The sequence below is a fragment of the Staphylococcus nepalensis genome (assembly GCF_014635045.1).
GTDB lineage: Bacteria > Bacillota > Bacilli > Staphylococcales > Staphylococcaceae > Staphylococcus > Staphylococcus nepalensis.
Genome location: NZ_BMCF01000006.1, coordinates 115343 through 173013 on the forward strand (window position 1 = coordinate 115343; position 57671 = coordinate 173013).

Below are 57671 nucleotides of genomic sequence, written 5' to 3' on the forward strand. Positions count from 1 at the left end.
ATTGGGTGATTCGCTTTAGAAAACCCACTTTGGATGATTTGATGGAAAATTTGACCGAAACCATACGGTAGTAATACATAAGGCCAACATAAACCAAAACCGATGATAATTGCTATCTGTCTTCTATCTATATTAAGTTCGTTGAACAAACTTATTAATGGAGGGATTACAATTGGAATAAATGCAATATGTACAGGTATTAAGTTTTGGCTCATGATACTCATGATGAGTAATGCGCCCATAATAATAATTTTAACTTTAATACGTGACATTTTATTATTTTCTGCATGAATCGCGTTGATAATCTTATTCACTAAATAGTCTGTAATACCGCTATAAGAAATCAAAGCAGCGAATCCACCTAATAGCGCATAACTCAATGCCACTTCGGCGCCATCGACAATATTTTCACCGAATACAGATACAATATCAGTGATACTCATACCTGCAATCAAACCGCCTACTAAAGCACTGATAAATAAACTTATAACTACATTTAATCTGCATAAACATAGTACAATCATCAGTATAACTGCTATAACAACTGCATTTATCACAAAAGCACATCTCCTTTATTACGTTATCGAACTAAAGTATCACGAGATTTATATTAACAATTAGTACCTGAATTGTCAATCATATTTTTCTCATATTTAACCAAACAATATATCATTCGTATGGTTGCGTTTCATTACAACAATATAAACAAAGAGGTTAAAACATAATAAATAATGTTTCAACCTCGAATACCCTTTAAAACGTTTTGGCTCATATTACGCTTTATGAAAATGCATAGTACTTACACAAGACTCTAGATTTTGTACACTTTTGTCTAAACATGCTTGCTAAAGCGGAGCCACGAAATTCAATTTAGACCATATGATTCCTATCTCGCGACTATTAATTCATGTTCCTATTTTTAATACGTTTTTTTATCTCATAATGTCCTCAACCATTGAACGATAGATAATATCAAGTAACCTGTTGGGCCTGCTGGACCTTTATATGATGGCTGATTCGTTGTAGCCGGGCCTGCAATATCAAAATGTAAATGCGGGGTGTCACCAGCGAAATGATTTATAAATGTTGCGGCAAATAAAGCTTTACCTTGCCCATTTGTATGATTAACTAAATCAGCAACAGCACTCTTTCTAATCAATGCTTGTTCTGTTGCAGTCATAGGGAGTTCAAATACCATTTCATCCATTGTCTTAGCTTGCTCCAGAATAGCATTTAATGACGTTGTCGCATTTTTATTAAACACTGCGGCTTTATCTTCGCCTAGCGCTGCAACTGCTGCCCCAGTCAATGTCGCAAAATCTAAAATAACTTGCGGTTCAAATTGATTTGCATAAAAAACAGCATCGCCTAAGACTAAACGTCCTTCAGCATCTGTATTTAATACTTCTACAGATTCTCCGCTTAAAGCTGTATAAACATCATCCGGTTTCATAGCTTCCTCATTTATCATATTTTCTGCAGCTGCAATCACACCAACAATGTTTATTGGCAATGCCAATTGACGAGCCGCTTCAATCATTCCTATTACATTAGATGAACCACACATATCAAATTTCATTGTTTGCATGCCTGTTTTTGATTTAATAGAATAACCACCTGAATCATAGGTAATACCTTTTCCTACAAGCGCAATTGGATTGTCCCCTGGACGCCCCCCGTTATAAGTAAGTGTGATAATACGTGGTCCTTGTTTAGAAGCTTTTCCGACTGCATGAACCAGTCCAAACCCTTCACTTTGTAATGTCACACTGTCTTTAACATCTACAATAACTTCAGTTTCGCTAAAATGCTGTTGTATCAAATCTGCATAATATGCAGGCGTTAAAATATTAGGAGGTATATTACTATAATCACGCGCTAAGTTAATTGCAGTTGCGATTGCATGCCCTTGTTCAACTGATTCGCTTATGCTTTGATCTTTTGTATGTATAGCTAATTTAAGTTGATAAGGTGCTGATTTATTTGTTTTATAACCGTCAAATGTGTAGATAGATTGTTCACTTTGTTGACCTAGAATTTCAGCAATGGTCTGATTTGTATGTTGATGAGATTTAAATGAATCAAATACTAATGTAGCCTGATCAACCCGGCTTTGTTTTAAAGCTTGAAATACATTCCCAAATATTTTCAAATAATCACTATACTCGAGCGTTTTGATATTTCCTAATCCAACTGAGATAAGTTTATGTGTTTTCTCGCCTATTTTAAAAAATGTACTAGAAATCTTTCCTATATTCGTACTTAAAATATGATGTTGTTTTAGTGGTGATAATAAATCACTTAATTCATCATCTCCAACTTTAATTGACTCTAATTGATTCAAATGTTCAGGCACGCCAACAATAAGCGTATCATTCTCAAAATTTGTAGTTGTATTAATTACTGCATCCATTCATAATCCTCCATTTCCATTCATTCATAGCATCTCACAATTTTACGCTTTAATCTACAAATTAAGTAGAACAAAGACACGGACGAGGTGCAATAAAATTCTGATTTTCGGCCCAGAAATTATCACTTGGTGTGAACCAGATGGTTGAATCGAACAACAAATGTAAAACTACTGTCGAAACAACGTTTCGCCGCCAATATTATATTTAAGGCTGAGACATTTATTTATGCCCCAGCCTTATCATGTATATCATCATAAATGTATAGCTAACACTTATGATTTAATTATTAAAATTTACCTTTTTTAAATGCTAAGCCAATGCCACCAAGTTTGAATACTGCACGAGTATCAATGACTTTTTTCATAAATGCAGCTTTTTTACCTTGGATGTCTTTGCCATAAACGACACCAACACCATCATTAGCACCTAGAGAACATACTGTACCACGGTCAACGTATTCAAATTCTTGTGTTGGTTGACCTTCTAAAATATTTTTAATGTTTTTAGCAGTATGTTCGCCTTCTTGCATTGCAATTTGTGCAGTTGTTGGTAATGGACGCTCTTCTCCAGAAGGAATAAATGCTGAACAGTCACCAATTACAAAAATATCATTGTAACCTTCGATAGTTAAATCTTGGTTAGTAACAATACGGCCACGTTTAACACCTTCAAATGATTCTTCCATTAATTTACTACCACGAACACCAGCAGCCCATACAACTGTATTCGCTTCTAATTGTTGTTCTTCGTCATTAACTTTTACTACAAAACCTTTTTTATTAGCAGCAACGATTGGCGTTGCAATTTTGAATTCAACACCTTTGCTTTCTAAATAACTTACAGCATGGTTTACTAATTCGTCAGAGAATTGTGGTAACATTTTTGGCGCTGCTTCTACACAAGTAATTTTAACTTTTGTTTGGTCAACACCATATTTATTACATAGTTCAGGGATACGATCAGTCAATTCACCTAAGAATTCAACACCTGTAAATCCTGCGCCACCAACGATAATAGCTAAATCTTTGTCATCTTTTTCTTTCGAAGCCGCATAGTTAGCAAATTTATCTTCGATGTGACGTGCTAATTTACGAGCAGTTAATACATTTTCAATTTGGAAAGCATAGTCTTTCATGCCTTTAATACCAAATGTTTCGCTTTCGAAACCTAAAGCAACAACTAGGATATCAAAATCAAAGATACCTGCATCAGTTTCTACTTTCTTAGCATTACGGTCGATTTTTGTAACTTCTGCTTTAACAAAGTTTACTTTGTTTTTATTAATTACACTTTCAACTGGATATAATGCATCTTCATAACTAAGTGTTCCTGCTGAAGCTTCATGTAACCAAGTAGCTTCATAGTGATAATCATTTTTATTAATTAATGTAATCTCAGCTTCATCAGCTGAAAGTTGCTTCTGTAATTTTGTAATAGTTTGTAAACCAGCGTAACCAGCGCCTAAAACTAATACTTTTTTACGATCTTGAGCCATTTCATTCACCTAAACTTTCATCATTTTTTTGTTGCGACAGTCTTTTTTTATACGTTAAACAATTTTTAGAATTTCACAAAAAAGACATTTTTCATCCAACACTAATTTTATAGTTTTTACAGTTTATTTTCAAGCCGTAATACCCATATTGTTTATTATTTCACATAAACATATAAAAGGCTATAGTTCTCTCTATATTTGGTCGAACTATAGCCTTTGAATGCTTGGTTTTATATTATTAACAATCTTCTGGCGCTCCGGCAACTTTAGCAGTTCTAAATGAGCTACCACAACCACAAGATGCAATAGCATTTGGATTATCAATTTGGAAGCCACCGCCCATAAGCGATTGTTTAAAATCAACTTTGGTACCTTCTAATACAGGTTTATCATATTTATCAATCAGTACTTTTAAACCATGAAATTCAAATACTTCGTCATTTTCACTTGGTTCAGCTTCTGCTGACATACCGTATGTTAATCCTGTGCAGCCACCACCGTTTACTTTAAGCTTTAAATATCCATCTGGCATATCATTTTGTTGCATCATATCTTTAACTTCATATGCTGCAGCTTCTGTTAATTCAATTACTGCCATTTAAATTACCTCCTTAGAAAATCCATGTTTCTTCTATATGTGCATAAATGTTTTGTAATAAGTCGTCTGGTGATTCTCCTTCAACGATATCACCGTTTACTAATGCATACAAGCCACTTGAGCAAATACCACAGTTTTGTAAACAACCATATTCTAAAACATCAACTCCTGGATCATTTTCAAGTTGATTATATACATAATCTCCGCCTTTCGCTAAATTCGAAATGCAGAACTCAACTATTGGATTCATATTACACCCTCTCATTAATTGTCAGTTTAATAATTATAACAAAAACAATCCCTAACTGACTACATACTAGCTTATATAATTCAATTTTTTAAAATCGTATTTTTTTAAATTACGTTGCTTATTTTATCATTGCATTGATGTTAACTTTTCCATACTAAACCGCATTTACTAACACGTAAAATTTTAAATTTATGATTGTATTTTTTATGTGCTTAAAATTTTTTGTCAAAATTAAATTAAAGCGATATATATTTTCGTATAAAACGCCATTCACAGCATTTATATATATTGTTATCATCGTTTTGTATTCAAAATTATTATATTTTACAAATTATGACGCATCGTCTTTATTTGTAGAAGTATACAAAAAAGCATATAATAATTTTAAGTAAGCTTATTTTAAAATTTAGTGTTTCGTTCAATGAAAAAACGAATATGATTTAACCACATTATATTTATTAACTTACATTGACAAAATAAGATAATAACATTGATGGTTCATTACGAAACCATCATGCTATTATTAAATTGATCAATACTATTTTTACTAGAGGGGTATCATAAATGAAAAACTTAGTACTATTAGGTGGCGGATATGGTAATATGCGTATTATGTCTCATATTTTACCATCTGCACTTCCTGAAAATTATTCTATTACATTGATTGATCGTATGCCTTATCATGGTCTGAAACCAGAATTCTATGAATTAGCTGCTGGCACAAAGTCAGACAAAGATATTCGTATGAATTTCCCAGATTCAGAGCGTATTAACACCGTATATGGAGAAATTAATGATATTAATTTAGAGGACCAAATAGTTTCTGTTGGAAATACGAAAGTGGATTATGATGAATTAGTTATAGGACTAGGATGTGAGGACAAATATCACAACGTTCCAGGCGCTTCGGAATATACACATAGTATTCAAACATTATCTAGTTCACGCGAAACATTTCACCATATTAGCGAATTACCTAACGGGGCTAAGGTAGGCATTGTAGGCGCTGGTTTAAGCGGCATTGAACTAGCAAGTGAATTACGCGAAAGTCGTGAAGACTTACAAATCTTCCTATATGATCGTGGAGAGCGTATCTTACGTCGTTTTCCTGAAAAGTTAAGTCGTTATATAGAAAATTGGTTTAAAAAAAATGACGTAACTGTAGTACCAAATTCTGATATTAATCGTGTAGAACCTGGTAAGATTTTTAATAATGATGTGCCAGAAGAATTAGATTTAATTGTATGGACAGCAGGTATCCAACCCGTTGAAATTGTTAGAAATCTACCAATCGATATTAGTAAAGATGGGCGCGTTATATTAAATCAATATCACCAAGTGCCTACTTATAAAAACGTATATGTTGTTGGTGACTGTGCAGATTTACCTCATGCACCTAGTGCACAACTTGCAGAAGTTCAAGGTGATCAAATTGCTGATGTGATGAAGTTACAATGGCAAGGTAAACCACTTCCCGAAAAAATGCCTGAACTTAAAGTTCAAGGGTTCTTAGGTTCTTTAGGCGACAAAAAAGGATTTGCATATATTATGGACCGAACTGTTACTGGTCGGTTAGCCTCAATCTTAAAATCAGGCGTATTATGGTTATATAAATACCATAATGGCTAAACTTGTATAATATTAAAATAAAGACACGACCTGACTTTTCTTTAATACATTAACTCGAAAAGTACACGGCCGTGTCTTTATTAAATAATTAATGACGCTCCATAAATTGAGTGATATCTCTTAGTTGAACATATCCATCTGAAACATACTCATCATTCATAGTGACAAGCGGATAGAATAATTCATCTTCTTGAATACGTTCAATATATTGCTGATCATGGTCAGTTAAATTTTCTGTATCTTTTTCAATATCAATATACGTAAATTCAAATTGTGTATCTGGATATTTTCTTTTTAATAACGGTTGCAACCAATCATACGTATTTCGAGCTGTCGGTGCATTGACACAACTCGCACACACAATATCTGCGCCATAAACGACTACACTTACTTTATTCATATTAACTTATCCCCTTTTGTCTTGATTGATAGATTTTTTCTTATATATCTATTATAATAAAAAGATAGATAGAAAATGAAATAATATACTTGAAAGGAGGCATTTCCATGCCAACTGAAAACGTAACAATGTTTGATCAAGTAGCAGAAGTTATTGAAAAATTACGTCCCTTCTTACTACGTGATGGTGGCGACTGTTCACTTGTAGATGTAGAAGACGGAATCGTTAAACTTCAATTACACGGTGCATGCGGTACATGCCCAAGTTCAACAATCACATTAAAAGCAGGCATCGAGCGTGCTTTGCATGAAGAAGTACCTGGAGTAGTCGAAGTAGAACAAGTATTCTAGTTTATTAACTCATTTATAAATAAAAACAACACAAGATTTAAATGCTTTAGAATCCTTCACTTAGAGAGACAACAAGCCCATTTTCTAAAAACATCATAATCCTACTTAGGCATTGGCGAATTGGACCCGAAAATAAGCTTATAGCAAGCATTTTCGGGTCCGATTCATGTTACATTTATATCATGATTTTTAAAATATGTTTCAAATTATAAATAAAGGTATACTATTACCTGTTAGTCAGCGATGCATATGTTGCGCAATATGCTCACTAATATAAGCCCAACCCTTCCATCCTATATGTACCGCATCACTAATCACGTACGGTTCATAATCTTTATCTGTCATATCATAAATTCGCCCACCACGACTAATAACAGTGTGATTAATTTTATCATACACTTTTTGACGTTTTTCTTTATGAATGCCAATATGATCATACCATTTGCCATTTGAAGGGATACTAATATATTCAACATCAGCGCCAGCTTCACGCATTGTGTCTACTAGTAACTCTAAATCTTTGAATTCTGGCGAATGCGCATTAAATTCGTAATCTCTATTAATTTTGCGTTTATGCGCTTTTATTAAGTCCCAATACTCATCTCTAATCTTAAATGCATTTGATTGTGAGTGTTTTGCACCATGAATTTCAGCTTGCTTACGAATAGCTTGCCAGGATGCCTCTTGAGCTGTAATAGGCTCGGTATCTGTTAATTCTGTTTTTGAAAGTGGCACGCGTGATTTGATCGCTTCAATTTTCTCGAATTGAGTGGTATTAAATGATGATAAATAGTGGTCTGTCTCACTTACATTGTCTTTAGACATTTTTTCTAAATAATTTCTATTATATACATTTTTAAAACTCAATAATCTCTTCGCGTAACGTTGTTTAAGTTCCGGGCTTAAATTTTTTTGGTTAAATAAATGATTTAATTGCGTTTTTGAAATGCGCGCATCAAAATTCTTATTCGTCAACCCGTGATTCGTAAACCATTGGGGCGAAATAATAAAAGCCATTTTCTTTCCTTTTAAATTGTCATACTGTGCTGCTAATTCTATTGCATTAATCAAGTCAGTAGATCCGCCCGTTCCAATTAAAAATGGTTGTTGTGAATATACCGTTTGATCACGTAATAAGATGGCTGGGTTAAATGGATCATCTTTTTCTAGTTCGCTCGATCCATATATAGGATAAAATGCATTTGAACGAAACATTTTGTCTTGGATTAAAGTACCTTTTAATACTTGGTCAGATAATGCAATGCGTTGTTTTTCCAATGTTTTTGTAGTAATTAATCCGCTAAACCAACTTGATGGTAATATTAAGAAAATTCCAAATAAACAAAGGCTAATAATAATTGGGGTAAAAGGTTTTATTTTCATCGTAATTCTTCTAGTACCGCTACTATCTTATTAGGCGTTGCCCATTCGTCCCTATCAAAGTCCATGATAGAAACTTCAATCTCTAATTGGTTTTGAATTTCTAATAAAAGCCCAACTGTTTGAAATGAATCAATAATGCCTTCTTCAAATAATGCGATATCTGGATTTTCTTTCACGATGTTATTTTCAGTTACTTCAGCTAATAACGCTAATACTTGTTCTCTAAATTCCATTATAATTCCTCCTAATTTTAAAACAGTTTCCCAGAAAAGATAAGAAAACCAAATGTTATAAAATGAAATGTCACAATAATACTTAAAGCAGTGGTATATTTATTTTGCCAACGTGGCGGGTGTTTTTTTCGCCACTTTTCGTAATAACCATAACCTATAAATAGTGCCGCATGATATAAACCATATAATATATAATATATTTCAATACCATGCCAAATACCCATAATTAAAAAGTTTAAGAAAAAAGCAACATTCGACATTGCAAATTGATTTTTTAATAACTTTTTCTTTGACATAAAAAATAGTGAACGCATGTAAATACAATCTCTAAACCAAAAAGACAATGACATGTGCCATCTGTTCCAGAAGTCTTTAATATTTTTAGCTTTAAATGGTTGTTTGAAGTTTGGTGGTGTTTGAATGCCATATATGTAACTAAATGCGATAGCAAATAATGAATAACCAGCAAAATCAAAGAATAAATATAAACTATAAGCATACATGTACAACCACTTTGTTATCATACCTGTAAAATCTAGCATCATTGGATTAATAGCAAATGTTTGTATTAAATATGCAATAATATATTTATATAAAAAACCTAACATGATGAAATGGATTGCTTTAGCAAATAAACTACTATAGTCATTGCCATTTAAAACTTTATTTTCATCTTTAACAAATCGCTTGTAACGATCAATCGGCCCTGAAGAAATCGTTGGAAAGAAAGATATAAATTGTATGACTTTCCAAAAACGTACTTCTTTGATTGAACCATCTCTAATTTCCATTAATAACTGAACACTTTTAAACGTCACATATGAAATTCCTAAAAACCCTATAAACTCAACTACTTTGTTTTCATGAAGTTTTAATTGTACTGCTCCAAACCATGAACTCTGCATGACTTTCACTATTACAAGGGGTAAGATAGAAAGCGTAATGACTGTAATAAATATTGTTATTTTATTGTTTTTGGCGCGAGCGTACCAATAATACATAATAATGACTACTTGCCATATAATATAAAGTAAAAAATTGATTAGTTGCACGCTTAAATACGTTTGTCCAAAAAGATTATGTTTATCAGAAGAGAATATTAACATAATCATGATGGCTGTACTTAAACCATTATAAATTCTGCTACGTTTCCCCAAAAACCCTAATATGATAACTGGTGTTAATAATAAAAATGCTATAAAAAAGAATGTAAAGTCACCGTATGGAATCATTTCAATAAATCCTCAGCAATCTTCTTACGATCTAACTTTCCGTTCATTGTAAGTGGTAATTTATCTGTATAAGTTATCTTTTTAGGAATCATGTACTCAGGAATTAAACGTTTTAATTCCTTTTTTATTTGGTGCGTTATAGTTTGGTTATCCATATGGTCTTCAACATGATTAAGAACAACTACAGCATTTAAATTGATCACTTTCCCGTCTCGGTACATTGGCACAACAATGGCTTCTCTAACATAATCTACTTCACGTAACTGACACTCTATTTCTTCAAGTTCCATTCGATAACCATTTAATTTAATTTGATAATCGATCCGACCATTTATAAACCATTGGTTGTCTTTTAATTGTGCTTTATCGCCTGTATAGTAAGCTTTCTGTCCATCTTGCATTTTAAACACTTTCTCTGAACGCGTCTTATCTTTAACATACCCTTCACTCACACATTTTCCTAAAATTACAAGTTCGCCCTCCTCCGTTAAAGTTAAACTTGTTCCTGATTGTGGTATGCCTACTGGTAAAGGGTTATATTTTTTAATAATGTCTTCAGTAATCAACACACTTGTTACTGCTACAGTAGCTTCTGTCGGTCCGTAAGTGTTATAAATAAACGCAGAAGGAAAACGTTGTTGTAATAATTGAGCAGTTCTATGAGCGAGCATCTCACCACAAAAGAAAAACTCTTTCAAACTACTATAATGCGCTTCTGTTAAATGGGGTAACATCAAACACATTTCCATAAAAGAAGGAGTGGATACCCATACATTGATCTGCGTTTCTTCTAACATTTGATTTAATAACTTAGGTTTATTGATCATTGTTTTATCTACTAAGTTCAATGTCCCTGCTGTTGCTAAACAAGGATAAATAGACATAACAGATAGATCAAATGAAAATGGCGCTTGGTTTAACCACTGTTGGTTTAATCCTAATTGATTTAGTTGTATCATCCAATTTGTAAAGAGGTTCAAACTTTCATAACTAATTTGTACGCCTTTAGGTTCACCAGTAGAACCTGATGTAAAAATAGTATAGGCTATAGCTGAATCATTTATACTATTTTCTATGGGACTATCTCCATCTACGTTTAATAATGCTGTTGTTGTAATAATAGATGGTCCCTCTATGTGTAACTGCGCATCAGTCGTATTTAATAAATATTGGGGCGCTATTTTATTTATAATAGATACAACGCGCTCTTGAGGAATAGAGGTATCAATCGGTACATAACCACAACCTGCCTTAATACTTCCTATCATTCCTACTATCATATACGGGGACATGTGCCCATATAAAATCAATGGGCTTTTAGTATCTTTTAATATAACAGCAAGGTGGTCCGCATACTGGTTTAATGCTTCATATGTCAAACTTTCATCGTTGTGCTTAACTGCAACTTGGTCTGGAAAATTTTTTCCATTCTCTATAATTGTCTGAATGATGTCTTTCATGCTAGTCTCCTTCATTAAAATTCATTATATATAAAGTTATTATGTGTATCGCCAGTACCATAAATTAAGTATAAGGCTATTAAAATAACCAAGTACATGATAGTTAATAACCATGGTTTGAATGTTTGAAAAGAAGGTTGTTTATTGATTTCCTTTTGCATATTTCACCTCTTATTTTTATCCATTTATAGTTAAATATGTTTATTAAATCAACTTTTAAATTTTGTACGTTAAACTTTATAAAAATATTCAACTTTTTCATCAATTAATTATACAATTTTTTCTACGTTAATACAATTAAATATTTATGCATCTATATAACAAAATTGTTAGATGTCCTATAAATAAAAGAGTCATAATTATTATTTTCCAAAATACTTTGCACTTTAATTTATATTACAAATATATTATGTTTTAAGTCGTGTAAAGAAAATATAAAAAAGCAGTTATCGAATAATTCGATAACTGCTTTTTTAATTAATTTATGGTTACTGGTGTTTTAGGCTGTTTCTCATTTAATACTAACTGAATATTATCTACACAAAGTTGTACCATACGATCTCTTGTAATCACTGATGCACTCCCTATATGAGGGAGTATAGTTGCATTTTTCATTGATAATAAGGGATGCGTCATATCAATAGGTTCTTCTCTCAAAACATCTAAACCACATGCTTTTATTTCTTCATTTTGTAATGCTGATACTAACGCTTCTTCATCAACTATTGCACCTCTACCAATATTAATGAAAACGGCGTCATTTTTCATCATTTTAAATGCTTTTTCATCAAATTTGTCTCGTGTTTCTGCTGTAAGCGGCGCGGTACAAACGATAAAGTCACTCTCTTTTAATAAGGTTTCAAATGGAACGTATAAGGCACCAAGTGCTTCTTCATCATCTGGGCGTCTTGTTCTATTATGATACATAATATTAGTGTTAAAACCTTTTAATCGTCTCGCAAATGCTTTACCAATATCCCCCATACCATAAATACCGACGTTCGCATGGAATAAATCCTTGCCCGCAAATAAATACGGACCCCAACTTTGCCATTCACCATTTTGAACGTACGATTCCGCTTCAACTACACGTCTTGCTACTGCAAGCATTAAAGTGAATCCTAATTCTGCTGTTGTTTCTGTCAAAACGCCTGGTGTATTAGTAACCACAATATCTTTGCTTTGCATTAGTTGCACATCAATATTGTCATAGCCAACTGCCATATTTGCTATGACTTTAAGATTAGGTGCAGCTTCAATAACTTCTTCATCCATTTTTTCACTCAATGTGACAAAGCATGCTGTTGCATCTTTTAAAGCAGTTAAAAATTTATCCCGCGGCATAGGCTTATATGATGCATCCCACACTTCTACTTCACCTATAGTTTCTAATTGCTTAATGAATTTTTCTGGAATCTTTCTACTCACTACAATTTTTTGCATTCAATCACTCCTATATTTCGAGTTCTTTGATTACCTCATTTAAATCTTTAAAACTGTATGTCGGTGGAACGTCTTTAAGTTTTACTTCATCTAACGAAGAAACGCCAGTTTGGACATGAATTGTATCCATATTAACGTTGATGCCAGAAAGTATATCAGTATCATATAAATCGCCCACCATTGCCACTTCAGAACAATCTAAACCTAAAATCTCCATCGCCTTATTCATAATAATAGGTTCTGGTTTACCAATAAATGTAGGTTGAACGCCTGTCGATGTGGATACAACGCTTGTAATAGCGCCATTTCCCGGTAAAAATCCACGTTCTTTCGGTATAGAAACATCTTTATTAGTTGATATAAATGTCGCCCCATTACGCACGCCTAATGTAGCAGTTGCCAATTTCTCATAAGTTACAGCTTCGTCTAAGCCAATAACTACGTAATCTACGAACTCATCATTTTTAATGACTAAACCATGATTCGTTAACGCTTGTTCTAAACCAGAGCCACCCAACATATAAATTGAAGCTCCTGGGTGTGCTTCAGCAATATATTCTGCGGTAGCTATCGCTGAAGTTACTACTTCATCTGGCTTAGCTGTCACGCCCATTGCTTTTAATTTTTCTACTACTTCGGCAGGTTCTTTTGTTGAATTATTCGTTACAAATAAATGTGGAATCTCATGTTTATTTAAATACTCAATAAACTGTGTTGCACCATCAATTTGTTCGTTACCTTTGTACATCGTACCATCTAAATCGATAAGGTACGCTTTATAATGTTTCATCAAAGCTTATTTCTCTCCTTTTTGGCCAAATGCTGTAATCGGGACATTTTCATTTTTTAAAAACTGGATAACTTCATCAATAAATTGTTGATAATAATCAAGCGTTCTATCAAAAAGTGGTACTAACTGTGTCGTTTCAAGTTCATCATAATAATGTACGAATTGTTTTCTTTCATCAACGGTTTGATTGATATTACTTTGTGTATCTTTAGAAATAACATTTTCTAATTCTAAAATATCTATAACATCTTTGTAATTTCCTGGATCTCTTAAAATAAAACCATCTATAATCATATTACCAATATCTACAGATGATTCTATCAACATTTGTGAAATTCTTTCGAATGCGTAATGGTTATCTTTATGGTTAGGATAATCATTAACTAATTCTTGTAAGTAATTTAACTTTTTATCTAACTTATCTTTATTAACAAAATACATCTACGTCACTCCTATCATTCTCATCATACCATACCTTTGCAGTCAAATTCATTTATGGTTATACTGTAAATCAAGACTTTTTGATATAGAATTGTCCTTAATAATTAAATAATCTCATAGCTCAATTGTGAAAGGATGTTTATATGATAGATATGTATCTTTATGATGATAATGAATCATCACAGGTGCAATTTGTAGGATTTGTTGGAGAATTTAGCCGTTATGATTTAATGCTTGTACAAACCGATCGCCATTTTGGTAAAACAATCGTTTTAAATATGCAGACAAATAAATTCGGCATTATTGGTACAGATGATTTAGAAGAGGAAGGTTATATTGCACATATCTTAGGGGTGACAGAAGATGAAGGCAATGAAATCACAGAATATCTTAACCAAGTTATACAATAATTAAAATAAAAATTAAACGCGTTATATGTTAAATACCAAATAAACCAAAACTATCAGATTAAAAACACAAAAAGACTACAACCCAATAAAAATGGTTGTAGTCTTTTTGTGTTTTTGGTTTATCGTCCGTATTTTAAAATTCAATCATACACAGCTTTATGAGTCTAGTATACTATGATCTATTTATTTTTATAGTTACTGAATTAATCTATGATGCTAACTTAGCTATGTTGAGATTGTCATATACTTGAATATAACATCCTATTATTTTTCTGTATCTTGAATCGTCGGCTGGATTTTTACATCTTGTAATTTATTTTTTTCAAATGTTAATTCAACGTCATCATCATCTTCAATTTGAGATGGCACTTCATCCTCTGGAATTTTTTTCAAAATAAAATATGGACAACCAAAATTGCAATATTCTAATAAATAATCTTGAATCGTTGAGAATCGTTTACTCAATTCTGCCTTTTTATTTGAATCTTTATAGAAGCCTTTTAATCTTAATTGGTCATATCCAAAATCTCCGACGATATAATCATATTTATCTAAAATATCTGCGTACCGTTGCGCAAATAATTCTTCATCAAAACATTCTCGGTATTCTTCTATAATTTCAAAATAGAAACTATTCACTTTTATCATTATATTCACCTAATCTAATTGTTATTTTTAATAAAACCATACTAAACTTACATACGAGAAGTCTGTAAAATAACTTTTCTATTGCTAATAAAGACTTAGTCCATCATTTAATTAACGGGCATCGCTAATTTCCAAAATGAACTAAGTCTTTGTATTTAATATCTATATTTAAATATTAGAATCTACACCAAGTTTTTCTTCACCTAAACGATGTCTTTCTTTTGCAGCTTCGTTAACTTGTTCATCTGCATGATAAGAACTTCTCACAAGTGGTCCTGCTTGGCAATGTTTGAATCCTTTATCCATGGCTACTTTTCTTAATTTACCAAATTCTAAAGGTGTATAATATTTTTCAACTTTTAAATGTTTACGTGAAGGTTGCAAATATTGACCAATGGTTAAGATATCAACATCATTTGCACGTAAATCATCCATTGTTTCATAAATTTCTTCGTGAGTTTCACCTAAGCCCACCATTAAACTAGATTTTGTTGGTATATCAGGTTGTAATGCTTTAGAACGTCTTAAAAATTCTAAAGTACGGTCATAAGTCGCTCTAGCACGAACTCTAGGTGTTAAACGACGAACTGTTTCAATATTATGGTTTAAAATATCTGGCTTTGAAGCCATTAAGGTTTCTAATGCTTCGTAATCGCCACCCATATCAGACGGTAATATTTCTATCGACGTATAAGGGTTACGCTCGCGCACTTTACGAACTGTTTCAGCATAAACATTGGAACCGGCATCTCTTAAATCATCTCGCGCAACTGCTGTAATTACAACATGCTTTAAATTCATTAATTCAACAGATTCTGCCACGCGTTCTGGCTCATCTAAATCTAACTCATTTGGTAATCCTGTTTTAACGGCACAAAAACGACATGCACGTGTACAAACTGCGCCTAAAATCATAAATGTAGCAGTTCGACGTTCACCCCAACATTCGTGTATATTAGGACATTTTGCTTCTTCACACACTGTATTTAAATTCTTTTCTCTCATCATTTTCTTGAGACCAGTGTAGTTTTCGTTAGTATTCAGTTTTATTTTTAACCAATCGGGTTTACGTAAAATTTCTTCATTTTTAGTAGCCATAACCGCACAATTCCTCCTGATTTGAAATCTGTAATCATTATAACGAAAATCGGATTAAATTAAAACGTAAAATGTAATATTTTAATAACCAAGTAATTTTTCTTTGTAAATATCTCTTAAAAACTCTGGCATTAAATAATCGATAGATTGTTCTTTTAAAGTCGGAAAATAACGACCGAATGTATACATATCCACTGTGCCAAGCACATAAGTTTTGTCGTCTTCAATTTCTTCACCGTTAATAAAGTATCTTGATTCAGATTCAATCAGCCCTAAATTATATAGAACGTAACCACCAAATATATCTCCTCTGAAGCCTAGGCCTTGCGCGTGTTCATGAAGGTACTCTTGCTTTTGACTTTTAATAATAACATTTTTTAATTCTAAACCATTTAATCGAATACGTACTGCATTGATAGGGTGAGGTAACATTTGATGAATATCAAATTCCGTGACTTGGTTGGCTGAAATACCTTTTACAATTAAACCCGCATTGATGATTGTGCAGTCTGCATTTGTAAATTCAAATACACTTTCAGCTAACATATAAGACGTTTGAGTTATGACATCTGTTCTTCTTGGTAAGTTAATCGGATGATCAATGACCGCGTCGCTTAATAAAGCTTTACCTTCTGCTTCGAAGTGTGTCACTACTTCTGGTAATGTTTCTACTGGATAAATCACTGCATGTTTATCTACAACTGTATCGTGTTCAATTTCTAATGTTACTTCACCTATAAAACGGCCATATTTACCTGCAGCTGCCATTAAAACACCATTATTGATTTCACCTTTTTCAAAATAATGATGCGTATGACTACCTAATATTAAATCAATTTCTGGAATTTCTTGGCATAATTTCTCATCAAAGAACACACCTACGTGACTCATAATGATTAATAAGTCATAAGCATCTTCATTAGCGCTAATTTCATCTTTAATTGCTTCTAATGGATCAGTAACGACCCAGTCTAGTGCTCTATAGAATGGTGTGAATGGTGCTGTTGCTGCAACAAATAATATACGCACACCGTTTATTTCTTTAATTATAGATGAGGTGATATTACGCGGTAATTGGCCTTGCTCATCAAAAACATTCGCACACGTCACATCAAATTTTGCATTGTCATAAAGTGTATTTAAAGCTTCATGCGAAATAGTCATACCTTCATTATTCCCAATTGTCGCTATATCACAATGTGCTTTATTTAAAAGTTCAACATTCTTTATGCCCATCGTAGCTTCTGTAACAGGGGCTGATAAATCAACATGGTCTCCAATATCTAAATAGAGCGAGGGATGATCTAATTTGGGTCTCTCTTGAGCTAAATATTCGGAAATACGTTCGTACTCATGCAAATGACTGTGAATATCATTTGTATGGTAAATAGTTAATTTCACCATGGGTCCCTCCTCTTAGTTTATAAAAATGATTTTATGATTAAATATAGTCCCATTATTAGCATAACTGTTCTTAGTAACATAACGACAGTATTTGATTTTATAGATTGATTCACTTTCACGCCTATTTTAGCGCCGATATAACTAGAGATAATTAAGACAATCGAATAAACCCAAGCTACGTGTCCTTGTGCAATGTGACCAACAGAGCTCATCACACTTGAAAAGAAAATCATCATCATACTTGTACCGACCGCCACATGGGGAGGAAATCTGAAAACGATAAGCATTAATGGCGTCATTAACGCCCCCCCTCCGATACCAAATAAACCAGTCAGTATACCGATAAATAGTGTTGCTATAAATGCTAAAACTGGCGGTACGCTATAATGATATGTTCGACCATAACCGTCAACATATGTACGTTCATATTTAGGTTTATTAAACATCTTCATTGGTTCTATATTATTTCTAATCATGAGTAAAACAGCTACAAATATCAAGAAGACACCAAAGTATAAATTAAAGGAATCTAATGTTAAAAAACGGCTTAGTATAGAACCAATTAATGAGCCTGGTAATAAGCCGAATAAAAAGATTGAGCCATTTTTAACGTCTACTTGTTTTGTTTTCAAATAGCCTAATGTTGATGATAATCCTGTAATAATCAAAATCAATGAAGATGTACCAATTGCAATTTGAGGTGTGATACCTTGTAATAGATCATTTTCTACACCTAAATAAACTAATGTAGGGACGATAATGATGCCCCCGCCAATACCAACAAGAGATCCTAGGATGGCTGATAAACCACCAATTAAAATCAATATGATTATTGTTAACATGTTTTATCGCTCCTAAAATAATTTTAATTGTTGTGGTGCTAAGCCTTCATAATCAATACCTAATAACTTTTGGTATGTTTTTGCATTTTGAGCAGCATGACCACCAGAATTATTATTAAACACTACGTAAATATTTTTAGCTTTTTGTTCTAATAGTTTAACTTTTTGCGCTAAATCTGTAAGTTCTTGCTTGTTGTAATCATATAGATATCTTACATCTCTCCACGCTTCATCTGTCATATCTTTTTTAGTCCAACCATATATATTCCGACCGTGATAACGAACGAATGCTGTTTCATTCGTAATGCGATTAATTAGTGGTATGGAACCTTGACCAGCTTGTGGTTCATCGCATACTGCATGAATAATGTCATGGTCTGTTAAAAAACCTAAAGTTTCTTCTTTATATGTTTGATTAAACCAAGATTGATGCCTAAATTCCACACATACTGGAAAATCTTTCAACTGTTCTCGTACATAACGAATATATGTGATGTTTTGTGCAGTACAATCAAACCAAGGCGGAAATTGTACTAATACCATTGCTAATTTATGTTCTGATTTTAACGGTTCCAACATCGCTTTAAACTGATTAAACAGTGTCTGTCTCGTTTCAGCAAAATCATGATAATCTGCATGTAATGTTAACGCTTGATGAATTTTAACAATGAATTCAAATCTTTCTGGTGTTTCTCTTATCCATTTTCTAATATTTCTTTCAGGTTGTATAGCATAATAAGACGCATCTAATTCCACGATAGGAAAATGGCTCGCATATGTAATCAATTTATCTGATTTACGTTGCAAATCTTCATATAAAGTATCATGGTCACCCCAACCCGTTAATCCAATATTTATCATAGTATCACCAGTTACATGATACCATAGATCTTTTAAGAGATTCACTAGATTAAATTTATTCCTCCAATGTTTCAATCAATTTCTAGCAAGCGTAATAAAATCTCAAAAAACATGATTATTTCAATATAAAAATAAAAACAGTTGCTATACTTTTTAGAAATAGCAACTGTGCATTCAATCATATTTAAGCTAATTATTTATTGAGAATACTACGTGTTTCTTTAACAATATTGTCAATCAGCACAGACGCTGATACAAATTGTGACAACCTAGGACTTTGGCCGCTCCACAAATGTGTCCATTGTGCATTACCCTTTTGAGCTGCAGCTTTACGAATACCATTCGTCAATTGATTTTGAATAGGATAATCTGGAATGTCATCGTCATAATAATCCATTTTATGTATGAACTCATTATCTATACCTCTAGCCGGTTTGCCTGTAAAAACATTAGTAATCACGGTATCTGTTTCTTTACTATGTTGTATCGCATTTTTATATAATGTAGATGCGCCACTTTCCTCTGAAGTTAAAAAGGCCGTACCCATTTGTACAGCTTCAGCGCCTAAGACCATACTTGCAACTATGCCACGCCCATCCATAATTCCACCTGCAGCTATCACTGGAATACTTACATTATCGACAACCTGAGGTATAAGTGACATTGTGCCAATTAACGGCGTATGATCACCAGAAGTCACAGTGAATGACCCTCTATGGCCACCCGCTTCACTACCTTGTGCGATAACGGCATCCATACCAGCACTTTCATTAGCAATCGCTTCTTCAACAGACGTCGCAGTACCTACAAGCGTGATTTGACGCGCTTTCAACTTTTCAATGACGCTCTGCTTAGGTATGCCAAAAGTAAATGAAACCACTGGAATCCCTTTTTCAATTACAACATTAATCGCTTCATTAAATTGCTGCTCTTCACTAATATCAATGACTGGTTCTTCAAGGTTTAGTGCTCTTCTATAAGGTTTTAACCAAGCGTTCATATGTTCTACATTTTCTGGCACATATAATTGCTCACTGGGTACAAATAAATTGACAGCAAAGGGTAAATCCGTTAATTCTTGAACGTATGTTATTTCTGAATCTAATCTATTTGCAGTAAAATAACCTGCGCCAATCGTACCGAGGCCACCGCTATTGCTCACAGTTGCTACTAATTCTGGTGTCGTGCTCCCTGCCATCCCTGCTTGGATGATTGGCAACTTAATACCTAATACTTCTGTAACCTTTGAAGAAAAGTGCATATCAAACACCCCTTTATTTAAAATCAACATCTCAAATAGCACTTTAAGTTTATTAATTATTTCCTGTAATTTATGGTTTGTTATTGTACGCTTGCATCTGTGCTTCTAATTTTTCTTTTTCTTGTTCATCCATCTCATCTTCGATCTCCATACCGAGCATTTCTTCAATTAAATCTTCATGAGAGACGATGGCATCGGTGCCTCCAAATTCATCTAGTACAATGGCTAAATGTTTACGAGAAACAGTCATTTTCCTTAACACCCACTCTGCCCTATTATGTTCATTTACAAATAAAGGTTCAGAAGCGTATTGTAGAATATTATTAGACTGTGCTTTGCTCCATGCTAACAAATATTTCGAGTGAAAAATACCTATAATATGATCTATATCACCATCATAAACAGGATAACGTGTATATGGGTTAGTCAACACAGTATCATAAGCTTCTTCATACGAAATATCGGATGAAAATGCAGTCACATTGATACGCGGTGTTGTATCGATATTTGTTATTTTTAATTGTTCAAAATCCATGACACCTTGAATTCGGTTACGTTCCATTTCGTTAAAAGCACCTTCACTGCCCGCAATTGTAACCATCTGCCTTATTTCTTCTTTAGATAATCGTTGTTGATCTTCTTGCCCTTTTGAAAGCAGACTATTGATCATATCAGTTAACCAGTTTAATAATTTAGTAATTGGTTTAAATATTATGACAAAAAATGAGATTGGGGTATAAACCAGTCTAGACATACGATCTGGGTAAGTTGCAGCGATAGACTTAGGTATCACTTCTGAAATGATGATAATGGCAACAGTCGTAATTGCTGTAGCAACTCCGACATTCACACCTATATTCACGGCTAAAACAGTAACTAAAGTTGGCAGAATAATATTCGCAATGTTATTTCCTATTAATATAGTAGTGATAAATTCACTAGGTTTTGTAAGTAACTTTGATAATTTTGCAGATTTTTTATCTCCATTCTCTGCTTCAGTTTGTATTTTCATTCTATTCGCCGCAGTTAAAGCGGTTTCACTTCCCGAAAAGAAAAATGAAGCAAATAAAAGTATGATTATGGCTATAATCATATAAGCATAACTCCCTTTATATATTATGTAAAAATTTAAACGATATTTATTATTTCCCTTATTTTTTATGAAATAAACGCTATTTTAAAATTTTGAAAACGTTTTATATACTTATCAATATAAAAAAACACGAAGTGATGTACATTTGATTATACCGAAAAATACGGCACCAAAATGGCATCACTCGTGTTTTTAAATTTGATTATAGATTGCATTAGCAACTATTTAAAATTAGCCGATAGAACCTTCCATTTCGAATTTAATTAGACGGTTCATTTCTACTGCGTATTCCATTGGAAGCTCTTTTGTAAATGGTTCGATGAAGCCCATTACAATCATTTCAGTTGCTTCTTCTTCAGAAATACCGCGACTCATTAAATAGAATAATTGTTCTTCAGAAACTTTAGATACTTTAGCTTCGTGTTCTAATGAAATATTGTCATTAAATACTTCGTTATAAGGAATTGTATCTGAAGTAGATTCATTATCTAAGATTAAAGTATCGCATTCGATATTAGAACGCGCGCCTTTAGCTTTACGGCCAAAGTGAACAATACCACGATAAATAACTTTACCGCCATCTTTAGAAATTGATTTAGATACAATCGTTGATGATGTGTTAGGTGCTTTATGCATCATCTTCGCCCCAGCATCTTGTACTTGTCCTTTACCAGCAAATGCGATAGATAGTGTACTACCTTTAGCGCCTTCACCAATAAGCACACAGTTTGGATATTTCATTGTTAGTTTAGAGCCTAGGTTACCATCAACCCATTCCATATTACCGTTTTCATGAACTAATGTACGTTTTGTAACTAAGTTATATACGTTATTAGCCCAGTTTTGAATTGTAGTGTAACGGACATGCGCATCCTTGTGTACGATAATTTCAACTACAGCTGAGTGTAAAGAACTTGTTGTATATACTGGTGCTGTACAACCTTCAACATAGTTAACTGAAGCACCTTCATCAGCAATGATTAATGTACGTTCAAATTGCCCCATATTTTCAGAGTTGATACGGAAATAAGCTTGTAAAGGCGTATCTAATTTGATATTTTTTGGTATATAAATGAATGAACCACCAGACCAAACAGCTGAATTTAATGCTGCGAATTTGTTATCTGCAGCAGGTACAACTGTTGAGAAATACTGTCTAAATAGCTCTTCATTTTCTTTTAATGCACTGTCAGTATCTTTAAAGACGATACCTTTATCTTCAAGTTCTTTTTCCATGTTGTGATAAACAACTTCTGATTCATATTGAGCTGAAACACCAGCAAGGTATTTTTGTTCAGCTTCAGGGATACCTAATTTATCAAATGTACGTTTGATTTCTTCAGGAACTTCATCCCATGAACGCTCTGTTTGCTCAGAAGGCTTAACATAATAAGTGATATCATCAAAATTCAATTCAGATAAATCTCCACCCCATTGTGGCATTGGCATTTTATAGAATTGTTTTAATGCTTTCAATCTATAGTTAAGCATCCATTCTGGCTCTTCTTTCATATTTGAAATCTCACGGACGATATTTTCTGTTAAACCGCGTTCTGATCTAAAAATGGAAACATCTTCGTCATGGAAACCATATTGATAATTTCCCACATCAGGTGCTTTTTTAGCCATTTAAATCACTCCTTTTATATATTAAAACGACTCACGTTCAAGGCAAACTCGTTTATACTTTAATCATGTTCAATCATAATCTTGTTGTTATATCTAGTGTGAATGGAAATTTACACAATGTCAACGTATCAAGATCGATTAATCTTCTGTGTTGCCTTCTTTTTCAACTGTGCCTTTTTCTAAAGCTTTCCATGCCAAAGTAGCACACTTAATTCTAGCTGGGAATTGAGAAACGCCTTGCAACGCCTCAATATCTCCCATTTCTTCGCTAATTTCATAATCTTCGCCGAGCATCATTTTAGTGAATTCTTGACTCATTTGCATTGCTTCAGCCAAGGAATGCCCTTTAACAGCTTCTGTCATCATTGAAGCACTAGACATTGAAATTGAACAACCTTCACCATCAAATTTCGCATCTTTAATGAAGCCATCTTCTATATCAAACGTAAGATGGATACGATCCCCACAAGTCGGATTGTTCATATCAACTGTCATAGCACCACTATCTAAATTTCCTTTGTTTCTCGGATTTTTATAATGATCCATAATTACTGAACGATACAACTGATTTAAATTATTAAAATTCATATGAGAAAAACTCCTTCGTTTGCTTCAAGGACTCAACTAACTGATCAATATCTTCTTTAGTATTATAAATGTAGAAACTAGCACGTGCAGTTGATGATTGATTTAACCATCTCATCAGTGGTTGTGCACAATGATGGCCTGCTCTAACTGCTACACCTTCAGTATCTACTGCAGTTGCAACATCATGCGCATGAACATCAGTCATGTTGAAAGTAATAACACCTGCGCGTCTATCTTTAGGCGGGCCGTATATTTCAACACCCTCAATTTCAGACATTTTATCGTAAGCATACGCCGTCAATTCATGTTCATGTGCTTGTATCGCATCAAAGCCTAAATTTTGAATATAGCGAATCGCTTCTGCTAAGCCTATTGCTTGAGCAATTAACGGTGTACCTGCCTCAAACTTAGTTGGCAAATCTGCCCATGAAGCATCATATTTTTCAACGAAATCTATCATATCTCCGCCAAATTCTACTGGTTCCATCTCATTCAGCAGTGCGCGTTTGCCATACAATACGCCAATGCCGGTAGGCCCTAACATTTTATGGCCACTAAAACTATAAAAATCAACATCTAGTGATTGCATATCTAAATCTATGTGTGGCGCACCTTGCGCACCATCCACGCTAATGATTGCTCCGTGTTCATGCGCTATTTCAGCGATTGCCTTAATATCGTTAATTGTACCAAGCACATTTGACACATGCGTAATTGCTACTATTTTAGTATTATCATTGATTGTCGCTTTTACATCTTCAATTGCTAGTTCACCATCTTCAGTTAATGGAATGAATTTCAAAGATGCCTGCTTACGTTTAGCTAATTGTTGCCATGGAACAATATTAGCATGGTGTTCCATTTCAGTGACTACAATTTCATCACCTTCATTAATATTTGCATCTCCATAGCTACGTGCGATCATATTAATTGAGGCGGTTGTACCGCGTGTGAAAATGATTTCTTCAAAATATTTAGCATTGATGAAACGTCTCACTGTTTCACGTGCATTTTCATAACCATCTGTTGCTAGTGATCCAAGCGTATGCACACCACGGTGGACATTAGAGTTGTAACGTTTATAGTAATCATCTATAACGTCAATCACTTGAATTGGTGTTTGACTGGTTGCAGTTGTATCTAAATAAGCAAGGCGATTATTATTAACTTCTTGGTTAAGGATAGGGAAGTCTTTTATAATTTCGTTAACATTTAGTGATTCGGTCAAATTATTCACAGACCTTTCTTATTTAAAAATCAATAATGAAACCATAGCAAATACTAAGAAAATAACAGTACGTCTCAAATTAAGTCAGTACATGTAACACGTCATTTGTATTAATGACCGATCATGTTCTCTTAATGTGCGTTTGCTGTGGTTTCGATCCTATTTAACATTCATTATTTATTAACTTTTAATTCAATTACTTCACGCAATTTACGTTGAACATCTTCAATTGGTAATTCTCTTACAACAGGGTCTAAGAAACCATGGATAACTAAACGTTCGGCTTCTTGACGTGAAATACCACGACTCATTAGGTAGTATAGTTGCTCTGGATCCACACGGCCTACTGAGGCAGCATGACCTGCTTCCACATCATCTTCATCGATTAGTAGAATTGGGTTAGCATCTCCGCGGGCTTTTTCAGATAACATAAGCACACGTGATTCTTGGTTAGCCATTGATTTAGTACCACCATGTTTGATGTAACCAATACCGTTAAATACCGTTTGTGCACCTTCCAACATGACACCATGTTTTAAGATATAACCATTTGTTTCTTTGCCGTACTGAACAATTTTAGAAGTTAAGTTAATTTTTTGTGAGCCAGTACCAATAACTACTGATTTTAATTCACTTTCAGAACGGTCACCAATTAAATTAGTTGTATTATCAATAACTTGGCTACCTTCATTCATTAAACCTAACGCCCAATTAATTGTTGCATCTGCTTCAGTAACGCCACGACGGATGATATGGCCAGTAAAGCCTTTATCTAAATAATCCACTGAACCATATGTGATTTTTGAATTAGCGCCAGCAGTAACTTCTGAAACAATATTAAGTTGGTTACCTTCTCCACTAGCAATTGATAAATAGTTTTCTACATAAGTCACTTCAGCACTTTCTTCTGCAGCAATGATAACATGGTTAAATAAACTTGTATTTTCATCATCGTGTAATACTACGTATTGTATTGGATGTTCAACTACTACATTTTTAGGTACATATACAAATACGCCACCATTTAAGAGTGCAGTGTGTAATGCAGTTAATCTATGTTCATCAACTGTCACAGTTTCATTCATAAAATATGCTTTTACTAAATCTGGATGATTTACTAAAGCTTCTGATAGCCCTTCGACAATAACACCGTCATTTTGAGCTGAATCCGAAACTTTTGTAAAAGCTAATGTATTATTATGTTGAATAATTAAATTCTCAGTGTTTTCAACATCAATAATCTCTCTAACTTCATGTGGTAATTCCTCTAATGATTCATAAATATTACCTGTTGTTTCATGTTGTTTAAACGAATCGAAATCCCATCTAGTAATTTTTGTTTTATCTGGTTTTGGCATTTCTAAAGTTTCAGTTAATTTCAACGCTTCTTTACGTAATTCAGTTAGCCAAGAAGGTTCGTTATGGGCTTGTGAATATTCAACAAGTTGCGCTTCAGAAATGTTTAAAGTTTCAGTCGTCATACTTTTTTCCTCCCATTTGATGATTGTATGATTTAATTCATTGGTATAAATCAAAACCTAACTATTCATCTATATTAATGTTTTATATGAATTTAGACTTATTCTGCCGCGTTAAACTCTTCTTTAACCCATTCATAACCTTCTTCTTCAAGACGTTTTGCTAATTCAGGGCCACCTGAAGTCACAATTTTACCGCCATACATAACGTGTACGTGATCTGGTGTAATGTAATTTAATAGACGTTGATAGTGAGTAATAATTAATGAACCAAATGTTTCTCCACGCATTTGGTTAATACCTTTTGATACAACTTTTAATGCATCAATATCAAGCCCAGAGTCAATTTCGTCTAAGATAGCAAATTTTGGTTCTAACATCATTAACTGAAGAATTTCATTACGTTTTTTCTCCCCGCCTGAGAAACCTTCATTTAAATAACGTTGCGCCATATCTTGATCAATATCTAAAAAGTCCATTTCTTTATCTAACTTTTTAATAAATTGCATTAAGTTAATTTCTTCGCCTTCTTCACGTTTTGCATTAATAGCAGAACGCATAAAGTCAGCATTCGTTACGCCAGTAATTTCTGATGGATATTGCATAGCTAGGAAAAGGCCTGCTTTTGCACGATCGTCAACGTCTAATTCTAAAACGTTAACACCATCTAAAAGTACTTCGCCTTGTGTTACTTCAAAACTTGGATGTCCCATAATTGCAGATGAAAGCGTTGATTTACCTGTACCGTTAGGTCCCATTACTGCATGTATTTCTCCTGTGTTAATTGTTAAATTAACACCTTTAAGAATCTCTTTATCTTCAATAGACACATGTAGGTCTTTAATTTCTAATGTTGATGGCATACATATTCCCTCCGTATTATATGATATGTTTTTCCTATCTAGTTTATAATAATTTTAATCTACAGTCAAAAGACTGATCCCTTGTTACATCATCTAATTATAACGTAATTGTCTTGGAATATAAACCTTTTCAAGTGCTAAATTAAAATTGTTATCAAAACACAATTATTTTTGATAACGCTATTATATATCGATTAACTGATAATATAAGATATGATGTTCTCAACTCAATTTTACGTCAACAATGATATTTTTCTCAAAGTGTATTCTATAATCATTAATTCGTCTTTACTTTTGTTTTTAATATAGTTCTACGTAAAATTATGCTATTATTTTTATTATATTTTAGATAGAAAGGGTTTTGATATGTCACAGTTTAAATGGTCAAATCTTTGGAAAGGATTTGCGATGGGTACTACTGATTTAGTGCCTGGTGTTAGTGGCGGTACAATCGCTTTATTGCTAGGTATCTATGATGATTTTATACAATCTGTTAGTGGGATATTTTCAAAAAGAATTTGGAAAAGTTTACAATTTCTGATTCCAATCGGCCTTGGTATGGTAATCGCCATAGGTTTATTGAGTAAAGTAATTAACTATCTCTTAAGTGAACACACAGTACCGACGATGTTCTTTTTTGTAGGATTAATCGCAGGTATTATCCCCTATTTACTTAAAACCGCAAGAGTCAAAGAAACATTTAATATATCCCATTACTTAATTATGTTACTAGGCATTGTCATTATTGTAGTTATTACCTTATTAAACAATGGAGATAAACACGCAGGAGAAACGCTTGAATTATCAACTGGTCTTATTATTAAATATTTTATTGCAGGTGTTTGTGCTTCTAGTGCTATGTTACTCCCTGGGATTTCAGGTTCCTTTATGCTATTAGTGTTTGGCGTTTATGGTACCGTGATGTTTTCAATTTCAGAATTTATGTCTTTAAACTTCAACGCTATACCTATTCTATTAACAGTAGGCTTGGGTATTATTTTTGGTTTCTTATTTTCAAGTAAACTGATTCAATATCTCTTAAATTATTATACTTACTTAACTTATGCGCTTATTATTGGCTTTGTAGTCGGATCGCTTTATGCTGTTTTCCCTGGTTTGCCAAGCGGTGCCGTTACATGGGGTGTTTCTATTATTTTGGTTGTGTTAGGCTACCTCATAAGCTATAGGTTGGGACGTATTACAAGCGACGATTTTTAATCAACCTACGTTATTGATTGATTAAATTCTTTTGTAATAATCATGACAATTTGATTATTTCTATTTATATAAATACTTATAAAAAAGGATGGTTAAATTCAAAATGTTCAATACAAACATTTCTGAAAACGAGCTATCCTTTTTTGTATATTAAGTAATGACCGTTCATTTAAGTGTTATTATAGATTGTTTTAAGCGCGTGTAATAATTTAATCCCCCATTTTTAAATGTAACTATTTTATTAAATGGACAAAACATTATTAATCTTAAATTTCACACCTTTTTAGTGGCAATACCTTTACACTTTATATATAATTTTACTTCAACCCTTTTTTGGGTTAAATTCAAAATAACGGAGGAATTAATTAATTTTTGGGAACCTTTTTTAGTTTACTTACTTTTATTATTTTACTAGCACTAACAGCTTTCTTTGTGGCTACAGAATTTGCCATTGTTAAAGTGCGCACATCCCGGATTCATTCTTTAGCAAACAACAATAACAAAAATGCCATAGCTGCACAAAAAGTTGTTACACATTTAGATGAATACCTAGCAGCTTGTCAATTAGGGATTACAATTACGGCCTTAGGTATCGGGATGGTCGGTGAATCAACATTTGAATTTCTGCTGCACCCACTTTTTAGTAGTATTGGACTTTCTGAAACAATGATTCATATATTAACTTTAATAAGCGCTTTTGTGATAGCTACGTATTTACATGTGGTTATAGGAGAAATGGCTCCAAAAACGATAGCGCTACAAAAAGCAGAAAACATTACACTTATGATAGCCAAACCAATTATTATGTTTTATAAATTATTTTATCCTTTTATCTATATTCTTAACGGGTCAGCTAGGTTCGTATTAAAACTATTTGGCATGCAGCCTTCAAAAGAAAGCGAGTTATATCATTCAGAAGAAGAATTGAAAATGCTAATTAAAGAAAGTCATGAAGGTGGCGAAATTTCAGAAAATGAATTAACACATATTAATCGTGCTTTTGCATTTGATGAAATGCTTATCAAAGATGGTTATATCCCATGGGAAAAAATGGCTGTAATCAATGTTGAAAGTGACGTCAATGAAATTAAATCATATGTTCAATCAGCTTCCTATTCCAGATTCCCAGTTTATGAAAATACAAAAAATAATATTATCGGATATATTCATGCTAAAGATTTGTTAACTAACAATTTAGGCTCACTTTTAGAAATAACAAGCCATATTTTAAAATTTAACCACAATAGCAAATATCATGATGTATTAGAACAAATGAAAGCTAATCAAATCCACATAGCACTCATTTTAGATGATAAGCAACGTACTATAGGGATGATTACGATGGAAAACATTCTTGAAAATATTGTTGGTGATATTAAAGATGAATACGATAAAATTTAAATGTTTAAAGAACGTGCCCATTTTTTTAATATCTAAAGTTTAAAGTAAAACCAACAAAAATAAAGCCCGGATTGGTAATGACTTGTCTCTATAATCACTTAAGTGATTTAAATTCAAATCCATACCCTATCCGAGCTTTTTTACATTCATATAAATACATCGATCGCGTAATGATGTATGAATAAATTTATATTGACATATCTCATACTGTTGTGAGATATGAGGATTTCAAAGTTCTCCCTATTGCTGTTTGGATGAATTTAATCACAATAAATAAGTGCAATTAATACTTTGTTGTATTTACACTTTAAAGCAACTCATTCAAACATGTAATTAATTTTACGTCATATAGTTGGACGTTTCAAATAAATACTTTCATTTTATATAGTGCATAACTATAAATCTCAAGACTATTTACATTATAGAAAAGAGTTTGTTTTAGCATTCTACCCAAGTTTCAATCTATCTCTTGTTTGTCTCCTATCATTTTGATTGCCGGAGACATTAACTTCTTAAAATATACTATTTTATAACTACCTACTTCAAATCAATATCAATTGATATCTAAACACATACATACTGCCTTACAATAATCAAAAATAGAGCCGTAGCTTTATATATAAATTGAAAATAAATACATCTTTTTTCGCAAACAAAGACCCCCTTTAGCCATTACAGCTAAAGAGGGAATAAAACGCTTGATATTATTTTGCTGGTACAACAGCACCATCATATTTTTCATTAATGTAATCTTTGATTTCTTTAGATTGTAGTGCTTCCATTAAAGCTTTGATTTTTTTATCATCTTTATGACCTTCCTTAACACCAATCAAATTAGCGTAAGGATTATCTTTTGCTTTTTCTAACACAATTGAATCATCTTTAGGACTTAATTTTTGATCAATTGCAAAGTTTGAATTAATAATGACTGCATCAGCGTCTTCATTTTGATAAATTTTAGGTAAGTACTCTGCTGATTGTTTATTATTAAATTTGATATCTTTTTTATTTTCTACAATATCGTCAAATTTAGCATCTTCTGTTTTAACACCATCTTTAATTTTAATTAATCCGGCATCAGAGAAGAATTTTAAGAAACGGCCCTCTTCAGCTGGATTATTTGAAACGTACACAGTGGCACCTTTTGGCAAATCTTTTAAATCCTTATATTTCTTGGAATAAACAGCCATTGGCTCTAAATGAACGTTACCAGCAGATTCAATTTTATATCCTTTATCTTTCTTTTCAGTGTCCAAATAAGGTGTGTGCTGGAAGAAGTTAGCATCTAACTCACCTTTATCCAATAATTTATTTGGCGTCGTATAATCGTTAATTGTTTTGATTTTTAAGTCATAACCTTTATCTTCTAAGATGGGTTTAGCTTGTTCTAAAAGTTCAGCATGTGGTGCAGGAGAAGCACCAACCGTTATTGTTTTATCATCGCCTCCGCCTCCATTACCACAAGCTGCTAATACTAATGTGAGTGCTAATACTAATGCTAAACTAAATAATTTCTTCATATAAATGCCCCCTTTAAACTTAGCGTTTATCTATTTTGTTAGTCATTTTATCTCCAATAAATTGGATGATAAATACTATAATTAGAATTAAAATTGTCGAAACAAAAATGACATCATTTTGATTTCTTGTAAATCCGGTTAAGTAAGCTAAATTACCTAAACCACCAGCCCCAATGACGCCAGCTACTGCAGTAGAACCTACTAAAGCAATAGCAGTCACAGTAATACCAGAAATTAATGCTGGCATCGCTTCTGGTAAAAGTACTTTTCTAACTACTGTCCAAGTTGTGGCTCCCATTGACCAAGCTGCTTCAATAACACCTTTATCAATTTCTTTAAAAGCAATTTCTACTAATCTTGCATAGAAAGGTGCAGCACTGATAATTAATGCTGGTAAAGCACCTGTTGGGCCACTAATAGTTCCTAATAGTAAACTTGTAAATGGTATCAATAATAAAATTAAGATAATAAATGGTATCGCTCTGAATAAATTAACAATGAATGATACAACACTGTAAAAAATTCTAGCTACAGGTGATTTACTTTTAGCAGACAAGAATAAAAGAACGCCTAGTATCAAACCTAAAACAAATGCAAACACTGTAGCTATCAGTGTCATATAAATCGTTTCATATGTAGCTATCCAAACTTCATCCCAACTTACATTAGGCATTGTAATCATTTCCTGTAGAATCTCGCTAAATGAATTACCCATGCTTTAACACCTCCACAGAAACATGTTGCGCCTCTAAATCATTTTTGAACTTTTCAAATTTTTCAGAATCTACGTCTAATAAATGTAAAACTAAAAAGCCTAGTGAACCATCTTTGGTATGTTTAATATTTGCTTCAAGTATATTGACATCAATATTATGTGTCTTTGTTATGTATGACACGATAGGCTCAGTCGTATTATTTCCAGTAAAGTTCAAACGTACTACTGATGAGCTTTCATCCATATCAACTAATTCAAACAGTGATTCATCAAATTCATCATTTAAGTCTTCTTTAACAAACCGTTTTGTTACTTCATGTTGAGGGTTTTCAAAGACAGTCGAAACTTGACCTTGCTCAATGACACGGCCGTTTTCCATCACTGCCACTTCATCACATATACGTCTTATCACTTGCATTTCATGGGTAATAATAACAATTGTTAAATTTCTTTCTTCTTTAATTTTTAATAATAATTCTAAAATCTCATCAGTTGTTTGAGGATCTAATGCACTTGTAGCTTCATCACAAAGTAAAACATTAGGTTCATTTGCTAAAGCGCGGGCGATACCTACACGTTGCTTCTGTCCACCTGACAATTCTGAGGGATAGGCATTTTCTCTACCTTTTAGTCCTACAAGCTCTACTAACTCCAATGCACGTCGTTTCGCTTCACTACGCGATACGCCTGCGATTTCTAATGGAAAAGTAATATTATTCAAAACGTTACGTGACCACAATAGATTAAAATGTTGAAAAATCATACTCACTTTTTGACGTTTTTTTCTTAATTCTGATTTCGATAATTTCCCAATTGTATCTCCACCAATTACAACGTCACCTGAAGTCGGTTGTTCAAGGTTGTTTAAAAGTCTAATCAAAGTACTTTTACCTGCGCCCGAAAAGCCAACTACACCGAAAATTGAGCCTGATTGAATACTTAAATCAACATGATCTACAGCTAACACATCGTGTTTTTTCGTTTTATATCTTTTAACGATTTGATTTAATTCAATCATTGTTGTTGCCTCCTTGTATTGCTCATTCAATTAAAAAAATGCTTTCTCTTATTGTCGAAGAATAGAGAAAGCATAACCCGCTTCTCTCATCTTCTAAAGTTTGATAACTTTATGTGAATTGGCACCATTTCTATTAAAGACGGTTGCCGGGCTTCGTAGGGCACATCCCTCCACCTCTCGTGATAAGAGTTCATTATTTAATTATCCATAATCCTACCATTGCACTATAGTTTCGTCAATGATTATTTTAAATTTTCTAACAAATAAGGAACCGATTGAAACGCATAAATCCTTTTTTGTTCTTCCCCTTTAGACATAAGCATAAGAATAGGAACTGATTGTATTTCATATGCTTGACTAAAGTCAGGATGCAAATTTAAATCTAACTTAGTAATTGGTAATTCTAACATTTCATTAGCAATATCTAACATTCGTTCTGACACCTTACATGTGCCACATGTCGGTGTGTAACCAAATATAAGATATTTATCTTTATCTACGTGTTCTTGTACATCAACACGTGGTTCACGCTTTACATTCATGTTAATAAACTAACCCTTTCAGCAATATAATCTAACTTTGCTTTCGCAACTTTTTCTTCATCTTTAACTAAAAATCCATGTTTTGCTAACACTTTGGATAAATATGGCTTAGGACATCTCGCAACCTCACCGTATTGTTTATCTATGTGAATATGTTTACTTTCACTTAAATATTTTTTAAACCATTTACGTATCTTTTCACCTTCATTATCTGCGTCTGCAAGAATATAGACTTGCTTATCATATAATGATTCGATCATCTCATCTAACTTATCAACACTCATTGTGCCGTTAGTACAAATGATTTCGATTGGCTGATCAATAACTTGCTTTACCCGTTTTTTGTCTGATTTTCCTTCGACAATAATAACTTGGTTTAGTATCGTCATGACATCCACCCTCTAATGTGATAGTAAATTCATTTATATTTAGTTCTACACCCTATTTAGCTAGCATAAACATTCATAATCGTTTCTTACATTATCTTATTATTGAACCTTTCATTTGTCATCTTATACGTTCTATAGCAATCCAAATAACTTGTAGCCACTTTTTAAATAAATACATCAAAATAAATGGATTGTTTTGAATAATAAATAATAATTTTTTCTGAATTTGGGTAAAATAAAAACTCCATGATAAGAGATATCGTGGAGTTTAATCGCAATGTTATTCACCAATCATTTCTGAATATTGATCAGCTGACATTAATTCGTCTAATTGACTTTCATCATTTAATTCGACTTTAACCATCCATGCTTTTTCGTATGGTGATTCATTAACAAATTCAGGACTATCTTCTAATTCATCATTTGTTTCTACAACTTTACCTGAAACAGGTGCATAAAGTTCAGAAACTGTTTTAACTGATTCAACACTACCGAAAGATTCGCCCTCCTCGATATCATCATCAGTTTCAGGTAATTCAACGAATACGATATCTCCTAATTCACTTTGTGCATATTCAGTAATACCAATAGTTACTGTATTTCCTTCAATTTTTACCCATTCGTGTTCTTTAGAATATTTTAATTCACTTGGTACTGCCACGAGAATCCCCTCCTAAATGTTTTTACATATTAATGATGCCATATGAAAGGCTTACAATCAACTATTTAATCGCTTTTATAAGGCAACTCGTATTTTTTATCGCAGTAAATAAAACAATCTCAATAAATGTTCATCTATTTTTTAAATAGCATAAAATTATATTTTAAGAATAATATGTGTTTATATCCAAGTTGCTTTATATTGATCTTCTTTAAAGCCTACAGTTGCTTTGTTCCCTAATACAGCTAAGGGTCTTTTTACTAACATACCGTTAGAAGATAATAAATCTAATTTTTCCTCATCAGATAGATCTTTAAGTTTATCTTTAAGACCTAATTCTCGATATTTGGCACCGTGTGTATTAAAAAGTTTGTTGATATCAATGCCAGTAGCATCAATAATTTCTTTAAACTCTTTTTTAGTAGGTGTATGCTGCACAATATCAATGGGTTCATAACTGACCCCATATTCTTGTAAAAATTTGGCAGCTTTTTTACAAGTCGTACAATTAGGATACTGGTAAAATTTTATCATTATTCTGTACCTCCTATGTATAGTTAACACTAATATAACAAAATTATGACAAAAACGCTCTAATTATTAAGCTGATTTTTTTAATAACAGGAAATTGTCCGTTATAATGTTATTATTAATATCTTTATAAAGGAGCATAATTATGGAACCAATTAGTACTAACGACCAATTTAAAACTACGATACAAAGTGACAACCCAGTCATTGTTAAATTCGAAGCGGGATGGTGCCCGGATTGTAGAGCAATGGACATGTGGATTGATCCAATTGTAGAAAAATACAACAATTATAACTGGTATACAGTAAACCGTGATGAATTAGAAGATGCTGCTGCAGATAACGATGTTATGGGCATCCCTAGCCTTTTAGTTTTCAAAAATGGGGAAAAATTAGCGCACTTACATTCAGCTAATGCTAAATCGCCAGAACAAGTTGAATCATTCTTAGCTGAAACTTTTGAATAAGCAATGATTTAAGGCGATGTCAGATTTAGATTCCCATCAATTAATAGATTAAACTTATCATTTAAGATAAGTAACTAAATACTTAACGCTAGCACCGTAAACTCGATATTGTTTTAGTCATACTTAATAGGACAGCATAAATTAGCAACTTCTACTTTATGTTGTCTTATTTTTTGTATAAAAATAAAGGAGCAGAACAGAAACCAAGTTTTTCTGTCTGCCCCGTGGTAAACACATAGTTTATTGATTAGTCAGTTTAAAATGTTTCAATGGTTTGGCTCTGTTGACGTTCTCTATGTGGCATTTTTTCTAAATCTTTAAGATCAGTTAAATATAATAGACCTACCAATTGCTCATCATCTTGTACACCGAAAATGCTGCGTATTTCAGGATTGAATATATATGCTGGTGTCTTCCAGCAAGTGCCTATGCCAGCTTCATATAGTAATAACATTAGGTTTTGTGCAAATGCACCAAAAGCCATATGGTTCTCTAAATTTTCTTTTTGTCTTGGGTCTTCTTTCACGATTAAAGCAAGCATTCCACCGAGATTTGTTGCCACTTTATAATGGTCTTCTTGCTTTTTCTTTATATTGGGGAAAGCAATCTCAGTTAATTGTTTACTCATATCTCCCAATCTATTTTTAGCGATATGAACCACTCTCCATGGTGCTCTCAAACCATGATTTGGTGCATCTGTAGCACGTTGTATTGCTTCATATAGAGCATGATCATCTATATTCATATCTCTTCTAAATGCTTTTATACTTCTACGTTGTGCTATAGCATCTTGTAGTTCCATCTGATATCGTCCTTTCATTATTGATAACTATTTTCAATTATAATCTACGAACGATTCGTTTTCAAACTACTCGTACATTTTTAATTGACACTTCAACGTTTCAACATGAATTTGTCCAGGCGCTTTTGGTTGGTCTAAACAACCATATGACACCGCGCCACCAAATAAGCCTTGCGCTGTTCTTGATATCATACCTAATTTGGACATTGCAATGCCGATGACTTGTTGTGGCACTGAGTCTACTGTTTCCGATAAAGTTGACAACAGGTTCAACACATCTTGCTTGCCATGTGGCATAACCGCTACTTTTAAATAATCTGGATTCATTTGATGCATTTTATAATACAAATGTTTTAGTGATTCCAATGAAGGTGTTTTTTGAAAATCGTGATAAGACAATATACTTTCAACGTCATTTTTACGCGCCAAATCGATTAAGTTACGCATATATTGAAGTTTTTGATTTTTTTCAAATTCAACATCTATCATATCCACATGGTCTAAAATTATAATTTCTTTTAATAATGCTACATACGCATCTAATGATAAATCTCCTTTGCCTCCTTGTGATTGTTTACGATAAGTAACTAGGATTTTTTTATTTAAATTTAAATTATATAATTTATCTATAACTTTAGCTATCTGTTTTACGTTTGGTGTAAGCCATTGATCAATTCTCACTTCTATAATATCGAAAGATGCTTGATATTTAATTAAATCATTGATGATACATTGTGGTATATCATTTTCAGGTTCTATTGTTACCGCAATTTTGACTTCAGACATTTAAAAACTTCCTTTTTTAGTGATAATTAAAATTATTGTATAACAATACTCAGTAGTAACACAATCTTAAGCATGGTTCGTTTAAATAAATCACACAAATCATTTTGATTTATATATGATTTAAATTTTATTTTACGGGTATAACCTATATAGAAGTAATTTAGGAGGTAATATAATGGCAGTAAACTATGAAACAAAAGCAACTAATACAGGTGGCCGTAACGGTCACGTTCAAACAGATGATAAAGCAATTGATGTAGCAGTTATTCCTCCAGCACAAGCTGATGCTGAAAAAGGAACAAACCCTGAACAGTTATTCGCAGCAGGTTATGCGTCATGCTTTAATGGGGCATTTGATTTAATTCTCAAACAAAATAAGGTGAGAGATGCTGAACCTGAAGTCACTTTAACAGTTCGTTTAGAAGACGATCCAAATGCAGAAAGCCCTCAATTAAGCGTATCTATTGATGCGAAAGTCAAAAACGTATTATCTCAAGAAGATGCTGAAAAATACTTACAGGATGCACATGAATTCTGTCCATACTCAAAAGCAACTCGTGGCAACATTGACGTAGATTTAAACGTACAAGTTGTTGAATAAAAATAATTATATCCCCCAAATTCTGTTGAGAATTTGGGGGTTTTTATTTATTTAAGATTGCAAAATGCTTAAGTCATGATGTCTTTTGAATTCTTCGCTTTCTAATTTACAAATCGTCTTCATCTTTATAATTAATACAAATATAGATCATCAATACAACAAAAGAAATCAGGATAAGCAATACTAGAGAAACAATAATAGTTATTAAAGCCCCCACTTACCATGCCTCCACTCAAAATGTATAACTCACTATATTATACCATATTTATCATATGCATTTCTTTTTATTAAAAATAAAATTAATTACAATTATATTCTTAATGATCATACATTTTTTAGTTTATAAATTAAAAATGAAGTAATATCTTAGAAAAATATTAAATATAGTGTTGCTCAATTATTCTTTTTCCCTTAATATTATATTTAATATAGCAGGAAAATTTATAAAAAAAGTATACTTTTTAGGAGGCTTTCAATGTCAAACATACGTTATTTATCAATCGATGACTTAGTAGACTATAAAAAATTATTATTACATGGCATTCATGAAGACCTCGATGTATTTGCTTGGAAATTGCAAAATGAGCGGTGCTTAGCTGAGCTAAATATAGAAAAATTACTTACTTCTGACCCAAACGATAAAGTGGTCATTGGTGCTTTCCAAGAAAGCATATTAATTGGCTCTGTCACACTTATATTTAACCAAACTTATAGTTTGGCACATAAAGCAGTTATTGAAAATATGTGTGTAATGGGTGATAGTCATGCATTCAGAGAACAAATTGCTAATCAATTAATGAAATACGTTTTCCAAATTTGTAATGATAAAAATATTGAAATTTTAATGACTTCTCTTATTTCTAACAATATTAGTGGAAAAGTATTTTTAAGTAACTTGAATTTTGAAGTGCTTGCTCTTGAAAAGTATGCTAGAAAATATGGTGAAGATTACGTCGATGAGCATTGGTTAAGTTATTATTTCAACGGTGAAGAGATGAGATTGTTTGATTAAAACTATACTTAATTCTTCTGGTTGTTACAGTTATGATTGCCTCTCTTTTTGTATCATTTATTTAATTAGTAACAGTAAATATAAGTCTGTAGTTAAAAATCACTTGCAATTAAATTGCTAAGCAAATATTATTTTATTAAGTTATTTTTTATCACATTGTGCTTATAAAAGTTTATCTTAGAGAGGGCTGAACAATTTGAAATATACTACAACTTTATTATCTCTGTTCTTGTCATTAGTTACATTACTGACTCCATTATTAGCCGTTAATAAAGTTTTAGAAGGAGAATTACAATTATTAGCTGCTATCCTATTCATTTTAGGTGTGTTTTTAATTAATTTATACGCATGTTTACGTGGCGACCGTATTGCTAATATCTTTGCTATGTTGGTAACTTTATTTTCTTTTGTGCTATTAAGTTATCCATATTGGAAAGTATACGTATTCAATTTTTTCTCATGAAAAATCTAATGATACATAGCGACTTTAGACCAAAAAACAGTTAATTACTATATATTTTAGTAATTAGCTGTTTTTAGTTTTACAAAATTTTAAAATGTAAAAAGTAAGTTAATTACAAAAGGGGGTTAAAAATCAAAGATATAGAAAATGTTATATCTTATGCAATTACAGTTGTTTTTTATGGGTTTATGCACTGAAATCATGATTGCTGTCAATTCCTTTGAGTCGCTTATTAATACGACAATATTTTTCAGATTTACCGTTTTATTTTATTTGGAGTTGGGTAAAACTTACCGTTGGATTTACAATGTTAAGGAGTGTTTTTATGAATCAGCTCAATGAGTGTAAATATATTAATCCTTCAAAAATTTCTCTTGATTGGGAGTGTTTTGTACTCAGTAAAAGTGATATGGAATTGGACGGATTGCCTACCGAATTGATTAATACATGGATGGCACAAAATATTATAAAGCCTTTTTCTATAAGGCATAATGAAGTCAACTTTCGCACTGAAGATATTAAATGGGCTTTAGAAATTCAAAATTGGTACTATGAATAACTGATATAAACTTAATTAACATCTAAATTATTATGATATAAACTTAATGCTCTTTTAGCAGATGTCATAACTTCATTATATGTGTAATTCATTTTGAAGTATGCATATATTTCATGGTAACTCGTTGCATGTTTTGGGAAGTGCTTATCTCTGTTTATAAAATGGGCAAGTTGACCGAGCGGCGTATCATCATTTACAAAGTCAATTATAAAATCATAGAATGTCATCAGCATAACCTCGATTACCTATATTTTAATCGTTACATGTTGTACCATTTTGTGTCTTTTTACCATCATATCAAATAATAATTATTTGTCTATTACATTACATTTTAAATTTTAAAATTAGTCAAATTAATTATTGTTCTCAGGGTATTTGATTTAAATTGTAAATATTGCAAAATTTATGAAATGTACTGTCGAAATAAAAATGGATTTAATAATTATAAGTTTTAACTTTATTAAGCACATTATACTTTCAAAGCTAAAAACAGGTTGAGATACATTAATATCTCAACCTGTTTTTAATTTGGTAATGGCCCACCAGCAAAAAGTAATTGCATTATATTTTCAAATAACTACTTTTTCATTCATCACCTTTTAAAGTATTATCTCTCAATTTATCGCATTAGTGGCTACTTATAAATGAATGAGTGTTAACCCGTGTTATCTCATTCCCTATTCGCTATCACAAAAAAGAGAGCCTATTGGACCTCAAATTGTTGTAAAAAATAAGTTCTAAACACACTGGGACAGTATAACTTAACCAAAAACTAAGATTTTATCCTGTTCCTATCTTTAGCTATTATTTTTTATACTAAAACGTTACCATTTTGATCTGCAGGTTTAAATAAAGTAATAACCGCACCAATAATTGCTAAAATTTGTGGGATGCCTGTCCAACAAAATACAAGGAATAAAAGACCCATTCCAGTTTTTCTCGCATAAAATTTGTGGATTCCAAAACTACCTAAAAACACTGCTAAAACAATATAAATCACTTTATTCACTTCATTCATAGCATGTATCTCCTTACATATTTGATTTTATTTCATTATACATCGATACAGTGATAAAAATCTAAAATTTTAATACATATTATTTTCATTATGTCTTAAAAAAGGCACTGCTTTTAAAAGTAATCACTTACTATATTTTAACATTTCTTATTTTATACCAAAATTGCTACAAATTACTATATTTCACTTCAAAAAAGGATTTTTCAACTTTCAATAATTCAGTATACTCTTCTGGCATAATTTCGTCACTTAGTTCAATTAATTTATTCAAAATAATTCCAATAAACTTGCCATTTTGTTCTTTATCGCTAAAATATGTTTTAGCTTTTTCAATCATTGGATTTTCTTCTAATAATATGAGTGCCCTTCCATATGCTTTATCTTTTTTTCCACGCTGGAACGCCGATTCCAAATAATTAATAATTTCATCTAATGTGTTAAATGATTCAAATGCTGTTTTGATATGCGCATCTAATTTACTCGCAATTTCTTTTAATCTTTTATCTTCTTGTTCAATCTTGGGCATTAAGTCATTTCTTACTTCTTTTTTTAAATTTATTATCAATTGTTCTGTTTCTTGAAAATCTGTGCGCTTACTTGCTTTCAAATTGTTGACCGCTTTTTTGGCATTTTCAAAATCTTCTGTTATATTGCTCATAAAAATTCCCCCATTTGTATTCTATCTATAATGTAACTAATAGTCTTTTTCCTTAAATAAATATTTAAAACAAAAGCATAAAGAAAAATTACACTATGGCATATCATTAATAAATGATAAGATAAAATTAATATTAATCTAATTAACTCATCTGTTAATTTTCAAAATATTATTTGAACAACTTATATCCTAGCGTAAAATTAAAACGATAAAGGAGGTGCAGCACTTTGAGTCTACATTTCATGATAATATTTTGGCTCTCATTATTCTTTTTAATTGCTGGCATTATTTCTCTAGTTATTTATAAAGTAAGAGGGACTCAAGAAACAAAAGAATCCCTGCTTGGATTAACTGTTATCTTAATTATTTTTGGTGTTGTTGGTGTACTATTTTCTATTATTTTTAGTTAAAAATTATGCTACTAGCACATAAACTGGCAGCTTAACTTCAAATACGAGTCAAACAGTAGATGACTGAATTGAAAATGCAATCAAACAAGCCTTTTCCAATCCTAATCATCGTCACTTAAGTTTGTTAAATACGTTGAGTTTTTCAATTATCTTTTTAAATTTTTGCAAAAATTTAAAATAACGCTTAATTTTTTTTAAAATAGCAGTATATTTAGTTTGTAATAAAATGGTAAATTGCCAACAAAATGATAATCAAAATAAAAAAGTAGATAAAACGTTTTACTGCTCTTATTTTTTCATGACGTACTTCATCTTTAGAATGATTGATATTTTCATGTAATCGCGTATTTATAAATAAAAATGGCATTGTTGCTAAAAAAGCAAAAATTAATGCTAAAATGATAGATAATATAATATTCATTTTCCCACCTCAAATTTTGAATATGCTTACAACACTTATTCCCTTTCATATGCAATTAATTCAAAAATTTAGTTTAGAAGTGTAGTTTCAAAATTTATAGACTTCACTAAAGTTTTAATGAATTGAGCCAGATCTGTACACTATTAATTTGACGCTAACAAAGGAGTGATTATTATGAAACTCACTTATTTACCGAAATGGCAACTAATAAATCAAAGTCAAAAACAATTTATGATTCAAGAAGATACAAAATCAATTTCCCTAGTAAGCCCTATTAATGAATATGCAATGGGTATTTTGAGCCAGGTTTTCTTCACTATAGAAAACGGTGTTGTTGTAAATATTAATATTGAAAATAATAGTAATGAGCTTAAAATAGAAGTTGATGAAGAAGCCTTAACTATTTATATCATTGATTTTTAATTCAATTTATTCACATTGATTATAGGTATTTAATTCATTTAGTTAAATTCCGGGTATTATCATTATATAATCAAAGTTCTGGTATTTTTTCATGAACTTTAAATTCATATAGGTGAGTGATTATTATGAAGTTTTTTAAAAATTTATTATTAATTGTATCTGGCGTTTTAGTCATTCGTGCATTGCTTTTAAGTATCGATAGTACAAACGAAGAGAAAATAGAGAATAAAGTGAGCGTTCAAGATAAAAAAAGAACATAGTTTTTTTAATCATTTTCTTATAATTCAAAATGATTCAAAGATAGTAGACATCTGATATGTAAACGTAAAATTCCACTTCTTAAGAACTATTTTTAAAAGTGTTACTTCTTAATTTATTGAGTTAGTAATACGTATAAACGGGCTTAAGCCTTTATATTTTCCCTAGCTACCCTTACCTGGGCAGAACAATGGAATCATTTGATAAAATATGATTTCAGTTCTGCTCTTTTTATATAATTTTTCAAATTTTATTATTATTAAATACTAATACAATACATAGTTTATAGAGAGGTCACTATGCAACACATCAAATCATTTATTGAAAATTATCAAATATATATATATTTTACAGCGGTTATAGGCGGTGTACTCACTGGTTTAATTTCATATTCCTTTGCTAACTTTTTAGAATCTATTGTTTCCGTGTGTATAGGCATACTCATGTTTAGTATGTTTTCTCAAATTCCATTTTTCAAAATTAAACAAAACTTTTTAAATGTAAGGTTTATAATTGCGTTATTAATTTCAAATTTCATTGTTATCCCGTTATTTGTTTTTTATTTAGTACAATTATTTAATATCTCAAATATTCCCGTCATTATCGGATTATATCTTGTACTTTTAACACCCTGTATTGATTACGTTATCGTTTTTACTGCTTTAGGTAAAGGAAATGAGCACTTTATGCTATTTGCCACACCACTTCTGTTTATATTTCAAATTTTATTATTACCTATATATTTCACTTTATTTTTAGATATAGATATTTTTTCACATATGACCATTGTTCCATTTATAAAAGCATTTTCTATGTTTATCATATTGCCTTTGATATTCGCGCTGTTATTACAATTTTTTAGCAGCAAATCTAAAATTAGCAATCAAATATTACAATTAACAGCTTGGCTTCCTGAAATATTCATGTCATTCGTTCTATTTTCTGTAGTAGGATCACAAATAAATAAAATAATTCATAACTTAGATATTGTATTAATAGTAGTACCGATTTATATTTGCTTTTTGATCATTTCTCCTTTTATAGGCGCTCTTTGTGGCAAACTATTTAAATTAGAAGCTGAAGCAAAAAGAACATTAGCATTTAGTTCAAGTACGAGGAACGCACTGGTCGTTCTACCTTTAGCTTTAGCTTTACCAAAAGACTGGGTAACAATTACTACAACAGTTGTTATTACACAAACATTATGTGAATTATTGGGAGAAATTATTTTCATAAAAGCGATACCTAAATTGATTAGATAATACTTTTAACTATTTAAAAGAAGCTAATTATTATCCATTTCACTTTAAATATATTAAAATAATGCTTAATTAACATTTTACACTTTAGTTAATTTGAATAACTTGCTTAATGCTATATAGCTATCTCAGGAAGAGTTGTTAGGGTAATTTAATAATGAGGTGATTAAGATGCAAATTTTGAGAAGTGTATCTGAAAATAATCGAACAACATATCACATTAAAACAGATTTAGGTTTAATTATAAAAGTGACGGCTGGCAATGATTTAACACCAAAAGAAGTAAAAAAACTGTTGATAAATGTAGCAAAAGACATGGATAACAAGCTAAAAAGTAATATTGAGTAAGTTATTTCTTTATGATTTTTGAAAAGAAAACATTTTAAGTGCGTATAAAAAGGAGCGAAAACACGAAATCATTTAATTAATTGTGATTTCTTTTTCGCTCCTTTTTATATTTATTAATTTATAACTACGATAATAAAACCAATGAATAGTACTAGCATTGATAATCTTGGTCTACTTTTACCAAATAAACCACTTAATAATACAAATGCTAAACCAACAATTAATAATTGATTATTAAATGTTGTTATTCCCATTAAGTCACCAATCATCATGATAACGCCGTATATGATAACGATGATTATTACTAAACTACATAAAATTGATAATACATTAAGCAATTTCACAATATACATCCTTTATAAAAAATTATTTACACTATATGCAGTATAAAACAAAAACGCCGCTTCGAAAAGCGGCGCCAATCTCAAAAATATATTCCACACTAAAGTTTGGAGGACTTTTTGTGCTTAGTATTTTATACCCCTCATTATAAATTAAAAACATAAAAAACTAAATTTTCTAAAAAAAATCGCTAAATTAATGTTTAAGGTTTACAGTGTATTAATTTACATATGATTAAGCAAAATAATCAAATAAATTTAATCTTACCATTGGAAAAGAATTAAATAAAAAGTTATCCTATAGTTAAAGTATTAATAACTACAGTTATAAAATGCGACTTTATTCTTCTTTAAAAATAATATTTCTACGCATGTATTATTTTATATAATAGAAAACTTGTTTTTATAAAAAAAAGGGTGATGAGATGAAAATATTGCGTAAAGTTTATAAGGATGAAGAACCTATTTATCATGTCAAAACTGACAAGGGTTCTGTAATTAGAATTAAAGGGTCTGACGAGTTAACGGATGCTGAAACTCAAGAACTATTAACTCTAGTTGCTCAAGATATTGATAAAATGAAAAAATAAATAACCTTCCGTTTATATAATTAGGATGACTATTCAATAAGGGGTTAAATAGTATCAAATTCTTTTTAATTTATCGATTTTAGTAACACAGGCCAATATCATCCATAATATTGAAATATATAAATATTAAAAATATTAGCCAGTTGTTTTATAAAAGTTGAAGTGCAAACTGTCTCAATATGAAATATGTTGTTTGCATTCATCGATTAGACTCAAATTGTTTATATTCAATTTCACAGAACCAATTTTACATTTATAACGAAGTTGTTCTTATTTATGCAAGGGCTTAAGCTCTTGCATTTTTAATTAGGATTAATACTGGATAGCAAAAGATTATTTTAGAAAAAAGCATTTTTGCCCTCGCTTATACCATTGTTATTTCTAAATGTACATCATAAACTCAATATGCGGGATACCATCTTCCATATATGTTTTTGAATTTGCTTGAAACCCAAAGGATTCATAAAATGTTTTCAAATGAGCTTGTCCTGATATTTTTAAAAATTTATGGTGGTATTGTTTTTTTATAATGTCAATCGTACATTGTACAATTTCGCGACCATAACCTTTTTTTCTATAATTTTGAGTTACTAGCACCCTACCAAAACTAATACCATTTTCAGAAGTGACAATGCGGGTATATGCTATAATATTGTTTTCATCATATAATATAACATGTTGAGCATTTCTATCTTTATCGTCTATTTCTTGATAAATACATTTTTGCTCTACAACAAAAATTTTCACTCTTTCTTTTAATATTTCTAATAATTTAATATTCGATAGTTCCTCAGTATACTTTACTTCTAACCTCACCTTACTCATTCCTTTGATTTAATATGTAAAAAGAGACCCAAAATATACTTAATATCTTGGGCATGGATATCATATTGACAGTAGATGACTGGAATATAAATTTTATTGAGTTAGCGGCATTTGTGTATGAGCCTTAACTCTTGTATTCCTTCTTTCTAGTTTGCAAGATTTATAGATAACCCAATGCATATATAGTACGCTTCACCTAGCCTCTTTTTCTAGTCATGTTTACCGCGTCAGATACCGAAATCATAAAAAATATAATTTCTTTCTCATTCTCTTATCTTACGTTTAGTAAAGTTGTAATTCACATTTAAGTTATTGCTCGATTAATTGAATTAAATTGCCACATGTATCTTCAATGACTGCCAGTTTAATCTCTTCAACTTCTTTTGGCTTTGTTTTAAATTTAACATTTAAATTGGATAATGATTGATAAGACTGTTCTAAATTGGAAACGCCAAACATAGTCACTGGGATACCCGAATTAAACAAATCATTTTGATATGTTTTAGCTATCGGATTATCATTGGGTTCTAAGACAATTTCAACTGGATTGTCAGAATTATTTTCTTTTACTGTTAACCATCTAAACCCTCCACCTATATCTATATCATGCACAAGTTCAAATCCTAACTTCTCTGTATAAAATCGTTTCGCTTTTTCTTGATTATCTACAAAAATACTCATTGCAATAATTTTCAATTCGTTTTTCCTCCATTTATGTTTTAGTTTCTTCTAATATCTATACCCTCATATTATACTTTTCATTATAAATAATTAAATGACAGTTAGTGTTTTATTCAAAACACTAATATTGTCCAAAACTTTAATTATTATATATTAAAAATTAGTGATAACTTAATTTGAAGATATAGATTATCTGTACTAAAATATTAATTGTAAGTTATTTATAGAAATTTTAGGAGGGAATTGGGTTTGAAAACTTTAACTGAGCTTCGTGAAAAAAAACAGTTAAGTTTGTCTAAATTAGCAATTAATTTAAACAAAAACTATGAGAAAGACTACAGAATTTGCCAAATTTGGGATTGGGAACATGATTACAGAGTACCTTCAGAAAAAGATACGAAAATTTTAGCCGACTATTTCCAAGTACCTAAAAAAACCTTTAATTCATAATTATATGAATTTATCTGATAATTAAATTCATATAATTATGAATTAGATAAACTGAAATAGAAACGTATTTTTAAAATTAAAGAGAACGGGACAAATTCTATTTTTTTAAATCAGACACTGTAGTTCTGTATTATCAATAGTAACTGAAATCGAAAATTTTTAACGTAATCTAATTTTCAATTTACACAGCTATTGCTAACATTATATAAAAATAACCTGGGCCATTGAATTATGGTTCAGGTTATTTTTAAATGATGGTTGTTATTTTTTAAAAACAATTGTTATAAAATAGTCTACGCCTTCAACGGTGTTTGTAACGGAAGGAGTAACTGATACAAGTTCCCAATGTTGCTTGTCATTAATTTCTTGCAAAAATACATTCACACGATCATCAAACGCTTCAAAACTCTCTTCATATTGCATATGCAATGTTTTAATCATCATACAAATTCCTCCTTCCGTTAATGTGACCTAATTAATCTTTTTTATTGTAAAACCTTAAAAAGCTCAAAACAAATATTTTTTAATTGAATATGACTTAATAAACAATATTATTGTAAATATACCTTAAAAATTTTAATACCTCTGTATTTCTCTATTTAACCAATCTACAATTTCCCTAAAAATGCTCTCATTATAACTAGATTCATTAAAAATCTCGTGCTGCAAATCATCATATATGTGTATCGATTTATGTTCAGATCCGATTTCATCAAATAATTGAATTGAATCTTTATAACTCACTAAACCGTCTTCTTTACCATGTAAAATCAGTATAGGATCAACAAATTGTTGTGCGTTATTTTTTAAGTATTCTACGCCTTCTATCAATGTGATTAATAACCCATTTGATATCTGTTTCGCATTTAAGTCATCTAAGGCATATTTTTTAACGATTGTCTCATCTGAACAAAGACCATCACTTAGAACATTCTCAATATAACTATGCATATCAGCACTTTTATCTATTTTGCCAAATGTTTCTTTATTATATCTTGTTAAAGCGCCAGAAGTTACGATACCATCAACTTTACCCGGATACTGTGTTCCAAATAAAGTGACTGTATAGCCTCCCATACTATGTCCAATCAAATATAACTCACCGTCAAATTGAGACTTAACTTTATTAATAATTGCTGTTAAATCATCAACTATTTCATTAGCAGTGCTATAAAAGGTTTGTTGCCCTTCTGAACGACCCTGACCCCTTTGGTCATATCGAATGACATTAAAGCCATTATGATTTAAATAATTCGTCAACTCATCATAACGATCCAAATGCTCTGCCACCCCATGAACAATAATGATATTCCCCTTGGCACTGTTAACCTCATTTACTTTTGTATAAAGATTCGTACCATCTTTTGATGCTATATATTTTATATAGTTCAAATCTTTCACCTCATTTTTTTATTGTTGATCTATTTTATTTACACAAATAACCATAACAAACAATTGATAAACATTTATTAAGGATGAAATCATGATTATAAAGACCCACCGTATATTTATATAAATAAACGTTTTATAAACACACATTTTGAGTTAATAACTTTCTCTTAAGTATATTAAACGTAATTTTTACATAAAGACAAATATATAGATGTTTTAACTTTGGACCATCTATAAACTAATAACGTAATGGATTTTATAATTTTCACTTTTCCTTCAACCTTTTATCAACTTTTAAATCTCAGTTAATGATATGCTTATATTGGAGCGTGATATTGATGGCAAAGTATATTTTGTCCTATAATTTAAATTCCATTTCGTATGGTTATGAAAAATTACCTGCAAAATTAAATAGTGTCGGTAAATCATTGTATATTTATAGAGGGCTTTGGCTCTTAAAAAGTGATTTAGATCAAGCCACTATTTACGAAAGTATTAAAAGTTCATTCAATTCAAATGATGATTTTTTAATATTTGAAATTGACCAAAGCCCTTTAGGGACTTTAAGTGAACAAAAATATGATGAAATATTAAATTTACTTAATGATTAAACACATTCTATAATTTGAGTGTGTTTTTTTATATATTATTTAAGTTAATTTTCAAAATGTGTTATACTTTTTAATACTTAAAAGATTTATGTATAGTGCAATTAGATAAATGGTCGGTTTTTCATTTTTATTTTCAATTTCATAATTTAAAACAATGACCATTGTTAAGGGGATACTTATGAAAATTATTAATTTGGAGATTAGCAACTATAATATAACTTATACTGTCGAAACTAAAAAAGGTAATGTTTTTACACATGCGCTACCTAAAGATGTCACTACGTATAACGTTCAGCGTTATTTAAATTTATTATGTAATAACATAGATAAATCAAAATATAGTGCCAAAATAGCAAGAGATTTTAACTGAATTTTGATTAATCATACCAAATAACTATTATACTCCACACGCATTCTAGCAAATGTTGATTCTATTTCATTCGCTAGAATTTTTATATACCTGCCTTTTCATAAAATACTCAAATCAATTATACTTACTTACGCGTCTTATAAAATTATTACTAGAATACGTCTTGTTCTGTAAATTTTCTGAAATCTTTCTTTCTACTTCTTATAAAATTATGATATATTAACATTATTTATATTATTTAAAAGGGGTGGAAATTTGAAATTTTCAAATAACAAAGGAAAAGAAACAAACAAAAACAGAAAAAAGCTTGGTATGCCGCATATTTACGTTATTTTATTTATATTTGGCGTATTAGCAACAATATCAACCTATCTTATTCCATCAGGCGAATTTGATCGAATTAAAGGACCTGAGGGTAGAGAAATGGTAGATGCTGATTCATTTCATTATATAACAGCTGCGCCAGTTAATATCGTGGATTTTATTTCAATTATTCCCAGAGGTTTGATTGAAGCTGGGGAAATTGTATTCTTTACATTAATTATTGGTGGTATGTTTATGGTATTAAGACGTACCGGTATTATTGAAATTGGTGTTGATAAACTGGCACGTCGATTTTTGAACCACAGTATTTTTATTATTCCAGTACTTACTACTGTATTTGCAATTATCGCTACTTTGATTGGAACGGCTGAGCTTTCACTCGTATACATACCAGTTATCATTCCTTTAATCATCGCGTTAGGTTATGACTCAATTACTGCTACTGCTATCGCATTATGTGGGACCGTTGTCGGTTTCACAGTAGGAGTATTAAATCCAATTAATACTGGACTAGCTCAAAAATTATCAGGTATTCCTGTTTTCTCAGGCATTGGACTACGTCTAATTATATTTATAATTGTACTGTTCGTTACGATTTTATTTATTATGCGTTATGCTAAAAAGGTAAAACAAACGCCCGATATGAGTTTAGTTTACCAAGAAGATACAGAAAAAAGACAAACTTATAAAGACATTACTAAACAAAAACCATTAGTTGCTTCCAAACGTCAAAAAGCGGGCATCGCTGTCGTATTAGCCTTTTTTGTTATACTTGTGTATGGAGTGACAACGCAAGGTTGGTTTATGGTTGAAATGTCCGGATTATTTATCATTATGGGTATCGTCGTTGGTTTAATTACGGGGTTAAATACACGTGATATTTGCGAAGCATTCAATGATGGTTTCAAAGACGTTTTAATGGGCGCAATCATCGTTGGACTAGCGCGTTCGATCGCAGTGGTGCTTGAAGATGGCAAAATCATGGATAGTATTGTTCATGGATTAGGATCAGTTATTGATGGTGCAACGCCAACTGTTGCAGTAATCGGTATGTACATCGTTCAAGTGTTAATTAACTTCATCATATCTTCAGGAAGCGGACAAGCACTAGTCACTATGCCTATTATGGCTCCATTAGCAGATATGTTAGGTGTTACTAGACAAACAGCAGTCTTAGCTTTCCAACTGGGTGATGGTTTCACTCATGTATTCTACCCGACAAGTGGTTATTTCATGGCTGCATTAGCAATTGGCGGTGTTTCATACACTAAATGGATTAGATTCTTTTTCCCTCTTTTTATTATATGGGGGCTTATATCAATCATTTCACTAATCGTAGCACAGTTAATTGGCTGGTCATAAAAGTTAAATCCAAATATATCAAAAAAGCTATAAAAAACCTATCATGATAGGTTTTTCATAGCTTTTTTATCGTTATATAGAGCAACATTTTTTTAAGCAATTAGAGATTCATCTCGATTTTTGCATCGTAGTTTGATATAAATGTATTTTCATCTTAATTATTAAATGTTTGAGGACCTATTCAAAATGATAGTATTGATATACTTTCTTTATAGTAGTCACATAAAAAAGAAAATTTTAAAAGAAGACGTTTTATAGCTGAAAATTAGAAAACCATTATAAAGCCCATTAGATTTTTGTTTTCGCCCAACTTTTTATATAGCTTTTATTTAACGGATTTTGAACTAATATCGTTAGATAGTAACATATTCTTTACTTAAAAACAGCTCGTTATTTAATCGTGTTTCCGCCATCAATAACAATTGTTTCACCAGTAATAAAATCCGTTGCATCACTAGCTAAAAATAAAGCAATTGCAGCGACTTCTTCTGGCTCTCCAAAGCGTCCTAAAGGAATACCCGCTAAAGCATCTTCCCTTGCTTTACCTACCCATGCTTTATCTGATAGTTCAGTAGCAACTATCGTTGGAGCGATAGCATTTACTTTTATATCGTATTTAGCCCATTCAAATGCTAAACTTTTTGTCATGTTTGTAATACCTGCTTTAGTGACGCCGTAAGCAGTATGTCGATCTAACGCAATAATTGCATTTTGACTTGCCATATTTATAATTTTCCCGCCGTCTCCTTGTTTTATAAAAACATTTCCGACTTTTTGAGCCATTTTAAATGAAGCTGTTAAATTCAAATCTATTTGTTTTTGCCAAATATCATCTGGCATGTTTTCAGCATAATCTAACAATGCTACACCTGCAGAATTGACTAAAATATCTATTCTTTTAAATCTCTTAATAATTTGCGATATAGCACTATCAATATCTACTTCTTTTGTAATATCGCATTGTATACCTAAGATGTTATCGCTATTCAGTTTTTGGACATCTTTTTTGATATCTAAAACTGCTACTACTGCTCCTTTTTCTATGTAAAAATCAGTAATGGCTTTACCTATACCACTATTTCCACCAGTCACAACAGCGACTTTACCTGGGATATTAAAATTTTTATCAAACCCTTTAAATTTTTTCATATTTCTGTTACCCCTTTCTTATCTAAATTATACGATTGTTATATAGCGCTTTCAAAATCATTGTATAATTTATTGTTTCAAGTTCAAAATAATATAACTGAAGTATATTGCATAAATTTAATATAATTAATGTATTACAATAATTATAGAATATAAATGTTGAGTATTTTTTATGAAAAAGCTTTTTGCCTTCTTAGCCAATTTTCTTAATATTAACAGTTTGCCGTAATGATGTAGAGGAAGATAGTAACTCAGATAATAATTCAAATAAAAAGTACACGCTCGAAAAGATAATTTAAAAGAAAGTAAAACGAATAAAAACCAAAATGATGAAAATAACGTTGTAGAGGAAGATAGTAACATAACAGCGCCTTATCATCAGCTGAACTCTAGACTAAAAATGCCAGCGACGTAGGTTATTATGATGGGGACGATGCTGAAGAAGTTTATAATGAAACAAAACCACGAAAAGCAGATATTGAATCTAGTAAAAATAATCAATATAAAGGTAAGTTGATCTTACTTGTATTAAATATGGCTATTTGAAATTTAATATTTAGCAACAAAATATTACTTCTATCCTATATTTTAACAGATAATAATACAACTGAATTTGAGGCGCACTACTACTTTTTCAATTAATCAATATACTTTTCAAAAAAGACAGTCGTTTGATTGACTGTCTTTTTCATTAATTATTTATTCATGTTTATAATAAACCCTTTTTGCGTTTACGAAAATCTAGCTGTAAATAATCATACATTATTTTAAATAGCTTAATATATATATTAACCAAATTACAATTTTAAAAATAATGAAGATATATATAATGGTAATAATTAGAGATACTAAAAATTGTAAGATTATATTACTAACTTTAAATAGCATAATCGCTAAAAAGGCGAGAGTTATTATGATTGCAACACTCATTTTTCCACCTCTCAGAGCGATCAACTCTGATTTTCCAATAAAATATATCGATCAAAACCCACTCTATTTAATAGTTATCAAGTACATTTATAACTCTATACTATTCACTATTACAATTATTATAACACGAAACATACGTTCCGTTTCATTTATTAAATATATTATAATAATAAATTATTTCAAAATTACTTTTTATTGATAAAATTACTTCAACAAAAATAATTTGAGGTTTGATATCACTGAGTCCATCTATATAAGGTACCTTAAGTTATGTAATGATAAACAACGTAAAAATTTAATCTCTTAATACTCTCTGTTTATGATAACAGTGATGAAGCAAACAAATATGCTGGCAGTTATTCATATCATCTGTCTTACTTAGAATTTATCATCTATCCTTCATCCAATACCTTTTCCATTCGATAATTTGTAACTTGAAACCCCATTTTATTATATAAAGATACTGCTCTTTGGTTATGGCCAAACACATGTAGCCCAATACTTTGTACTTTTCTCTCTTTACAATAATTTTCTATACGCAGCATTGCCGCTTCGCCTAGCCCCTCTCCTCTAAATTTTTCATCGATATGTATATCATAAATAAAACTTTTATTATTATCTCCAGAAAAATGCAACCAACAATACCCAATATTTTCATTTGAATTAAAGATGGAAAATAAATATTCGCCATCTGTTGCTAATCCATTTGGTAGTAGATTTTCAAAAGCCTTACGAGCTCTAGCAATTGCGCCTTCTTTTTTCCAATTACCACTTTTAATATGTTCGTTAGCATACTCATATATACTGTTTTCATAAAAGTTATCATAATCCAATTGAGTCATATGCTCTAAACTTATTGTCATTTAATAATCCCCCCTTTAAATTAGGAACAGTTTAGCACAAATTATTTTACAAATACTAATGAAAAAATGAGCGAGACAGAAATCTTTTGCTTAAAAACTTCATTGTCTCGCTCCCACAAATATGCATAGAGATAAATGGGTTTTGGCGATTATTTTCTGTTGTTCTAATTTAAAACGTGTTAATGGACTCAACGGGTTTAACATCTCATTTAATAATCAATAATTTATAAATTACTTTAATTTTAATGTGATAGCATTTATAGCCACAATAATGGTACTTAGTGACATCAATACTGCTCCGACAGCAGGTGACAATATTAGTCCAATAGATGCTAATACACCAGCTGCAAGCGGCACGGCAACAATATTATAACCTGCTCCCCACCATAAATTTTGAACCATTTTTCTCATGGTGTTTTTAGAAAGTGATAAGAAGTGAATAATATCTGAAGGTGAACTTTTAACAAGAATAACGTCACCTGATTCAACAGCTACATCTGTACCTGCACCTATTGCCATACCGATGTCTGCTCTAATTAAACTAGGTGCATCGTTGATACCGTCTCCAACCATCATTATCTTATTCCCTTTATTTTGATAATCTTGAATTATTTTTTCTTTGTCTTCAGGTAATAACTGCGCATGTACATCTTTTATACCTAGCTCATTTGCTACTGTCTTCGCTACTTCACTGTTATCCCCTGTCAACATCACAGGCGTTATATTTCTTGATAACAAATCTGAAACCATTTGTTTAGAACTTTCTTTAATTTTATCTCCTTGAGCTATAATGCCTATCACTTTATCATTATGAATTAAATAACTCACTGAGTTACCTTGTTGAGCAAGTTTTTGAAATTGGTTTTCATCATATTTAAAATTATTTTTCTCCAAGTAGCTAACATTAGTTATTTGATATTTCTGATTTTCTATAGTTCCTTCTAGACCCACGCCTGGTATATTATTAACCGCTTCAGGATTAATAATATCTATATTTTTACTTTTAGCAAACTCTGTAATACCTATAGCAAGTGGATGATTTGAATTGCTTTCTAATGATGCAAATAAAGATAATACTTGATTATCACTCTTTTGTTCTAAATAACTCTCATAGTGATTAACTGAAAAGTTACCTTCTGTTAATGTACCTGTTTTATCCATCAGAATATAGTCAATATATTGCGCTAATTCTACTGATTCTCTATTTTTAATTATTAATCCATTATGTGCAGCTATAGACGTTGAACGTGCTGTTACCAATGGTATAGCTAATCCTAAAGCATGCGGACATGCAATCACTAATACGGTTACTAATCTTTCTAGTGAAAAATCAATATTATTATATATTAGCATCCATATGATAAAAGATACTACCCCAATACTTACCGCAAAATAGAATAAATAACCCGCTACTTTATCCGATAATAACTCCGCATCGGATTTATCATTTTGGGCTTGATTTACAAGTTCCATCACTTGAGATAAGTAGCCATTTTGTCCCGTTGCAGTTACTTGAACTTGTATAGTTCCTGAACCATTAATAGAACCGCCTATAACCTCATCATTTTGAGCCTTAGTAACTTTTTTAGATTCCCCTGTTACTAATGATTCATCTATAGACGTACTACCTCGAACAATCGTGCCGTCCGCTGGTATACTCTCTCCAGCTTTCACTTCTACAATATCATTCATTGCTATTTCTGATAGTTGTACTTCTTCTTTATGATCAGAATCTATGATTTTAACTGCTGTGTTAGGTAATAATTCAGCCATTTTTTTCAGTGCATTGCCTGCATTGCCAACAGCATTCATTTCTATCCAATGACCTAATAACATAATTAAAATTAATGTAGCTAATTCCCAAAAGAAATCCATGGTATGGGCAGATGCATTGCTAAAATGATTCATATAAAATGCATACAAACTGTAAATATAAGCGACTGAAATACCTAATGCGACAAGCGTCATCATACCAGGTTTTTTAGAAACAAGTTCATCTTTCGCTCCTATTAAAAAAGGCTTACCTCCATAAAAGAATAAAAATGTGGCGAGAACTAATACAATCCAATCAGATCCATTAAATGAAAATTGAAATGGTAATTTTATTCCCATCATTGGTGATAAAATAATTATCGGTATTGCGAAGAACAGTGACACAAAAAATTTACGTTTAAAATTGCCATGGTGATGCGAATGAGCGTCATGGTTATGCGCTTCATGATTTTCGTGGCTGTGTGTGTGAGATGCTTCGTGCATCTCATGATTATGAACGTTATGTGAGTCGTGATTTTTTAGGTTTGTCATTTTACAACCTCCTTGTCTTATTTATATTGTTCTCTTAACATAAACAAGCATAACATATACCCCGTCTAGGTATAATAATTTTGCTTTGTTTTTATATAAGTAAAAAACGGAACTGAAATCAAATTAATGACTTGTCTTGATTTCAGTCCCGTTTTATGAAAGATAACTATTTGTTTAACATAATTAATATTAATTTGCTTAAAAATTTATTTTCACTATGGTTTCGCTATAAGGTAGCTTACTCTGTTGGTATAACACGACATATTTTGGAGGAACTTAAAAACATATCGTACTGTGTATTTCTATGGATTATTATTAAAACCACCGTCTACTCCCATTTTTTTCATTTTAAGTGCCTCATTTTTGTTGTTCAAAGTAAAAACATGTACCTTCAATCCATTGTTATGAGCGCGTTTAACAATATTTTTTGTAACAGCTTTTTGATTAACCCCAATACCATAAGCAAAATTTGCTAACCG

The 57671-nt window shown here is 31.4% G+C and carries 68 protein-coding genes and 1 riboswitch (2 of these 69 running past the window's edge); of the genes, 20 read left to right on the forward strand and 48 right to left on the reverse strand.

The window, feature by feature from the left end; all coding sequences use genetic code 11:
• The 5 genes from IEU88_RS09775 to IEU88_RS09795 all read right to left on the reverse strand — a co-directional run.
• On the reverse strand, positions 1–557 hold the 5' end (the start) of the coding sequence (locus IEU88_RS09775; RefSeq protein WP_096810524.1) for a Na+/H+ antiporter family protein. 760 nt of this gene lie to the left of the window's left edge; only the first 557 of its 1317 coding nucleotides appear in the window; its start codon is at positions 555–557; the stop codon falls past the left edge of the window.
• A 380-nt stretch (positions 558–937) separates the two neighbouring features.
• Complete coding sequence (locus IEU88_RS09780) at positions 938–2413, reverse strand: M17 family metallopeptidase (protein ID WP_103372647.1); 1476 nt, start codon at positions 2411–2413, stop codon at positions 938–940.
• Positions 2414–2700: 287 nt separating this feature from the next.
• Positions 2701–3909 (reverse strand): NAD(P)/FAD-dependent oxidoreductase, encoded by a 1209-nt coding sequence (locus tag IEU88_RS09785; protein ID WP_096810526.1) that lies wholly within the window; start codon positions 3907–3909, stop codon positions 2701–2703.
• A 238-nt stretch (positions 3910–4147) separates the two neighbouring features.
• Positions 4148–4507, reverse strand: a complete 360-nt coding sequence (locus tag IEU88_RS09790; RefSeq protein ID WP_103372648.1) for a HesB/IscA family protein — start codon at positions 4505–4507, stop codon at positions 4148–4150.
• Positions 4508–4520: 13 nt separating this feature from the next.
• On the reverse strand, positions 4521–4757 hold the full coding sequence (locus IEU88_RS09795; RefSeq protein WP_096810528.1) for a YuzB family protein: 237 nt from the start codon (positions 4755–4757) through the stop codon (positions 4521–4523).
• Between the two features lie 564 nt (positions 4758–5321).
• On the opposite strand from IEU88_RS09795, the gene IEU88_RS09800 reads away from it, so the two are divergent.
• The gene (locus tag IEU88_RS09800) at positions 5322–6386 is read left to right on the forward strand and encodes an NAD(P)/FAD-dependent oxidoreductase (protein ID WP_096810529.1); all 1065 of its coding nucleotides are present in this window, start codon (positions 5322–5324) and stop codon (positions 6384–6386) included.
• Positions 6387–6474: 88 nt separating this feature from the next.
• On the opposite strand, the gene IEU88_RS09805 is transcribed toward IEU88_RS09800, so the two are convergent.
• A complete protein-coding gene (locus IEU88_RS09805) occupies positions 6475–6786 on the reverse strand; it encodes a YuzD family protein (RefSeq protein ID WP_096810530.1) in 312 nt (103 codons plus the stop codon).
• 107 nt (positions 6787–6893) lie between these two features.
• Here IEU88_RS09805 and IEU88_RS09810 point away from each other — a divergent pair, with 107 nt between their 5' ends.
• Positions 6894–7136 carry a NifU family protein gene (locus tag IEU88_RS09810; protein WP_019469675.1) on the forward strand — a complete coding sequence of 81 codons (243 nt, stop codon included), beginning with the start codon at positions 6894–6896 and terminating at the stop codon, positions 7134–7136.
• 237 nt (positions 7137–7373) lie between these two features.
• Here IEU88_RS09810 and dltD read toward each other — a convergent pair whose 3' ends face one another.
• The 8 genes from dltD to IEU88_RS09850 all read right to left on the reverse strand — a co-directional run bounded on the left by dltD (position 7374) and on the right by IEU88_RS09850 (position 14118).
• The gene (dltD, locus tag IEU88_RS09815; RefSeq protein WP_115359576.1) at positions 7374–8519 is read right to left on the reverse strand and encodes a D-alanyl-lipoteichoic acid biosynthesis protein DltD; all 1146 of its coding nucleotides are present in this window, start codon (positions 8517–8519) and stop codon (positions 7374–7376) included.
• Entirely contained in the window at positions 8516–8752 is a 237-nt protein-coding gene (gene dltC / locus IEU88_RS09820; protein ID WP_096810532.1) for a D-alanine--poly(phosphoribitol) ligase subunit 2, read from the reverse strand. The genes dltD and dltC overlap by 4 nt, the downstream gene beginning before the upstream one ends.
• 17 nt (positions 8753–8769) lie before the next feature.
• Positions 8770–9984, reverse strand: a complete 1215-nt coding sequence (gene dltB / locus IEU88_RS09825; RefSeq protein ID WP_103373625.1) for a D-alanyl-lipoteichoic acid biosynthesis protein DltB — start codon at positions 9982–9984, stop codon at positions 8770–8772.
• The gene (gene dltA / locus IEU88_RS09830) at positions 9981–11444 is read right to left on the reverse strand and encodes a D-alanine--poly(phosphoribitol) ligase subunit DltA (RefSeq protein ID WP_107644523.1); all 1464 of its coding nucleotides are present in this window, start codon (positions 11442–11444) and stop codon (positions 9981–9983) included. The genes dltB and dltA overlap by 4 nt, the downstream gene beginning before the upstream one ends.
• 14 nt (positions 11445–11458) lie before the next feature.
• On the reverse strand, positions 11459–11605 hold the full coding sequence (locus tag IEU88_RS09835; protein WP_096810535.1) for a teichoic acid D-Ala incorporation-associated protein DltX: 147 nt from the start codon (positions 11603–11605) through the stop codon (positions 11459–11461).
• Between the two features lie 316 nt (positions 11606–11921).
• Entirely contained in the window at positions 11922–12887 is a 966-nt protein-coding gene (locus IEU88_RS09840) for a 2-hydroxyacid dehydrogenase (RefSeq protein WP_103373661.1), read from the reverse strand.
• A 10-nt stretch (positions 12888–12897) separates the two neighbouring features.
• Positions 12898–13677: a 5' nucleotidase NucF gene (gene nucF, locus IEU88_RS09845; protein ID WP_096811230.1), complete on the reverse strand. Its 780-nt coding sequence runs from the start codon at positions 13675–13677 to the stop codon at positions 12898–12900.
• Between the two features lie 6 nt (positions 13678–13683).
• On the reverse strand, positions 13684–14118 hold the full coding sequence (locus tag IEU88_RS09850; protein ID WP_096810537.1) for a DUF86 domain-containing protein: 435 nt from the start codon (positions 14116–14118) through the stop codon (positions 13684–13686).
• 143 nt (positions 14119–14261) lie between these two features.
• Between IEU88_RS09850 and IEU88_RS09855 the strand changes: the two genes are divergently transcribed.
• A complete protein-coding gene (locus IEU88_RS09855) occupies positions 14262–14528 on the forward strand; it encodes a DUF3055 domain-containing protein (RefSeq protein ID WP_096810538.1) in 267 nt (88 codons plus the stop codon).
• Between the two features lie 264 nt (positions 14529–14792).
• On the opposite strand, the gene IEU88_RS09860 is transcribed toward IEU88_RS09855, so the two are convergent.
• The 12 genes from IEU88_RS09860 to sufC form a co-directional block, all read right to left on the reverse strand.
• Positions 14793–15176, reverse strand: a complete 384-nt coding sequence (locus tag IEU88_RS09860) for a YutD family protein (RefSeq protein ID WP_096810539.1) — start codon at positions 15174–15176, stop codon at positions 14793–14795.
• A 168-nt stretch (positions 15177–15344) separates the two neighbouring features.
• On the reverse strand, positions 15345–16274 hold the full coding sequence (lipA, locus tag IEU88_RS09865) for a lipoyl synthase (RefSeq protein ID WP_096810540.1): 930 nt from the start codon (positions 16272–16274) through the stop codon (positions 15345–15347).
• A gap of 81 nt (positions 16275–16355) precedes the next feature.
• Positions 16356–17675 (reverse strand): bifunctional metallophosphatase/5'-nucleotidase, encoded by a 1320-nt coding sequence (locus tag IEU88_RS09870; RefSeq protein WP_096811231.1) that lies wholly within the window; start codon positions 17673–17675, stop codon positions 16356–16358.
• Positions 17676–17695: 20 nt separating this feature from the next.
• Positions 17696–18520, reverse strand: coding sequence for a sulfite exporter TauE/SafE family protein (locus tag IEU88_RS09875; RefSeq protein ID WP_096810541.1), 825 nt, complete (start codon positions 18518–18520; stop codon positions 17696–17698).
• 12 nt (positions 18521–18532) lie between these two features.
• Complete coding sequence (locus IEU88_RS09880; RefSeq protein WP_103373724.1) at positions 18533–19381, reverse strand: DUF72 domain-containing protein; 849 nt, start codon at positions 19379–19381, stop codon at positions 18533–18535.
• A 193-nt stretch (positions 19382–19574) separates the two neighbouring features.
• A complete protein-coding gene (locus IEU88_RS09885; RefSeq protein ID WP_103373723.1) occupies positions 19575–20642 on the reverse strand; it encodes an NAD(P)H-dependent flavin oxidoreductase in 1068 nt (355 codons plus the stop codon).
• A 70-nt stretch (positions 20643–20712) separates the two neighbouring features.
• Positions 20713–21735 carry a hemolysin family protein gene (locus tag IEU88_RS09890; RefSeq protein ID WP_096810543.1) on the reverse strand — a complete coding sequence of 341 codons (1023 nt, stop codon included), beginning with the start codon at positions 21733–21735 and terminating at the stop codon, positions 20713–20715.
• A gap of 231 nt (positions 21736–21966) precedes the next feature.
• Complete coding sequence (gene sufB, locus IEU88_RS09895) at positions 21967–23364, reverse strand: Fe-S cluster assembly protein SufB (RefSeq protein ID WP_096810600.1); 1398 nt, start codon at positions 23362–23364, stop codon at positions 21967–21969.
• 138 nt (positions 23365–23502) lie between these two features.
• Entirely contained in the window at positions 23503–23952 is a 450-nt protein-coding gene (gene sufU, locus IEU88_RS09900; RefSeq protein WP_096810601.1) for a Fe-S cluster assembly sulfur transfer protein SufU, read from the reverse strand.
• Positions 23942–25180 (reverse strand): cysteine desulfurase, encoded by a 1239-nt coding sequence (locus IEU88_RS09905; protein WP_242692894.1) that lies wholly within the window; start codon positions 25178–25180, stop codon positions 23942–23944. The genes sufU and IEU88_RS09905 overlap by 11 nt, the downstream gene beginning before the upstream one ends.
• A 173-nt stretch (positions 25181–25353) precedes the next feature.
• Positions 25354–26661 (reverse strand): Fe-S cluster assembly protein SufD, encoded by a 1308-nt coding sequence (sufD, locus tag IEU88_RS09910; protein ID WP_096810603.1) that lies wholly within the window; start codon positions 26659–26661, stop codon positions 25354–25356.
• A gap of 98 nt (positions 26662–26759) precedes the next feature.
• Positions 26760–27521, reverse strand: a complete 762-nt coding sequence (gene sufC / locus IEU88_RS09915) for a Fe-S cluster assembly ATPase SufC (protein WP_096810604.1) — start codon at positions 27519–27521, stop codon at positions 26760–26762.
• Between the two features lie 366 nt (positions 27522–27887).
• On the opposite strand from sufC, the gene popT reads away from it, so the two are divergent.
• On the forward strand, positions 27888–28739 hold the full coding sequence (gene popT, locus IEU88_RS09920) for a polyprenyl-phosphate transporter PopT (protein WP_107644244.1): 852 nt from the start codon (positions 27888–27890) through the stop codon (positions 28737–28739).
• A gap of 372 nt (positions 28740–29111) precedes the next feature.
• Positions 29112–30140 carry a hemolysin family protein gene (locus tag IEU88_RS09925; RefSeq protein ID WP_096810606.1) on the forward strand — a complete coding sequence of 343 codons (1029 nt, stop codon included), beginning with the start codon at positions 29112–29114 and terminating at the stop codon, positions 30138–30140.
• A 704-nt stretch (positions 30141–30844) separates the two neighbouring features.
• Here IEU88_RS09925 and IEU88_RS09930 read toward each other — a convergent pair.
• The 7 genes from IEU88_RS09930 to IEU88_RS09960 form a co-directional block, all read right to left on the reverse strand.
• Entirely contained in the window at positions 30845–31660 is an 816-nt protein-coding gene (locus IEU88_RS09930) for a MetQ/NlpA family ABC transporter substrate-binding protein (protein ID WP_096810607.1), read from the reverse strand.
• Between the two features lie 19 nt (positions 31661–31679).
• On the reverse strand, positions 31680–32375 hold the full coding sequence (locus IEU88_RS09935) for a methionine ABC transporter permease (protein WP_096810608.1): 696 nt from the start codon (positions 32373–32375) through the stop codon (positions 31680–31682).
• Complete coding sequence (locus tag IEU88_RS09940) at positions 32368–33393, reverse strand: methionine ABC transporter ATP-binding protein (protein WP_096810609.1); 1026 nt, start codon at positions 33391–33393, stop codon at positions 32368–32370. The genes IEU88_RS09935 and IEU88_RS09940 overlap by 8 nt, the downstream gene beginning before the upstream one ends.
• Before the next feature lie 83 nt (positions 33394–33476).
• Positions 33477–33582, reverse strand: a riboswitch (SAM riboswitch).
• A 53-nt stretch (positions 33583–33635) separates the two neighbouring features.
• The gene (locus IEU88_RS09945) at positions 33636–33935 is read right to left on the reverse strand and encodes a thioredoxin family protein (protein ID WP_103373565.1); all 300 of its coding nucleotides are present in this window, start codon (positions 33933–33935) and stop codon (positions 33636–33638) included.
• Positions 33932–34324 (reverse strand): toprim domain-containing protein, encoded by a 393-nt coding sequence (locus IEU88_RS09950; RefSeq protein WP_096823905.1) that lies wholly within the window; start codon positions 34322–34324, stop codon positions 33932–33934. Before IEU88_RS09950 ends, IEU88_RS09945 begins: the two co-directional genes overlap by 4 nt.
• Before the next feature lie 280 nt (positions 34325–34604).
• Positions 34605–34985, reverse strand: a complete 381-nt coding sequence (gene gcvH, locus IEU88_RS09955) for a glycine cleavage system protein GcvH (protein WP_096810612.1) — start codon at positions 34983–34985, stop codon at positions 34605–34607.
• A 180-nt stretch (positions 34986–35165) separates the two neighbouring features.
• Complete coding sequence (locus IEU88_RS09960; protein WP_096810613.1) at positions 35166–35519, reverse strand: arsenate reductase family protein; 354 nt, start codon at positions 35517–35519, stop codon at positions 35166–35168.
• 142 nt (positions 35520–35661) lie between these two features.
• On the opposite strand from IEU88_RS09960, the gene IEU88_RS09965 reads away from it, so the two are divergent.
• Positions 35662–35982 (forward strand): thioredoxin family protein, encoded by a 321-nt coding sequence (locus IEU88_RS09965; protein ID WP_096810614.1) that lies wholly within the window; start codon positions 35662–35664, stop codon positions 35980–35982.
• Between the two features lie 256 nt (positions 35983–36238).
• On the opposite strand, the gene IEU88_RS09970 is transcribed toward IEU88_RS09965, so the two are convergent.
• The gene (locus IEU88_RS09970) at positions 36239–36784 is read right to left on the reverse strand and encodes a nitroreductase family protein (protein ID WP_103373566.1); all 546 of its coding nucleotides are present in this window, start codon (positions 36782–36784) and stop codon (positions 36239–36241) included.
• A gap of 66 nt (positions 36785–36850) precedes the next feature.
• Positions 36851–37570, reverse strand: a complete 720-nt coding sequence (gene aroD / locus IEU88_RS09975) for a type I 3-dehydroquinate dehydratase (RefSeq protein WP_103373567.1) — start codon at positions 37568–37570, stop codon at positions 36851–36853.
• Positions 37571–37745: 175 nt separating this feature from the next.
• Here aroD and IEU88_RS09980 point away from each other — a divergent pair, with 175 nt between their 5' ends.
• The 4 genes from IEU88_RS09980 (at position 37746) to IEU88_RS09995 (ending at position 40205) form a co-directional block, all read left to right on the forward strand.
• Positions 37746–38171, forward strand: coding sequence for an organic hydroperoxide resistance protein (locus IEU88_RS09980; RefSeq protein ID WP_096810617.1), 426 nt, complete (start codon positions 37746–37748; stop codon positions 38169–38171).
• Positions 38172–38646: 475 nt separating this feature from the next.
• A complete protein-coding gene (locus tag IEU88_RS09985) occupies positions 38647–39183 on the forward strand; it encodes a GNAT family N-acetyltransferase (RefSeq protein ID WP_096810618.1) in 537 nt (178 codons plus the stop codon).
• A gap of 196 nt (positions 39184–39379) precedes the next feature.
• Positions 39380–39646, forward strand: a complete 267-nt coding sequence (locus tag IEU88_RS09990) for a hypothetical protein (RefSeq protein ID WP_096810619.1) — start codon at positions 39380–39382, stop codon at positions 39644–39646.
• A gap of 325 nt (positions 39647–39971) precedes the next feature.
• Positions 39972–40205, forward strand: a complete 234-nt coding sequence (locus tag IEU88_RS09995) for a hypothetical protein (RefSeq protein WP_096810620.1) — start codon at positions 39972–39974, stop codon at positions 40203–40205.
• Between the two features lie 11 nt (positions 40206–40216).
• Here IEU88_RS09995 and IEU88_RS10000 read toward each other — a convergent pair whose 3' ends face one another.
• The 3 genes from IEU88_RS10000 to IEU88_RS10010 all read right to left on the reverse strand — a co-directional run bounded on the left by IEU88_RS10000 (position 40217) and on the right by IEU88_RS10010 (position 41881).
• Positions 40217–40432: a sterile alpha motif-like domain-containing protein gene (locus IEU88_RS10000; RefSeq protein ID WP_096810621.1), complete on the reverse strand. Its 216-nt coding sequence runs from the start codon at positions 40430–40432 to the stop codon at positions 40217–40219.
• Between the two features lie 584 nt (positions 40433–41016).
• The gene (locus IEU88_RS10005; protein ID WP_096810622.1) at positions 41017–41223 is read right to left on the reverse strand and encodes a TM2 domain-containing protein; all 207 of its coding nucleotides are present in this window, start codon (positions 41221–41223) and stop codon (positions 41017–41019) included.
• Positions 41224–41389: 166 nt separating this feature from the next.
• Positions 41390–41881, reverse strand: a complete 492-nt coding sequence (locus tag IEU88_RS10010; RefSeq protein WP_103373758.1) for a hypothetical protein — start codon at positions 41879–41881, stop codon at positions 41390–41392.
• 227 nt (positions 41882–42108) lie between these two features.
• On the opposite strand from IEU88_RS10010, the gene tsaT reads away from it, so the two are divergent.
• Positions 42109–42291 (forward strand): type II toxin-antitoxin system toxin TsaT, encoded by a 183-nt coding sequence (gene tsaT, locus IEU88_RS10015; protein ID WP_096810624.1) that lies wholly within the window; start codon positions 42109–42111, stop codon positions 42289–42291.
• A 211-nt stretch (positions 42292–42502) separates the two neighbouring features.
• Here tsaT and IEU88_RS10020 read toward each other — a convergent pair whose 3' ends face one another.
• Positions 42503–42712, reverse strand: a complete 210-nt coding sequence (locus IEU88_RS10020) for a hypothetical protein (protein WP_096810625.1) — start codon at positions 42710–42712, stop codon at positions 42503–42505.
• Between the two features lie 174 nt (positions 42713–42886).
• On the opposite strand from IEU88_RS10020, the gene IEU88_RS10025 reads away from it, so the two are divergent.
• The 4 genes from IEU88_RS10025 (at position 42887) to IEU88_RS10035 (ending at position 45000) form a co-directional block, all read left to right on the forward strand.
• A complete protein-coding gene (locus tag IEU88_RS10025; protein WP_103373759.1) occupies positions 42887–43135 on the forward strand; it encodes a hypothetical protein in 249 nt (82 codons plus the stop codon).
• 125 nt (positions 43136–43260) lie between these two features.
• The gene (locus IEU88_RS13775; protein WP_255201748.1) at positions 43261–43395 is read left to right on the forward strand and encodes a hypothetical protein; all 135 of its coding nucleotides are present in this window, start codon (positions 43261–43263) and stop codon (positions 43393–43395) included.
• A gap of 297 nt (positions 43396–43692) precedes the next feature.
• Complete coding sequence (locus IEU88_RS10030) at positions 43693–44655, forward strand: arsenic resistance protein (RefSeq protein WP_115359577.1); 963 nt, start codon at positions 43693–43695, stop codon at positions 44653–44655.
• Positions 44656–44823: 168 nt separating this feature from the next.
• Complete coding sequence (locus tag IEU88_RS10035) at positions 44824–45000, forward strand: hypothetical protein (protein ID WP_170006885.1); 177 nt, start codon at positions 44824–44826, stop codon at positions 44998–45000.
• A 113-nt stretch (positions 45001–45113) separates the two neighbouring features.
• Here IEU88_RS10035 and IEU88_RS10040 read toward each other — a convergent pair whose 3' ends face one another.
• Positions 45114–45344, reverse strand: coding sequence for a hypothetical protein (locus IEU88_RS10040; RefSeq protein WP_096810628.1), 231 nt, complete (start codon positions 45342–45344; stop codon positions 45114–45116).
• A 422-nt stretch (positions 45345–45766) separates the two neighbouring features.
• On the opposite strand from IEU88_RS10040, the gene vraX reads away from it, so the two are divergent.
• Positions 45767–45931 carry a C1q-binding complement inhibitor VraX gene (gene vraX, locus IEU88_RS10045; RefSeq protein ID WP_158266109.1) on the forward strand — a complete coding sequence of 55 codons (165 nt, stop codon included), beginning with the start codon at positions 45767–45769 and terminating at the stop codon, positions 45929–45931.
• Between the two features lie 381 nt (positions 45932–46312).
• Here vraX and IEU88_RS10050 read toward each other — a convergent pair whose 3' ends face one another.
• On the reverse strand, positions 46313–46756 hold the full coding sequence (locus tag IEU88_RS10050; protein WP_170006967.1) for a GNAT family N-acetyltransferase: 444 nt from the start codon (positions 46754–46756) through the stop codon (positions 46313–46315).
• 309 nt (positions 46757–47065) lie between these two features.
• Complete coding sequence (locus tag IEU88_RS10055; RefSeq protein ID WP_103373746.1) at positions 47066–47452, reverse strand: VOC family protein; 387 nt, start codon at positions 47450–47452, stop codon at positions 47066–47068.
• A gap of 234 nt (positions 47453–47686) precedes the next feature.
• On the opposite strand from IEU88_RS10055, the gene IEU88_RS10060 reads away from it, so the two are divergent.
• Positions 47687–47887, forward strand: coding sequence for a helix-turn-helix domain-containing protein (locus tag IEU88_RS10060; protein ID WP_096810631.1), 201 nt, complete (start codon positions 47687–47689; stop codon positions 47885–47887).
• 261 nt (positions 47888–48148) lie between these two features.
• On the opposite strand, the gene IEU88_RS10065 is transcribed toward IEU88_RS10060, so the two are convergent.
• Positions 48149–48331: a hypothetical protein gene (locus IEU88_RS10065; RefSeq protein ID WP_096810632.1), complete on the reverse strand. Its 183-nt coding sequence runs from the start codon at positions 48329–48331 to the stop codon at positions 48149–48151.
• A 132-nt stretch (positions 48332–48463) separates the two neighbouring features.
• Positions 48464–49279 carry an alpha/beta hydrolase gene (locus IEU88_RS10070; protein ID WP_103373725.1) on the reverse strand — a complete coding sequence of 272 codons (816 nt, stop codon included), beginning with the start codon at positions 49277–49279 and terminating at the stop codon, positions 48464–48466.
• A 338-nt stretch (positions 49280–49617) separates the two neighbouring features.
• Here IEU88_RS10070 and IEU88_RS10075 point away from each other — a divergent pair, with 338 nt between their 5' ends.
• From IEU88_RS10075 to IEU88_RS10085, 3 genes are all read left to right on the forward strand, one after another.
• Entirely contained in the window at positions 49618–49890 is a 273-nt protein-coding gene (locus IEU88_RS10075; protein ID WP_103373760.1) for a hypothetical protein, read from the forward strand.
• A 178-nt stretch (positions 49891–50068) separates the two neighbouring features.
• The gene (locus tag IEU88_RS10080) at positions 50069–50260 is read left to right on the forward strand and encodes a hypothetical protein (RefSeq protein WP_115359578.1); all 192 of its coding nucleotides are present in this window, start codon (positions 50069–50071) and stop codon (positions 50258–50260) included.
• A gap of 255 nt (positions 50261–50515) precedes the next feature.
• The gene (locus IEU88_RS10085; RefSeq protein ID WP_229719062.1) at positions 50516–51946 is read left to right on the forward strand and encodes a YfcC family protein; all 1431 of its coding nucleotides are present in this window, start codon (positions 50516–50518) and stop codon (positions 51944–51946) included.
• Between the two features lie 390 nt (positions 51947–52336).
• Here the strand turns inward: IEU88_RS10085 and IEU88_RS10090 are convergent, their stop codons facing one another.
• The 4 genes from IEU88_RS10090 to IEU88_RS10105 form a co-directional block, all read right to left on the reverse strand.
• The gene (locus tag IEU88_RS10090; RefSeq protein ID WP_103373519.1) at positions 52337–53095 is read right to left on the reverse strand and encodes a GolD/DthD family dehydrogenase; all 759 of its coding nucleotides are present in this window, start codon (positions 53093–53095) and stop codon (positions 52337–52339) included.
• Positions 53096–54417: 1322 nt separating this feature from the next.
• The gene (locus IEU88_RS10095) at positions 54418–54888 is read right to left on the reverse strand and encodes a GNAT family N-acetyltransferase (protein WP_103373670.1); all 471 of its coding nucleotides are present in this window, start codon (positions 54886–54888) and stop codon (positions 54418–54420) included.
• A 231-nt stretch (positions 54889–55119) separates the two neighbouring features.
• Entirely contained in the window at positions 55120–57144 is a 2025-nt protein-coding gene (locus IEU88_RS10100) for a heavy metal translocating P-type ATPase (RefSeq protein WP_369967585.1), read from the reverse strand.
• Positions 57145–57494: 350 nt separating this feature from the next.
• Positions 57495–57671: the 3' end of a glycerophosphodiester phosphodiesterase family protein gene (locus tag IEU88_RS10105; protein WP_103373668.1), read on the reverse strand. 621 nt of this gene lie beyond the right edge of the window; the window shows 177 of its 798 coding nt (coding positions 622–798); its start codon lies off the right edge, out of view; its stop codon occupies positions 57495–57497.

What these genes read in the sequence shown, in the direction of transcription:
- IEU88_RS09780 (WP_103372647.1), bottom strand. Translation starts at nt 2,413, where the DNA reads ATGGATGCAGTAATTAATACAACTACAAATTTTGAGAATGATACGCTT.
- IEU88_RS09785 (WP_096810526.1), bottom strand. Translation starts at nt 3,909, where the DNA reads ATGGCTCAAGATCGTAAAAAAGTATTAGTTTTAGGCGCTGGTTACGCT.
- IEU88_RS09790 (WP_103372648.1), bottom strand. Translation starts at nt 4,507, where the DNA reads ATGGCAGTAATTGAATTAACAGAAGCTGCAGCATATGAAGTTAAAGAT.
- IEU88_RS09795 (WP_096810528.1), bottom strand. Translation starts at nt 4,757, where the DNA reads ATGAATCCAATAGTTGAGTTCTGCATTTCGAATTTAGCGAAAGGCGGA.
- IEU88_RS09800 (WP_096810529.1), top strand. Translation starts at nt 5,322, where the DNA reads ATGAAAAACTTAGTACTATTAGGTGGCGGATATGGTAATATGCGTATT.
- IEU88_RS09805 (WP_096810530.1), bottom strand. Translation starts at nt 6,786, where the DNA reads ATGAATAAAGTAAGTGTAGTCGTTTATGGCGCAGATATTGTGTGTGCG.
- IEU88_RS09810 (WP_019469675.1), top strand. Translation starts at nt 6,894, where the DNA reads ATGCCAACTGAAAACGTAACAATGTTTGATCAAGTAGCAGAAGTTATT.
- dltD (WP_115359576.1), bottom strand. Translation starts at nt 8,519, where the DNA reads ATGAAAATAAAACCTTTTACCCCAATTATTATTAGCCTTTGTTTATTT.
- dltC (WP_096810532.1), bottom strand. Translation starts at nt 8,752, where the DNA reads ATGGAATTTAGAGAACAAGTATTAGCGTTATTAGCTGAAGTAACTGAA.
- dltB (WP_103373625.1), bottom strand. Translation starts at nt 9,984, where the DNA reads ATGATTCCATACGGTGACTTTACATTCTTTTTTATAGCATTTTTATTA.
- dltA (WP_107644523.1), bottom strand. Translation starts at nt 11,444, where the DNA reads ATGAAAGACATCATTCAGACAATTATAGAGAATGGAAAAAATTTTCCA.
- IEU88_RS09835 (WP_096810535.1), bottom strand. Translation starts at nt 11,605, where the DNA reads ATGCAAAAGGAAATCAATAAACAACCTTCTTTTCAAACATTCAAACCA.
- IEU88_RS09840 (WP_103373661.1), bottom strand. Translation starts at nt 12,887, where the DNA reads ATGCAAAAAATTGTAGTGAGTAGAAAGATTCCAGAAAAATTCATTAAG.
- nucF (WP_096811230.1), bottom strand. Translation starts at nt 13,677, where the DNA reads ATGAAACATTATAAAGCGTACCTTATCGATTTAGATGGTACGATGTAC.
- IEU88_RS09850 (WP_096810537.1), bottom strand. Translation starts at nt 14,118, where the DNA reads ATGTATTTTGTTAATAAAGATAAGTTAGATAAAAAGTTAAATTACTTA.
- IEU88_RS09855 (WP_096810538.1), top strand. Translation starts at nt 14,262, where the DNA reads ATGATAGATATGTATCTTTATGATGATAATGAATCATCACAGGTGCAA.
- IEU88_RS09860 (WP_096810539.1), bottom strand. Translation starts at nt 15,176, where the DNA reads ATGATAAAAGTGAATAGTTTCTATTTTGAAATTATAGAAGAATACCGA.
- lipA (WP_096810540.1), bottom strand. Translation starts at nt 16,274, where the DNA reads ATGGCTACTAAAAATGAAGAAATTTTACGTAAACCCGATTGGTTAAAA.
- IEU88_RS09875 (WP_096810541.1), bottom strand. Translation starts at nt 18,520, where the DNA reads ATGTTAACAATAATCATATTGATTTTAATTGGTGGTTTATCAGCCATC.
- IEU88_RS09880 (WP_103373724.1), bottom strand. Translation starts at nt 19,381, where the DNA reads ATGATAAATATTGGATTAACGGGTTGGGGTGACCATGATACTTTATAT.
- IEU88_RS09885 (WP_103373723.1), bottom strand. Translation starts at nt 20,642, where the DNA reads ATGCACTTTTCTTCAAAGGTTACAGAAGTATTAGGTATTAAGTTGCCA.
- IEU88_RS09890 (WP_096810543.1), bottom strand. Translation starts at nt 21,735, where the DNA reads ATGATTATAGCCATAATCATACTTTTATTTGCTTCATTTTTCTTTTCG.
- sufB (WP_096810600.1), bottom strand. Translation starts at nt 23,364, where the DNA reads ATGGCTAAAAAAGCACCTGATGTGGGAAATTATCAATATGGTTTCCAT.
- sufU (WP_096810601.1), bottom strand. Translation starts at nt 23,952, where the DNA reads ATGAATTTTAATAATTTAAATCAGTTGTATCGTTCAGTAATTATGGAT.
- sufD (WP_096810603.1), bottom strand. Translation starts at nt 26,661, where the DNA reads ATGACGACTGAAACTTTAAACATTTCTGAAGCGCAACTTGTTGAATAT.
- sufC (WP_096810604.1), bottom strand. Translation starts at nt 27,521, where the DNA reads ATGCCATCAACATTAGAAATTAAAGACCTACATGTGTCTATTGAAGAT.
- popT (WP_107644244.1), top strand. Translation starts at nt 27,888, where the DNA reads ATGTCACAGTTTAAATGGTCAAATCTTTGGAAAGGATTTGCGATGGGT.
- IEU88_RS09930 (WP_096810607.1), bottom strand. Translation starts at nt 31,660, where the DNA reads ATGAAGAAATTATTTAGTTTAGCATTAGTATTAGCACTCACATTAGTA.
- IEU88_RS09935 (WP_096810608.1), bottom strand. Translation starts at nt 32,375, where the DNA reads ATGGGTAATTCATTTAGCGAGATTCTACAGGAAATGATTACAATGCCT.
- IEU88_RS09940 (WP_096810609.1), bottom strand. Translation starts at nt 33,393, where the DNA reads ATGATTGAATTAAATCAAATCGTTAAAAGATATAAAACGAAAAAACAC.
- IEU88_RS09945 (WP_103373565.1), bottom strand. Translation starts at nt 33,935, where the DNA reads ATGAATGTAAAGCGTGAACCACGTGTTGATGTACAAGAACACGTAGAT.
- IEU88_RS09950 (WP_096823905.1), bottom strand. Translation starts at nt 34,324, where the DNA reads ATGACGATACTAAACCAAGTTATTATTGTCGAAGGAAAATCAGACAAA.
- IEU88_RS09960 (WP_096810613.1), bottom strand. Translation starts at nt 35,519, where the DNA reads ATGATAAAATTTTACCAGTATCCTAATTGTACGACTTGTAAAAAAGCT.
- IEU88_RS09965 (WP_096810614.1), top strand. Translation starts at nt 35,662, where the DNA reads ATGGAACCAATTAGTACTAACGACCAATTTAAAACTACGATACAAAGT.
- IEU88_RS09970 (WP_103373566.1), bottom strand. Translation starts at nt 36,784, where the DNA reads ATGGAACTACAAGATGCTATAGCACAACGTAGAAGTATAAAAGCATTT.
- aroD (WP_103373567.1), bottom strand. Translation starts at nt 37,570, where the DNA reads ATGTCTGAAGTCAAAATTGCGGTAACAATAGAACCTGAAAATGATATA.
- IEU88_RS09980 (WP_096810617.1), top strand. Translation starts at nt 37,746, where the DNA reads ATGGCAGTAAACTATGAAACAAAAGCAACTAATACAGGTGGCCGTAAC.
- IEU88_RS09985 (WP_096810618.1), top strand. Translation starts at nt 38,647, where the DNA reads ATGTCAAACATACGTTATTTATCAATCGATGACTTAGTAGACTATAAA.
- IEU88_RS09995 (WP_096810620.1), top strand. Translation starts at nt 39,972, where the DNA reads ATGAATCAGCTCAATGAGTGTAAATATATTAATCCTTCAAAAATTTCT.
- IEU88_RS10000 (WP_096810621.1), bottom strand. Translation starts at nt 40,432, where the DNA reads ATGACATTCTATGATTTTATAATTGACTTTGTAAATGATGATACGCCG.
- IEU88_RS10005 (WP_096810622.1), bottom strand. Translation starts at nt 41,223, where the DNA reads ATGAATGAAGTGAATAAAGTGATTTATATTGTTTTAGCAGTGTTTTTA.
- IEU88_RS10010 (WP_103373758.1), bottom strand. Translation starts at nt 41,881, where the DNA reads ATGAGCAATATAACAGAAGATTTTGAAAATGCCAAAAAAGCGGTCAAC.
- IEU88_RS10020 (WP_096810625.1), bottom strand. Translation starts at nt 42,712, where the DNA reads ATGAATATTATATTATCTATCATTTTAGCATTAATTTTTGCTTTTTTA.
- IEU88_RS10025 (WP_103373759.1), top strand. Translation starts at nt 42,887, where the DNA reads ATGAAACTCACTTATTTACCGAAATGGCAACTAATAAATCAAAGTCAA.
- IEU88_RS13775 (WP_255201748.1), top strand. Translation starts at nt 43,261, where the DNA reads ATGAAGTTTTTTAAAAATTTATTATTAATTGTATCTGGCGTTTTAGTC.
- IEU88_RS10030 (WP_115359577.1), top strand. Translation starts at nt 43,693, where the DNA reads ATGCAACACATCAAATCATTTATTGAAAATTATCAAATATATATATAT.
- IEU88_RS10035 (WP_170006885.1), top strand. Translation starts at nt 44,824, where the DNA reads ATGCAAATTTTGAGAAGTGTATCTGAAAATAATCGAACAACATATCAC.
- vraX (WP_158266109.1), top strand. Translation starts at nt 45,767, where the DNA reads ATGAAAATATTGCGTAAAGTTTATAAGGATGAAGAACCTATTTATCAT.
- IEU88_RS10050 (WP_170006967.1), bottom strand. Translation starts at nt 46,756, where the DNA reads ATGAGTAAGGTGAGGTTAGAAGTAAAGTATACTGAGGAACTATCGAAT.
- IEU88_RS10065 (WP_096810632.1), bottom strand. Translation starts at nt 48,331, where the DNA reads ATGATGATTAAAACATTGCATATGCAATATGAAGAGAGTTTTGAAGCG.
- IEU88_RS10075 (WP_103373760.1), top strand. Translation starts at nt 49,618, where the DNA reads ATGGCAAAGTATATTTTGTCCTATAATTTAAATTCCATTTCGTATGGT.
- IEU88_RS10080 (WP_115359578.1), top strand. Translation starts at nt 50,069, where the DNA reads ATGAAAATTATTAATTTGGAGATTAGCAACTATAATATAACTTATACT.
- IEU88_RS10090 (WP_103373519.1), bottom strand. Translation starts at nt 53,095, where the DNA reads ATGAAAAAATTTAAAGGGTTTGATAAAAATTTTAATATCCCAGGTAAA.
- IEU88_RS10095 (WP_103373670.1), bottom strand. Translation starts at nt 54,888, where the DNA reads ATGACAATAAGTTTAGAGCATATGACTCAATTGGATTATGATAACTTT.
- IEU88_RS10100 (WP_369967585.1), bottom strand. Translation starts at nt 57,144, where the DNA reads ATGCACGAAGCATCTCACACACACAGCCACGAAAATCATGAAGCGCAT.